Raw genomic sequence first — 57,671 nt, 5'->3', positions numbered from 1 at the left:
GGTTGCGGCCTTCGACGGGCAGGTAGGGCAGGCGGCCTATGCCGCATCCAAGGGCGGGATCGTTTCGCTGGCGCTGCCGGCCGCGCGCGAACTCGCGCGCTTCGGCATCCGGGTCAATACGGTGGCGCCGGGCATCTTCCTCACGCCCCTTCTCCATGCGCTGCCGGAAGAGGTCCAGCAGAGCCTCGCCGCGCAGATTCCCTATCCGCCGCGGCTGGGCGACCCGGCCGAGTTTGCGGATACGGTGCGCTACCTCATCGAGAACCAGTATGTGAACGGCGAGGTCATCCGGCTTGACGGCGCCATTCGAATGCAGGCCCGGTGACACCATGAGCTTTGCGACGCAGGCCGCCCGCACGATCAATCTGATCATCGCAACGCCGGGCTGGAAGCGCGTCAAGGCACTGCGTCCGGACTGTGACGACGGCATGCTGACGGCTATCGTCAACGAAGCCGCGCGCTTCTCCGAGACGCTGCTCGCGCCGCTCAACGTGCCGGGCGATCGACAGGGCTGCAGCATCGTCGATGGGCGCGTTCGCGTGCCGGCTGGGTTCGCCGAAGGTTTCCGGCGGTATGCCGCGGACGGGTGGCTTGCCATGGATGTGCCAGAACGCTTCGGCGGACAGGCCCTGCCGCTCGCCTTGCAGGCGGCCTGCGCGCCGCTTTTCGAGCGGGGCTGTGTGTCATTGATGATGGCCGCGGGATCGACGCGCGCCGCGTGTCACCTGCTGGCCGAAGTCGGCGATGAGGCGGTTGCCGCTGAATGGGTGCCGAAGCTCGCCGCCGGCGAATGGACCGCCTCCATCTGCATTTCCGAGCCCGACGCCGGCTCCGATCTCGGTCGCTTGCGGAGCCGCGCTGTTCTGAAGGATGGCGAATGGCGCATCAGCGGCCAGAAGATCTGGATATCGTTCGGCGATCACGACATGGCGGGGCGGATCGGCCATTGCCTTCTGGCGCGCAGCAATGACCAGCCTGGCACGCGCGGCATCAGCCTGTTCCTGGTGCCGGACTCGATCGAGGGTGAGCGCAACGGCATTGCGGTCGAGCGCATAGAGGAGAAAATGGGCCTGCATGGCTCGCCGACCTGTGCGCTTCGATTCGACGAGGCGCGCGGCATATTGCTCGGACAGGAAGGCCGCGGCCTGCCGCAGCTCTTCACGATGATTGCGCTGATGCGGCTGCAGACCGGTTGCCAGGGGCTGGGTCTCGCCTCCGCCGCCGCCGACATTGCCGAGACCTATGCCGAAGACCGGCGGCAGGGCGGCGATCCGGACAGGCCCGCCATTCCCATTGCCCGCCATCCGGATATCCGCCGGCAGCTCGACGAGATCCGCGCGCGGACCGAGACGCTGCGCGCCGCCATTCTCGAACTGGCTGTCGTCATGGACCTGGCGCGGATCGAGCCGGATGCAGATATCCGCGCCGACCTGCAGGCGTTGTCCCGCTGGATGCTGCCGCTGGTCAAGAATTTCGGCGCGGATGCCGGCTTTGCCGTTGCCAACCAGGCGATCCAGGTGCTCGGCGGCGCGGGCTATACGCGGGACTGGCCGCTCGAACACTATCTGCGCGATGCCCGTGTGATGACGATCTACGAAGGCACGACCGGCATGCAAGCGATCGACCTGGTGACGCGACGCCTCTGGGCGGAGGAGGGCAGGGGGCTCAAGGTGATGCTGAATCGCGCCGGCAGCGAGCTTTCCGCATCGAGATCGAAGGAAGCGGAGAAGGCGCGTGCCGTGCTGGCCGCCTTCGAGGCCGAGAGCGCACGCATGATGGCGCTCAAGGCGGAGCCGGAAACCGGTCTCTACCAGGCGAACGCCTATCTGCATGCGGCCTGGGAGGCAATTGTCGCATGGATGGCGGTGCGTGTCGATGCGGTGGAGCACCGGCCTGCCCGGCATACGGAAGCGGCCGCCTGACGACGTTGACGTGCATGCAATCAATATGACCGGGCGCTCCATATCGCCCCTTTCTTGGGAGGAAGAAATGAAAAAGCGCATTTTGAACTGGACGGCATCCGCTATCGCTCTCGCCATGTCGGCGAGCGCAGCACTGGCCGACATCACCATCGGCGTGACCATTCCAATCACCGGCCCCGGTGCGGCGCTTGGCATTCCGCTCAAGCAATCGATCGAACTTTGGCCGACCGAGATCGCTGGCGAGAAGCTGAAGGTCATCCTTCTCGACGACACCGGCGATCCATCCGCCGCGACGACCAATGCCCGCCGATTCGCCAATGACGACAAGGTCGACGTGATCATGGGCTCGGCCCTGACCCCGGCAGCCATCGCCGTCGCCGGCGTTGCCAACGAGGCCGAAGTGCCGCATTTCGCCATCTCGCCGATCCCGCCGACTGCGGTGAAGAAGTGGAACTTCGTACTGCCGCAATTCTCTTCCGTGCTGGCGAAGCGGATGTTCACCCGCATGCAGCAGGATGGCGTCAAGCGCGTGGCCTTCATCGGCTTTGCCGATTCCTATGGCCAGCAATGGGTCGATGCGCTCAAGAACGCCGGCAAGGAATATGGTCTGGAAGTGGTGGCCGAGGAACGCTATGCCCGCGCCGATACCTCCGTTTCCGGCCAGGTGCTGAAGGCGCTCGCAGCCCAGCCGGACGCTGTCTTCATCGGTGCGTCGGGCACCGGCGCCGCACTGCCGCAACTCGGCGTGCGCGAGCGTGGATTCACCGGCAAGATCTATGTCGTCTCCGGCGCCGTGACCTTCGATTTCCTGCGCATCGCCGGCAAAACGGTGGAAAACACGATCTTCTCGTCGGGGCCGATCATGGTCGCCGAGGACCAGCCGGACGATTCACCGACCAAGCAGGAAGGTCTTGCCTATCTCAAGGCCTATGAGGGCAAGTTCGGCCCGAACACCCGCACCCAGTTCGGTTCGCATGTCTGGGACGCCATGGTGATCCTCAAGAAGGCCGTGCCGATCGCGCTTGCCAAGGCCAAGCCGGGCACGACGGAGTTCCGCGTGGCGCTTCGCGATGCGATCGAGGCCAATGGTCCCTATAACGCGACCCATGGCGTGTTCCAGTTCACGCCGGATGATCACTACGGCCTCGACCAGCGCGCAACCGTGCTGCTGACGGCCAAGGATGGCAAGTTCCTGCTGCTGCCGGACAAGAAATAAGGCGGGTTAGGGAGAGGGCCGGGGCACCGAACAGCCTCGGGCCTCTCCATTTTTTGGCCACTCCACCGCAAAAAGCAGGGGATGCATTTGGACGCGACCATCGCGATATTCCTGGTCCAGGATGGCGTTACCAACGGTGCGGTCTACGCGCTTTTGGGTCTCGCCATCGTGCTGGTCTTTTCCGTCACGCGCGTGATCTTCATCCCCCAGGGCGAGTTTGTCGCCCATGGCGCACTGACGCTCGCGATGCTCGACGCGGGTCGCGTGCCGGGCACGCCGAAGCTGCTGATCTGCTTCGGCGTCGTCGCCTTCCTGCTCGACCTGTGGGCCATGCGGCGCGACGTGCGGCTTGGGCGCTTCCTGCGTAGCGCCGCCGTCAACCTGCTGCTGCCCTGTCTCATCTACGGCCTTGTTGCGGTGCTTGCGCCGCTGCAACTCCCGTCTTTCATTCGCGCGGTGATCACCGTCGCGATCATCGCGCCGATGGGCTATTACGTCTACCGCATCGCCTATCGTCCGCTCGCCGATGCTTCGGTGCTGGTGTTGCTGATCACCTCGGTCGGCGTGCATCTGGCGATCCTCGGCCTCGGCCTGGTCTTCTTCGGCCCCGAAGGTGTCCGTGCCGCGTCCTTGCACGAGGGCAGCTTTTCGCTGGGGCCGATGCTGGTCACGGCCCAGAGCGTGCTGATCTACGTCACGACCATCCTGATCATGGTCGGTCTCTATTTCTTCTTCGAGAAGACGCTGCTCGGAAAGGCGTTGAAGGCTACGGCGGTCAACCGCCTCGGCGCCCGCCTCGTCGGCGTGCGCACCGAACTGACCGGCGTAACCGCCTTCGTCATGGCGGCTGCCATCGCCGCGATTTCAGGCGTGCTGATCGGCCCGATCACGACGATCTATTACGACACCGGCTTCCTGATCGGGCTGAAGGGCTTCGTCGCGGCCATTCTCGGCGGGATGGGGAGCTTTCCCATAACGGCGATCGCGGCCATCGGAGTCGGGCTGGTCGAATCCTTCGCCGCCTTCCTGGCCAGCGATTTCAAGGAGGTCATCGTGTTCGGCCTCATCGTGCCGGTGCTGATCTGGCTCTCCTTCGGCGCCGGCCATCACGAGGAGGAGTAGACATGATCGGCAGCAAGCATCGCTATCCCGCTATCGCCGCCGTCATCCTGCTTGCGGTCTTCCCGCTCTTGCCGGTGCCGCCGTTCTGGATCACGTTGGCCAACAATATCGGCCTGGCCTCGCTGGTGACGATCGGTCTGGTGCTGCTGACGGGCGTTGGCGGATTGACCTCCTTCGGCCAGGCGGCCTTCTGCGGCTTCGGCGCCTATACGACGGCGGTACTGACGACGGCCTATGGTTTCTCGCCATGGATGACCTTGTCGCTGTCGGTGCTCGTCGGAGTTCTCGTCGCCTTTCCCTTGGGGCTGATGACGGTCCGGCTATCGGGGCACTACCTGCCGCTCGGCACCATCGCCTGGGGACTGGCGATCTATTATCTCTTTGGCCGCATCGAACTGCTCGGCCGCTATGACGGCATATCGGGCATCCCGCCGCTGTCGATCGCCGGCCAACCGCTGATGGGTGGCGGGTCCATCTATTATGTCATCTGGATCTTCGTCATCGCCGTGGCGATAGGCGCGCAGAACCTGCTCGACAGCCGCGTCGGGCGCGGTATCCGGGCCTTGCGCGGCGGCGCGCAGGCAGCCGAAGCCTTCGGCGTCAACATCGAGCGGTCCAAGCTCACCGTCTTCGTCTTCGCCGCCGTGGTCGCGGCACTCTCCGGGTGGCTCTATGCGCATATGCAGCGCTCGATAAGCCCGGCACCCTTCGGCCTCGACATGGGCATCACCTATATGCTGATGGCTGTCATCGGCGGTTCGGGTCATGTCACAGGGGCGATCTTCGGCGCCAGCGTCGTGCTGATTCTCAAGGAAGGCCTACAGCGCGTGCTGCCCGGTCTCATCGAGACATCCGCCAATGTCGAAATGATCGTCTTCGGCGTCCTGTTGGTGCTGATCCTGCAGTTCTCCCGCGACGGCCTCTGGCCGCTGCTGCAGAAGTGGCTGCCGGCACGACCGCCGCGCGAACTGCCGGTTGGCGGCGACACGCTCGACAAGCGGGAAATGCCGCCCGCTGGCTCCATGCTGGTGCGCGTCGACAAGGTCCGCAAGGTGTTCGGCGGTCTCGTCGCGGTCAATGATGTCAGCTTCGACATCCAGGCCGGCCAGATCGTCGGCCTGATCGGCCCGAACGGTGCGGGCAAGAGCACGACCTTCAACCTGATCACCGGCATTCTCCGGCTTTCCGGGGGTGAGGTCTCCTATGCGGGCGAACGGCTTTCCGCGCTCGATCCGCGGCGGGTCGCCGAGCGCGGCATTGCCAGGACCTTCCAGCACGCCAAGGTTCTGCCCGGCATGTCGGTGCTGGAGAATGTGGCGCTCGGGGCGCATCTCCGTGGGACGGCCGGCGTGTTCCGCAGCTTCTTCCGGCTCGATCGCAAGGAGGAGAAAGCCCTGCTTGCCGAAGCCGCCCGACAGATCGATCGCGTGGGGCTCAGTGCCCACCGTGACCGCCCCGCCGGCGATCTCGCACTCGGGCAGATCCGCATTCTCGAGATTGCCCGCGCGCTTTGCCTGAACCCAACCCTGCTTCTGCTCGACGAGCCGGCGGCGGGCCTCCGCCACGGCGAGAAGCAGGAACTGGCCAATCTGCTCAGAAAATTGAAGGCGGAGGGCGTGAGCGTGCTGCTGGTCGAGCACGACATGGGCTTCGTCATGGGCCTTGTCGACCATCTCGTGGTGCTCGATTTCGGCACGATGATCGCCGAAGGCAAGCCCGTCGATGTGCGTCGGCATCCCGCCGTGATCGCAGCCTATCTCGGGAGCGCAGCGTGACGGAGAAACTGCTCGAGGTCGACAATATCCACGTCTCCTATGGCCGCGCCGAAGTGGTGCATGGCATCTCGCTGTCCATGGCACCGGGCAGCATCGTCACGGTCATCGGCGCCAACGGCGCGGGCAAGACGACATTGCTCAACGCGATCATGGGCGTGATCCCGTCGCGCGGCGCTATCCGCTACGATGGCGCACCGGTGCCCGATACGATCGAGGGCCGGGTCGCCACCGGTCTCTGCCTTGTGCCCGAGCGGCGCGAGCTGTTTGGAACCATGACTGTCGAGGACAATATCGAGCTTGGCGGATTCCTGCGTTCCCGCGCCGAGCGTGCCGAGACCGGCGACGACGTCTATGCCCGCTTTCCCCGGCTTCACGAACGGCGCAAGCAGCTCGCCGGAACCCTGTCCGGCGGCGAGCGGCAGATGCTGGCACTTGCCCGGGCACTGATGAGCCGGCCCCGGCTGCTACTGCTCGACGAGCCGAGCCTCGGGCTCGCGCCGCTGATCGTGGCCGACATCCTGCGGATCGTCGCCGAACTGCGCCAGACCGGTGTCTCGATCCTCCTGGTGGAACAGAACGCACGCGCTGCGCTCGAAATCGCCGACCAAGCCTACCTTGTCGAACTCGGTGAAGTGCGCCGTGCAGGTCCAGCCGCGGAACTCGCCGTCGATCCGGCCCTGATGGCGAGCTATCTCGGGGCCGGCACGGAAGTCGTCTGAGGTGAACCTCAGTTCTGGTCGAGCACCCGCGACAGGCTGATCGCAGCGATCGTGCAGATTGCGCCCGAGATCAGGTAGCCGCCGATGAAGATGATGCCGAAGCTGCTGGCGAGCCCGAGCGCCACGAGCGGCGCGAAGGCGGCGCCGACGAGCCAGGCAAGATCCGAGGTCAGGGCAGCGCCGGTATAGCGATATTGCTGGGAGAACCGTGACGATACGGCGCCCGAGGACTGTCCGAAGGTAAGGCCGAGCAGCGCGAAGCCGATCAGGATATAGGCGTCCTGGCCCTTGCCGCCGGCATCGAGCAGGAACGGTGCGGAGAAGCTGAAGATCGCGATCAGGATCGCGCCCACCATGAGCTGGCTGCGCCGGCCGATCCGGTCGGCGATGACCCCCGAAAGCACGATGCCGATGGCGCAGATTGCGGCTCCAAGAACCTGGACCCAGAGGAATTCAGCCGCCGACTGGCCGCCATTGAGCATCACCCATGTCAACGGGAAGATGGTCACGAGATGAAACAGCGCAAAGGTCGCGAGCGGCACGAAGGCGCCGAGCACGACGTCGACACTGTGCTTGGAGAGCATCTCGAAGATCGGCCGCGCCTGAAGCTCTCTGGCTTCCATCGCCGCCCCGAATTCCTTGCTGGCGACGATGCGCAGCCGCGCGAAGAGCGCCACGACATTGATGGCAAAGGCGACGAAGAACGGGTAGCGCCAGCCCCAGGAGAGGAAATCCGCTTCCGACAAATTGGTGACGAAATAGGCGAAGAGCACGCTCGCCAATGCAAAGCCGATCGGCGCGCCGAGCTGCGGGATCATGGCATACCAGCCACGATGGTTGGGGGGCGCACTAAGATTCAAGAGCGATGCGAGGCCGTCCCACGCGCCGCCGAGCGCGAAGCCCTGGCCGAGCCGGAAGAGGGCGAGCAACGCCACCGACCAATAGCCGATCGCATGATAGCCCGGCAGAAAGGCGATCGATGCGGTCGAGCCCCCCAGGATGACGAGGGCGACGGTCAGCTTGACCCCGCGGCCATAGTTGCGGTCGACCCACATGAAGGCGAAGGAGCCGACCGGGCGTGCGAGGAAGGCCAGCGGGAAGATCGCGAAGGCCATCAGCGTCGCCGCGACGGCATTGGGCGCGAAGGGGAAGACCAGCTTGGGGAAGACCAGCACCGAGCCGAGGCCATAGACGAAGAAATCGAAGAATTCCGAGGTACGACCGATGACCACGGGTATGGCGATACTGCCCGGCGACAGCGGCCTGCCGTCGTCGTGCATACGGCGGGCATCCCGCTCGAGGCCGGAGGAACTGGGATTGACGACCGTGCTCATGGTTTTCTCCAGGCGATCTGCGTCACTTCGCTCAGTGTTGACCAATCAACGCCCGAGATCAAGTTTTTGACGCAAGAACGTGAACTCCGCGTTGCAATATACCTATGCCCGCCGCAGACTGCATCATATCTTGAGGTATGGGCTGTCACCGCGGCGCATATTCGCTAGTATAAAACAGCTGGAGGGAATAGCCCCGAATCCTATGCCGCACTGCGACAGAATGCTGCGCTGCGGCGAACGGTCCCATTCCCAAGCGTGATTGCGCCCGATTAATGCCAATTGTCTAAACGCAAGTTGAGCTCGAAATGGCCACGCAATTCAGATTCGCCGGACGAACGATCGTATTTCTGACCCTGATGCTCGCGCTGACGGGCTGTGACCTGGTGGTCATGTCGCCCTCGGGCGATATCGCGGCCCAGCAGCGCGACCTGATCGTCATTTCGGTCTTCCTGATGCTGCTGATCATCGTGCCGGTGATCTTCCTCACGCTGTTTTTCGCCTGGCATTACCGCCAGTCGAACACATCGGCGACCTACGATCCTGAATGGCATCATTCGACCGGGCTCGAAGTCATCATCTGGTCTGCACCGCTGGCGATCATCATCGCGCTGGGCGCCGTCACCTGGGTGAGCACCCACAAGCTCGATCCCTATCGCCCGCTCGACCGGCTGGATGCGGCCCGTCCCGTCACCAAGGACATGAAGCCGATCAATGTCGAGGTCGTCGCACTCGACTGGAAATGGCTGTTCTTCTATCCGGATTACGGCATCGCCACGGTCAACGAGATGGCGGCCCCGGTCGACGTGCCGATCAATTTCAAGCTGACCGCATCCTCGGTGATGAACTCGTTCTACGTGCCCGCGCTGGCAGGCATGATCTACACGATGCCGGGCATGCAGACCAAGCTGCATGCCGTGATCAACAAGCCGGGCGAATATGAAGGCCTGTCGTCCAACTACAGCGGCGACGGTTTCTCCCATATGCGCTTCAAGTTCCACGGCCTCGACCAGGCCGGCTTCGAGGCCTGGGTCGCTCGGGTGAAGCAGAACGGCACGGCGCTCAACCGCGACGCCTATCTGAAGCTCGAAAAGCCGAGCGCCAAGGAACCCGTCCGCTACTATGCCAGCGTCGAGAACGGCCTCTATGACGCGGTGCTCAACATGTGCGTCCGCCCGGGCTCGATGTGCATGAAGGAGATGATGCATATCGACCTGATGGGCGGCAGCGGCGTCGAGAGCCACGAGAACAAGGCCAAGCTCGAGCATGACAATCGCCATGCCGAGGACGAGGGCCTGGCCGCGACCCATCCGGCGACCGGCAACCAGCCGCGCAGCGAAGAGCCCGCGGAGGGTATCGATGCCGACGGCCAGAAGCCCGCCACGACAGACCACAACATGCAGGACATGAACGACGCCGATCCGGCCGATCCGGCCCCGGCGCATGTTCACGACAGCAACTGACGCCGCATTTCGAGAGATTTTGGACAGATCATGTTCGGTGACACAACTCTAACCCAATTCGTCTTCGGGCGGCTGACCTGGGAATCGATTCCCTATCACGAGCCCATCCTGGTCGTGACCTTCATCGCGGTCGCGCTCGGCGGCATTGCCGTGCTGGCGCTGATCACCAAATTCAAGCTTTGGGGCTATCTCTGGACCGAGTGGTTCACCAGCGTCGATCACAAGAAGATCGGCATCATGTATGTCATCCTGGCGCTTGTCATGCTGCTGCGCGGCTTTGCCGACGCGATCATGATGCGCATCCAGCAGGCAATCGCCTTTGGCGGCAACGAGGGCTACCTCAACCCGCATCACTACGACCAGGTCTTCACCGCCCATGGCGTGATCATGATCTTCTTCATGGCCATGCCCTTCGTCACCGGCCTGATGAATTATGTCGTGCCGCTGCAGATCGGCGCGCGCGACGTCTCCTTCCCCTTCCTCAACAATTTCTCGTTCTGGATGACCACGGCCGGCGCCGTCATCATCATGATGTCGCTGTTCGTCGGTGAATTCGCCCGCACCGGCTGGCTGGCCTATCCGCCGCTCTCGGGCGCGGATTACAGTCCGGGCGTCGGCGTCGATTATTACATATGGGGGCTGCAGGTCGCGGGCGTGGGCACGACGCTATCGGGCATCAACCTCATCGCGACAATCGTCAAGATGCGCGCGCCGGGCATGACCTTCATGAAGATGCCGGTCTTCACCTGGACCTCGCTCTGCACCAACATCCTGATCGTCGCGACCTTCCCGATCCTCACCGCCACCTTGGCGCTGCTCTCGCTCGACCGCTACGTCGGCACCAACTTCTTCACCAATGACCTTGGTGGCAATCCGATGATGTATATCAACCTCATCTGGATCTGGGGCCATCCGGAGGTCTACATCCTTGTCCTGCCGGCCTTCGGCATCTTCTCCGAGGTCGTCGCGACCTTCTGTGGCAAGCGTCTGTTCGGCTATGCGTCGATGGTCTACGCCACCTGCGTGATCATGATCCTGTCCTATATCGTCTGGCTGCACCACTTCTTCACGATGGGCTCGGGCGCCTCGGTCAACGCCTTCTTCGGCATCACCACGATGATCATCTCGATCCCGACGGGTGCCAAGATGTTCAACTGGCTCTTTACGATGTATCGCGGCCGCATCCGCTACGAGCTACCGATGCTGTGGACGATCGGCTTCATGGTGACCTTCGTCATCGGCGGCATGACCGGCGTGATGCTGGCTATTCCGCCCGCCGACTTCGTGCTGCACAATTCGCTGTTTCTGATCGCGCACTTCCACAACGTCATCATCGGCGGCGTCGTCTTCGGGTTGATGGCGGGTGTCGTCTACTGGTGGCCCAAGGCGTTCGGCTACAAGCTCGACTACTTCTGGGGCATGCTGAGCTTCTGGTTCTGGCAGATCGGCTTCTTCTTTGCCTTCATGCCGCTCTATGTGCTCGGCCTGATGGGCGTCACCCGCCGCGTCAGCCAGTTCGAGGACCCGTCGCTGCAGATCTGGTTCATCATCGCCGCCTTCGGCGCCGGCCTCATCGCGCTCGGAATCGCCTCCTTCCTCATCCAGATCGGCGTCAGCTTCCTGCGCCGCGAGCAGCTGCGCGAGACCTCGGGAGACGCCTGGGATGGCCGCACGCTCGAATGGTCGACCGCCTCGCCGCCGCCGGACTACAACTTTGCCTTCACCCCGGTCGTGCACGACCATGACGGCTGGTACGACATGAAAAGCCGCGGCTATGAGCGGCCGATCCAGGGCTTCAAGCCGATCCACATGCCCAAGAACACCGGCACCGGCGTCATCCTGGCCGCGATCAGCACGGCGCTCGCCTTCGGCCTGATCTGGTACATGTGGTGGCTCGTGGCCGTCTCCTTCGTGGGGCTGATCGCCACTGCGATCGGGCACACCTTCAACTACAAGCGCGACTTCTACATCCCGGCCGAAACCGTGGCCACGACCGAGGACGCGCGGACGAAATTGCTGGCAGAGCAGGCCTGACATGACAGACCAGACACACGCCGACACCACCCAAGCGCCGCAGTTCTACCTCGAGGAAGACCATCATCCGGAAGGCAGCACCATGCTGGGCTTCTGGCTCTACCTGATGAGCGACTGCCTGATCTTCGCCGTCCTCTTCGCCACCTATGGCGTGGTCGGGCGCAACTATGCGGCAGGGCCTTCGCCGGCCGATCTCTTCGACCTGCCGCTGGTCGCGCTCAACACCTCGATGCTGCTCTTCTCCTCCATCACCTACGGCTTCGCCATGCTGCAGATGGAGCGCAACGCCAAGATGGAGACGCTGTTCTGGCTTGGCGTGACCGGCCTGTTCGGCCTCGCCTTCCTCGGCATCGAGCTCTATGAATTCAATCATATGATCCACGAAGGCGCCGGCCCGACGCGCAGCGCCTTCCTGTCCGCCTTCTTCACTCTGGTTGGCACGCATGGCCTGCATGTCACCTTCGGCATCATCTGGCTGGTGACGCTGATGGTGCAGGTCAAGATGCACGGCCTGATCCCGGAAAACCGCCGCCGCCTGATGTGCCTTTCGATGTTCTGGCACTTCCTCGACGTCATCTGGATCGGCGTCTTCTCCTTCGTCTACCTGATGGGAGTCCTCGGATGAGCCCGGAACCGCAAGCCCCCACCCATGAAGGCCACCAGGCCCATCATGCCCACAGCCACGGCCATGACGCTGGCCATGGCAGCCTCCGCAGTTACATGATCGGCTTCGTCGCCTCGATCATTTTGACCGCCATTCCCTTCTGGCTGGTCATGGGTGGTGTGTTCGAGAGCAAGCTTTTGACGGCCTTCTTCGTCATGGGCCTCGGCGCGGTCCAGATCGTCGTGCACATGATCTTCTTCCTGCACATGAACCCGCGCTCGGAAGGCGGTTGGACGCTGATGGCGCTGATCTTCACGATCGTCATCGTCGGCATCACGTTGGCCGGCTCGCTCTGGGTCATGCATCATCTCAATGCCAACATGATGCCGATGACGCAGGAGATGATGAAGAACATGCCCTGACGGGCGGAACGGCGATGGATCGTGCGGTGCCGCCAGAAGAGCTGAACCGAATGCCTCGGTCGCGTCGGATCCTCGTCAGCGTCATGCTGTTGCTGGTCACGATCTTCGTCGCGCTGGGCACATGGCAGGTGCAGCGGCTGTTCTGGAAGCTCGACCTGATCGCCCGCGTCGAAGAGCGGATTCATCGCGAGGGGGTCGCTGCGCCGCCGTCGTCCGAATGGGATGATATCGGCGCCGAGAAGGATGAATATCGCCATGTGACAGTGAAGGGTACCTTCGATCACGCCAAGTCGGTGCTGGTCCAGGCGGTGACGGAACGTGGGGCCGGCTTCTGGGTTGTGACACCGATTCTGCGGGACGATGGGTCGACGATCCTGATCAACCGCGGCTTCGTGCCGTCGGGTCGCCGCGATCCAGCGTCGCGAGTTGATGGGAATGTACCCGGCCAGGTGTCCGTGGTCGGGCTTCTCCGCATCAGCGAGCCGGGCGGCGCGTTTCTTCGTAACAACGACCCGGCCGGGAGCCGGTGGTATTCACGGGATGTCGCAGCGATCGCCGCAGCCCAGGGCCTGGAAAAGGTCGCACCTTATTTCATTGACGCCGACGCCACGCCCAATCCGGGCGGCCTGCCGATCGGAGGCCTGACCGTCGTCAACTTCCGTAACAGCCACTTGGTCTATGCTCTCACCTGGTTTGCTCTGGCGGCGATGAGTGCGGTCGGCGCCTATCTGGTGCATCGCCGCCGAATCGTGTGACGACGCCTTGCTTTTTGCTGGCAGGCCGATTTCGTCAGGCAATCGGATAGCTGCGCTTGACTCGCGCTCGATGTCTGTATTTTAATCACGCCTGCGGATTAGGCATTCAACATCCGCAATCAAATGACTTTAAAGTCGCAGGGCAGTTTCGCCCCATGACGCCCCGCGGTACGCGGGACCAGCGTCGTGGGGTTTTTCGTATTTGGATTTGAGATGAGCGACGCGTTGAAGATCGGCATCCTCTATTCGACCACCGGGCCCTATGGCGCGATGGGCGTCGATGCCCGCGACGGCGCGATGCTGGCGATCGAGGACTGCACCGAGCGGACCGGCCGCGTCATCGAGCCGATCTTCTACGACCCGCATGCCAGCCTCGGCGCCTATCTCGACGGCGCCCGCCACCTGTTGCGCGAGGGCTGCCGGCATATTGTCGGCACGATCACCTCGGCGGCGCGCAAGGAAGTCATCCCGCTGGTCGAGAAGCATGACGGCCTCCTGTGGTACATGTGCCCCTATGAGGGGTTCGAGGCCAACGAGAATGTCATCTATGTCGGAGGCTGCCCGAACCAGCACCTGATCCCTGCCTTCGAATATCTCATCCCGCGCTATGGCGCACGGCCCTATCTCACCGGCGCCAACTATGTCTGGGGCTGGGAAATGAACCGGCTCGCGCGTGAGCTGATCGCCAATGCTGGCGGCGAGGTGCTGGGCGAACGCTACCTGCCGCTGGAAGAGACCGCCGTCGACCGCATCATTGCCGAGATCGCAGAACGCCGGCCGAGCTTCGTGCTGAACAACCTGATCGGCCCGTCGAGCTATGCCTTCCTCGAGGCGATGAAGGCGCTGGGCGACCGCGACCCGGCTTTCCGCCCGGAGAACTGCCCGGTGGTGAGCTGCGACCTGATGGAATGCGAACTCGACCTGATCTCGGCCGGCAGCGCCATGGGCCAGCTCTGCGCAGCTTCTTATTTCGACAATCTCGACACGCCTGAAAACCGTGACTTCAAGGCCCGCGCCGCGCAGCGCTATGGCCGCGAACGCCGCATCTCCAGCGTCTTCGCCAGCGCCTACACTGCCGTCGATCTTTGCATCGGCGCGATCCTTGCAGCGGGAAGCGACGAGCCGCAGGCGGTGCGCCGCGAGGTGCATGGCCAGGAATGGCCGTCCCTCTTCGGGCCGCTCACTGTGGACAGCCGCACCAACCATGCGGCGCTGCCCTTCCATCTTGGGCGGATCAATGCCGAAAGCGGCTTCGACGTTATCGCCTCGCGCCCGGCGCTTGCAGCCGATCCTTACCTCACCACGCGCGGCACGCATATGCCGGCGAAGCTGAGGGTCGTGTCATGAGCCGGACCCCGAATTTCACCGGCTGGCACGCCGTGATCCTGCATCGCGAGGATGCCAATACCGAGCGGCTGGAGCGCCAGCTCGGCCTGCTCGGCATTCGTTCGACCAGGCAATGGGAGCCGCTCGCGGCTGGGGATTCGGCCGACCTCGTGCTCGTCGATGCCGATCAGGGCTGGGACGATCTTCTGCCCGCCAAAGGCGATGAGTTGGGCAAGCCGCTCGTGGCCTTGCTTGGCTCCGAAGCGCCAGGGCGCATCGCCTGGGCGATGCAGCAGGGCGCGAGCGCCATCATCCCCAAGCCGGTCGCTGCTTCCGCCGTTTACCCCGCGCTGGTCATGGCGGTCTCGATTCATGAAGAACGCCGCGCGGTGGCCGAACGGCTGCAATATCTCGAAGAGCGCATACGCATGCGGCCGTTGGTCCATGCCGCCGTGGAAAAGTTGCGCGCAGCGCGCGGCCTCGACGAGGAACGCGCATACGCAATTCTGCGCGACTGCGCCATGCGTCGCCGGCTGTCGATGGAGCAGGTTTCGGCCATCTTTCTGGGCGGCCTGGAGCCACTGCCGGAGGTCGGCTGATGGGCGTCGTCCGTTCGCTTGTCTGCCAGCCCACCGCGCTGTTCGGCCTCGCCGTGGTGCTTCTCGTCGTCGTGCTGGCGCTGGCCGCACCGCTGATCGCACCCTTCAGCCCCGATGAGCAGATGTTCGACGGGCTGACGCTCGAAGGCGCGCCGATGCCGCCCGACGGCCAGTTCCTGCTCGGCACCGACACGCTCGGCCGCGATCTCTTCTCCCGCATGCTCTACGGCGCGCGCACCTCTCTGATCATCGGCCTGGTGGCCAATGGCATCGCGGTGGCGATCGGCCTCTTCATCGGGATCGTCGCGGGCTACATGCGCGGCTTTATGGGCAATGTGCTGATGCGCTTCACCGACCTGATGATGGCCTTTCCGGCGCTGCTGCTCGCCATCGTGCTCGCCGCACTCCTCCGCCCGAGCCTGTGGATCGTCGCCATGGTGATTGCGCTGGTCAACTGGGTGCAGGTGGCGCGCATCGTCTATACCGAAACGCGCGGGCTGGTGGAGCGCGACTTCATCATGGCCGAACGCTCGCTCGGCGCCGGCCATGGCCGCATCCTGCTCCTGCACATCCTGCCGCATCTGATCCCGACCGCGATCGTCTGGGGCACGCTCGGCATCGCCACGACCGTGTTGCTCGAAGCGACGCTCTCCTTCCTCGGCATCGGCGTGCAGCCGCCACAGCCCTCATGGGGCAACATCATCTTCGAGAGCCAGAGCTATTTCCAAGCGGCACCCTGGCTGGTCTTCTTCCCGGGCGCCGTGATTCTGCTCACGGCGCTGGCCTTCAACCTCGTCGGCGACGCGCTGCGCGACATCCTCGATCCGACGCAGCGGGGGAGGGGTTGATGGTGTTCCTGCTTCTCCGTCGGCTCGGTCAGGCACTGCTCATCCTGCTCGGCGTTGCCGCCATCACCTTCGTGCTGCTCTATGCGCTGCCGGCCGACCCGGCGCGGATGCTCGCCGGCCGCAGCGCGACCGCGCAGACTGTCGCCTCGATCCGCCACGAGCTCGGCCTCGACCAGCCGCTGCTGGTGCAGTTCTGGAACTACATATCGGGCCTCGCGCAGGGCGATCTCGGCCGCTCCTATGCGCAGAAGACCGAGGTCTGGACGCTGATCGCCGCCCGTCTGCCGGCGACACTGACGCTGATGGCGGCCGGAATCTTCGTCGAGGTGGTGCTCGGCGTCACCTTCGGCACGATCGCCGCGATAAACCGGGGCAGCTTCGTCGACCGGCTGGTGATGATGGCGTCGTTCGTCGGCGTCTCGGCACCGCAATTCGTCGCCGCGCTGCTGCTGCTCTATCTCTTCGCAGTCACGCTCGGCTGGTTCCCGATGAGCGGCTATGGCAGCTTCGCCCATATCGTCCTGCCGGCGGCAACGCTCGGCATTCTCGGCGCCGGCTGGTATGCGCGCATGGTGCGCTCGGCGATGATCGACGTGCTGAACCAGGACTATGTCCGCACAGCCCGCGCCAAGGGCCTGTCCTCGGCGCGCATCATCTTCCGCCACGCGCTGCCCAACGCCATCCTGCCTGTTATCGCCATGATCGGCATCGATATCGGCCAGTTCATGGGCGGCGTGGTGGTGGTCGAGGCAGTCTATGGCTGGCCGGGCATCGGCCAGCTCGCCTGGCAGGCGATCCAGCAGATCGACATACCCATCATCATGGGCGTGACGCTGACCTCGGCGCTCGCCATCGTGATCGGCAATCTTCTCGCAGACCTCATTGCGCCGGTCATCGACCCGCGTATCCGCACGACCTGACAGCAGCAACCAAAGAAGGGGAACATCAATGTTCAAACGCTGGTTACTCGGAACGACAATCGCCTTGGTGACGATGCTTTCGCCGCTGGTCGCATCGGCCGAAGGCAAGGACATCATCGTCACCTACAAGGACGACATCACCACGCTCGACCCGGCCATCGGCTATGACTGGGTCAACTGGTCGATGATCAAGAGCCTCTATTCACGCCTGATGGACTATGAGCCCGGCACGGCCAACCTCGTGCCGTCGCTGGCCGAGAGTTTCGAAGTGGCGCCTGATGGCCTGACCTACACGTTCAAGCTCCGCAAGGGCGTGAAATTCTCCAACGGCCGCGAAGTCATCGCCTCCGACGTCAAATACTCGATCGAGCGCGCTGTCGATCCTAAGACGCAGGGCCCCGGCGCCGGCTTCTTCGGCGCGATCAACGGATTTGCCGAGCTGACCGGCGGCAAAGCGACTGGCCTTTCCGGTATCGAGACGCCTGACGACTCCACCGTCATCTTCAAGCTCTCGCGTCCCGACGCGACCTTCCTGCATGTCATGGCGATCAACTTCGCCTCGATCGTGCCGAAGGAAGCCGTGGATGCCGCGGGCGGCGATTTCGGCAAGAAGCCGGTTGGTTCCGGCACCTTCATCCTCAAGGATTGGACGATCGGCCAGAAGCTCGTGTTCGAGAAGAACCCGGCCTATTATGTCGCCGACGTGCCGAAGATCGACAGCTTCACCGTCGAAGTCGGCCAGGAGCCGCTCGTAGCACTTCTGCGCCTGCAGAAGGGTGAAGTCGATATCGCCGGCGACGGCATTCCGCCGGCAAAATTCCTCGAGATCAAGAACTCGGCCGAAGGCGCGCAGATGATCGTCGATGGCGAGCAGCTGCATACCGGCTATGTGACGCTGAACGTCAAGGTGAAGCCCTTCGACAATCTCAAGGTCCGCCAGGCGGTCAACCACGCCATCAACAAGGAACGCATCGTCCGCATCCTCAACGGCCGCGCCACGCCTGCCAAGGAAGTGCTGCCGCCGCTGATGCCGGGCTATGACAAGGACTATGCCGGCTACGAATACAGCGTCGACAAGGCCAAGGCGCTCCTCGCCGAAGCCGGCCTGCCGGATGGCTTCGAGACCGTGCTCTATTCGACCAACACCGATCCGCAGCCGCGCATCGCACAGGCGATCCAGCAGGACCTCGCGGCGATCGGCGTCAAGGCCGAGATCCGCGCGCTGGCACAGGGCAATGTCATCGCGGCCGGCGGCACCGAAGGCGAAGCGCCGATGATCTGGTCGGGCGGCATGGCCTGGATCGCCGACTTCCCGGATCCGTCCAACTTCTACGGCCCGATCCTGGGCTGCGGCGGCGCGGTGCAGGGCGGCTGGAACTGGTCGTGGTATTGCAACGCCGAGCTCGACAAGCGTGCGGTGGCGGCCGACTCGATGTCCGACCCGGCGAAGGTTGCCGAGCGCATCGAAGCGTGGAAGGGCATCTTCACCGATGCGATGAAGGATGCGCCGTGGATCCCGGTCACCAACGAACGCCGCGTCGTTGCCAAGTCGCTGCGCATGGGCGGTGCCGACAACATCTATATCGATCCGACCCGCGTCATCAATTACGACGCGATCTTTGTGAAGTAAGGCCCTGCGGTCGAAGATTGCCCATCACCCTACCCTCTCCCCTCAAGCGGGGAGAGGGGAAAATTGGGGCAGCCACAGTGCCACACCTCCCTTCTCCCCGTGACCACGGGGAGAAGGTGGCGGCAGCCGGATGACGGGCTGTCGCAGATCCATTCCCGGAGAATCCCCATGTGCAGCATCTGCAACCACACGATCCACCAGGCCCAGCATAATTTCGGCTGGAACCGCGACTTTCCGCCGGCGCTGACCGCCAAGCCCGGCGAGACCATCCTGTTCGAATGCATGGATTCCTCCGGCGGACAGCTGGGCGCGGATGCGACGCTGGAAACGCTCGCCAATCTCGATTTCGCCAAGATCAACCCAGTCTCCGGCCCGGTCTATGTCGAGGGCGCCGAGCCGGGCGATGCGTTGAAGGTCTCGATCCGCAAGTTCCATCCCTCGGGTGTGGGCTGGACAGCCAATATTCCGGGTTTCGGCCTGCTCGCCGACCAGTTCAAGGATCCGGCGCTGCATGTCTGGTCCTATGATACGGTGTCGATGGCACCCTCTGCCTTCGGCCCCGGCGGCAAGGTACCGCTCAAGCCCTTCACCGGAACGATCGGCGTTGCACCGGCTGAGCCCGGCTTGCATTCCGTCGTCCCGCCCCGGCGCGTCGGCGGCAATATGGATATTCGTGACCTCACGGCCGGCGTGACGCTGTACCTGCCGATCGAGGTCGAAGGTGCGCTGTTCTCCGTTGGTGACACTCATGCTGCTCAGGGCGACGGCGAGGTCTGCGGCACGGCGATCGAAAGCCAGATGAATGTCGAACTGACGCTCGATCTCGTGAAGGGCGCGAACCTCAAGACACCCCGCTTCACGACCACCGAGCCGGTTACCCGCCATCTCGACGGCATGGGCTACGAAGTCACGACCGGCATCGGCCCGGACCTGATGACCGGTGCCCGCGAGGCGGTCATGCGCATGATCGACCTGCTGACGGCGGAACACGGTTACAGCCCGGTCGATGCCTATATGCTCTGCTCTGTCTGCGGCGACCTCAGGATCAGCGAGATCGTCGACATGCCGAACTGGGTCGTGACCTTCTACTTCCCGAGGATCGTGCTCGCGTGACGGAAATGCAGCCAACAGGGGCGCCGGTGCTCAGCGTCGAGCGCCTCTCGGTCGATGCGCGTACGCCCGAAGGCCTCAAGCCGGTGCTCGAGGACATCTCGTTCGATCTCCATGCCGGCGAGACGCTTTGCATCGCCGGCGAGAGCGGGTCGGGCAAGTCGGTGACTTCGTTGTCTATCATGGGGCTCCTGCCCAAGGCGTCGCTGAGGGTCACGTCGGGCAACATACGCCTCGGCGACCAGGACCTGACCAAGCTCTCCAACAGCCAGATGCGGCATATCCGCGGCGGCGAGGTTGCGATGATCTTCCAGGAGCCTATGACCTCGCTCAACCCGGTCATGAGCGTCGGCGCGCAGCTGGTCGAGGCGATCCGCGAGCACCAGGGCTCGATCAATGCCGAGTCGATCGCGCTCGACATGCTCGAAGCCGTGCAGATCAGCGAGCCCAAGCGCAGGCTGAAGCAGTTTCCGCATGAACTCTCGGGCGGCATGCGCCAGCGGGTGATGATCGCCATGGCGCTGTCCTGCCGGCCCAAGGTGCTGATCGCCGACGAGCCGACCACTGCGCTTGACGTGACAGTGCAGGCACAGATTCTCAAGTTGATGCGCAAGCTCAAGTCGGAGTTCGGCACCTCGATCATCATGATCACACATGACATGGGCGTGGTCGCTGAGATGGCCGACCGCGTCGTGATCATGCAGCATGGCAAGATCGTCGAGCAGGGCAACTCGCTCGATGTGTTCGGCCATCCGCGCGAATTTTATACGCGTCAACTCCTCGCCGCCGTGCCGCGCCTCGGCGCACACGCCGGCACCGATGGCCCGCCGCGCGTGCTGAAAACCGGGGCCCCGGCAATGCCGAGGGCAACGGCACCCGTGCTCAATGTCGCCAATCTCAGCGTCACCTATGGCAGCGGCACGGGGCTATTCTTCAAGCGGCGGGCGGCGGCTGCGACGGTGAGCGGTGTCTCCTTCAACATCATGCCTGGCGAGACGATGGGGCTGGTCGGCGAGAGCGGCTCGGGTAAATCAACGACCGGCAAGGCCGTGCTCGGGCTGATCTCGTTCTCGGGCTCGGTGCAGCTCGAAGGGTGCGACATCTCGGGCCTCTCCCAGCGCGAGATGCGGCCGATGCGCCGCTCGGCGCAGATGATCTTCCAGGATCCCTATGCCTCGCTCGATCCGCGCATGTCGGTGGGCAAGGCGGTGGCCGAGCCGCTCGTCATTCACGATATCGGCAATGCCTCAGAGCGGCAGGATCGGGTGGCGGAACTGCTGCGCCGTGTCGGCCTGACTCCGGACGCCGCGACGCGATACCCGCACGAATTCTCCGGCGGTCAGCGCCAGCGCATCTGTATTGCCCGGGCGCTCGCGCTGGAGCCGAAGCTGATCGTCGCCGACGAGAGCGTCGCGGCACTCGATGTCTCCGTCCGCGCCCGCGTGCTCGATCTGATGCTGGAACTGCAGGAGACGATGGGGCTGGCTTATCTCTTCATCTCGCACGACATGGCAGTGATCGAGCGCATGTCGCACAAGGTGGCGGTGATGCGCGGCGGACGGATCGTCGAGGCCGGCACGCGCCGCGAGATCTTCGAGAATCCGCGCGAGGACTATACCAAGGCGCTGATGGCGGCGGTGCCGATCCCGGACCCTCAGGTCTATCGGCGTCCGGCGGCCTTCATCGGCTGACGGCCATTTGCGGAGCGACTGCGGACCAGCTGCCGCCGCACTGTCGGCAGCCCGCTCGCTCGCCTTTTCCGCTGCCACGCCTGGATGTTCAGTCCACGCCGAACAGATCCCTCGTGTAGACCTTGTCCTTCACATCCTTGAGTTCCGCCGTCATCCGGTTGGCGAGGATGACGTCGGAGGTCCGCTTGAAGGTGTCGAAGTCGCGCTCCACGCGGGAGCGGAAGAACTGTTCGTCCGGAAACGTCGGCTCGAAGACGATGACCTCGATGCCCTTGGACTTGATGCGCTTCATCACACCCTGGATCGAGGAATCGCGGAAATTGTCCGAGCCCGCCTTCATCGTCAGCCGGTAGACGCCGACCATTTTCGGCTTCATCCGGATGATGCTGTCGGCGATGAAATCCTTGCGGGTGGTGTTGGCATCAACGATCGCGCGGATCAGATTCTGCGGCACTTCGCTGTAGTTGGCGAGCAGCTGCTTGGTATCCTTCGGCAGGCAGTAGCCGCCATAACCGAAGGAGGGATTGTTGTAGTGACTGCCGATGCGCGGATCGAGCCCGACGCCGTCGATGATCTGCCGCGTGTCCAGTCCATGGGTGACGGCATAGGTGTCGAGTTCGTTGAAGAAGGCGACGCGCATGGCGAGGAAAGTGTTGGCGAAGAGCTTGATTGCCTCGGCTTCGCTCGCCCCGGTGAACAGCGTCGGGACATCCTTCTTCACTGCGCCCTGCTTGAGCAGATCGGCGAACATTTCTCCCCGCGCCGAGCGCTCGCCGACGACGATGCGCGACGGATAGAGGTTGTCGTGCAACGCCTTGCCCTCGCGGAGGAATTCCGGCGAGAAGATGATGTTGTCGAAGCCGAGCTCGGCACGTGTCTTGTCGGTGAAGCCGACGGGGATCGTCGACTTGATGACGACGAGCGCATCGCGGTTGACTGCCATGACGTCGCGGATGACGGATTGTACCGACTGGGTGTCGAAATAATTGGTGTCGGGATCGTAATTGGTCGGCGTTGCGACGATCACCACGTCGGCATCGCGATAGCTGTCGGTCTTGTCGTGGCTGGCGCGGAAGTCGAGCGCCGGATTGGCCATGAACGCCTCGATGTCAGGGTCGACGATCGGCGACTTGCGTTGGTTCAGCATCTCCACCTTCTGCGGCGCGATGTCATAGGCCACGACCTCATTGTGCTGCGCCAAGAGCAGCGCGTTGGACAGGCCAACATAGCCGGTTCCGGCAATGGCGATCTTCATTGTTTTCTCCATGTTGAGCCGATTTGGCTCCGGCAGGCGTCATAGATGCGGAAGCCGCTTTCGATGCGTCCGATTCGCTTCGTGGTCTGGTGGTTGAATATAGCCGTCCAGCAGTGCGACACCTCCTGGTAAATGGGCCTTCCAGACGTGGGGCGAACCCCGCGCCTTTGACTGAAGTCGTCGCTGACGACATCGGACCGGGCACAACCGAGCTCCCGATCCGCGATGGAACGATTTTGAGCCTCACTCGAAATCGCCAATAACGCCACAATTAGACCGGAGTGCCGTTTATTCGCAAGTGCGAAATAAACGGAATGCCACAGTTGGCGGTGAGGCGGCCATTCTCGAACATTTTCTCATGTGCTCAGGTAGCCTCCTCCAGTATTCCAGAATTATATAGCATAATCATATATTTATGCAGCTTCTTCAGAGTTGGTTTTTGGGGGCCAAAACACGTCTCGAGCTACCGCACTGCGGCATTTATGCTGATCTGCGGGTTGCCCCGTCGTTCCCATCCGGTTTATAAATCGGGCGAACGCGCTATCGCCAGCGACAACCAGGGTTATGCCATTGGCCTATGTAGAGCGATATTCACCGGGCCAGATTCACGTCCGCCGCCGGACCTTTTTCGGCCTGGAACTCGGGTCAGACCTGTTCTTTACAGGTGCCCTCTGCCTGCTGCTGACCTTCATTGTCGTCGAAGTGCGCTATGAAGCAGCAGCATCGTCGCTCAGTCGCGAAACGCTCGGCCTCGCCGTGATCGAGGGCGCCGGCGGCGACATGATCCGGCAGCTTACCTACTTCATGACCTTTGTCGTCGTGGGCGGCGTGACGTTCCTCTTCACCCGCCCGAGATCGATCATTCCCATCTCCATGCCCTATAATGTCGCATGCCTTTGGTGCCTATTCAGCGCCATCTATGCGATCCAGCCGGGGATCTCGATTCGCCGGGCGATCGGCATGTACATCATCCTGCTGGCCGTCGGATGGTGTATCCAGAATCTCGGTGCCGCCAAGACGTTGCGCACCGTCTATATCTTCCTCGCCGCGATCATCACGGCGTCCTACATCGCAGTTCTGCTGTCGTCCATTCCGCTGTTCTCCTTTGCGGTCCACCCCGCCGACGAGATCGACACGACGCTGATCGGCGCCTGGAGGGGCGTGATCCCGCACAAGAACATTGCCGGCGCAGTGATGATCCACGCGTCGCTGTTCTTTTTCCATCATGCGATCAACAGAAGGAAGGCCCTCGACTTCCTGTTCTTCTTTCTCGCCGCAACGTTCCTCGTCTTCACCAAGTCGAAGACGTCGATCAGCTGGTTCCTCATCGTTCTCATGGCCGGCCTCGGCTACAGGTTCATCATGCTCTATGGCCTGCGACCGTTCTTCAATGTCGCGACCGCCTTCATGGCGTTCTGGCTCGCGGTGTTCACCTGGGCGGAATGGGATCTGGTGTTGCGATTCTTCTCCAATCCCGAAAATCTCTCGGGTCGGATCGGGATCTGGGAATCCGTGATGCCCTATATCGAGAAGAATCCGATCCTGGGCTCCGGCTATGGCTCCTTCTGGGCGATCGGCTATTCCTCCCCGATCTTCGAAACCGCAATTACCGAATTCATCTCGCAGATCGGCCATTCTCATAGCGGTTACATCGAAGTGCTCCTGACGACAGGGCTCGTCGGCCTGACGCTGGCCATCATCGCGCTGATGATCGTGCCCTACTATCGCTTCGCCAATCCGTTGAATTCGGACGTCAAGCTGAGCGCCATGCTGTTTTCGATGTGGCTGTTCGGGATGCTGCAGAACTTCACGGAAAGCCAGTTCTTCTCGCCGGACAAGCAGAGCTGGGTCTTCGTGGTTATCGCCATCACCATCATCCATTCCCGGCACATGGCGGCGAAGGATCGTGACTATGCATGGCTTGAGGCGACCCGTTGGCCGCCGGCCAAACCGCAGCGGCGGCTGCAACCATAGCCGCAAAGAAGGAACATCGAGATGAACATCACGCGACGATCGCTCCTCGCCGCCGGCGCAGCCTTGCCTGTGCTCGCGGTCACCAAACCGTCAACCGCAAACGAGACGACGCTGCGCCAGGCGGCCACCGATCGCAAACTCATCTACGGAGCGGCGGTTTCGACAGGCCTTCTGGCCCAGGACAAGCCATTCGCCAATCTGATTGCCGACCAGGCAAACATGCTCGTTGCCGAAGGCGAGACGAAGCGCAAGGCGATCGAGCCCAAGCCGGGGCATTTCAATTTCGCGTCGACCGAGCGGCTTCTCGCTTTCGCCGGGAAGCACGGGCAGAGCATGAGAGGCCATACCCTTGTCTGGCATGAAGCAAATCCCGACTGGCTGTTGGCGAAACTCGAGGAAGGAGCCGATGAGAAGCTCCTGACCGACTACATAGAAAAGACTGCCGGGCATTTTCGCGGAAAGTTTCATTCCTGGGATGTCGTCAATGAGGCGATCGATCCGGACGAGGGCGGCGAGGAGGATCTCCGCATCAGTTCGCCCTGGTACAAGGCGTTCGGTGCCGGCTACATCGAGACCGCCTTCCATGCGGCCCACGCCGCCGATCCGGATGCGCTGCTGTTCTACAACGAGATCAATCTGGAAGCGGACGTGTGGTGGGCGGAGCGGCGCAGGCAGGCCGTGCTCAGGTTGCTCGAAAAACTATTGAAGAAAGGCGTGCCCCTGCACGCTCTGGGCATCCAGTCCCATCTCAAGGCCTATCGGCTCGACTATCCCGACGAGGTCTTCTCGCGCTTCCTCGATGAGGTGGCAGGGATGGGGCTGAAGATACTTATCACCGAATTCGACATTGCCGATATCGAAGGCCCATCCGACCCTGCGCAACGCGATGCGGACATTGCCGCGCTAGGCCGCCGCCATCTCGACGTCGCATTCTCCAAGCCGGCGGTCCTCGGCTGCCTGACGTGGGGCATTACCGACCGCTATTCCTGGCTGTCACGCTATGACAATTACAAATGGGCCGATGGCAGCCTGTCGCGCGGCTTGCCCTTCGACGCAAACCTGCAGCCGAAGAAGCTCGATTTCGAAATGCTGCAATCCTATCGGGACGCTCGGCGCGCCTGAAGGCAAGATGCCTATTTCCGGCCGCCCTGCATGCGGGCCCAGAGCACCCAGGCCACGACGGCGATGATCGATATCGGCCAGAAAATATAGGCGATGGCGGCGTAATACCACACGACCTTCGGGCCGCGCCCGCTGAGCCACGTCGCCATGGTCCCCGCGAACAAAAAGAACAGTCCACCGATCAACCAGATCTGAAAGTAGGTATTCAAGACGCTTGCCCTCAAGCTCAACATGTCCCGTAGCCTAGTAGAGCGAAAGCGGGACAATTAGCAATTGATTTACCAGGGGTGACGCTCATTGTTTTTGACGTTGGTAAATTTGCGCCATTTTGGGACGCCTCGCCGCCCCTCCAACACTTGTGTTCCGCCATGCAGAACACGCCGCCGCGCGGCTATGGATCGGCGAGAGCAGAGAATTAACCATCCGCAGAAGTGTAAATTTGCACTTACTAATATTAGTAACGGGTGAAACTTTGCACCTTCTGGTTATGCTTTCTTAACAGGGTTCGCTGCTATCGCGGATCCAGGACAAGGAGACGCGAATGGCCAACAAAGGCGTTACCCTCTGGGCAGATCAGAGCGAGCAGACTCTGATCGGGACGGAATTCGATGATGTGCTGGGCGGATTCCACGGTGCATCGACGCTGATCGGTAACGGAGGCGACGATACATATTACGTCGTTTCATCGTTTAACACCGTGGTGGAGACAACGGGCGGCGGTAATGATTCAGTCATCACCTGGCTGAGCTATACGCTCGGCAGCGATGTCGAAAATCTCCAGGTGTTGGGCGCCGATACGATCGGCATCGGCAACGACCTCGACAACAGCATTTTCGGCGGTGAAGGCCGGCAGCAGATCTTTGGTGCCGGCGGCAACGACACGCTGTCGGGTGGCACGGGGGATGACCTGTTCATCGTCCGCGAGAATTCCGGCTCCGATGTCATCACCGACTTTGAAGCAGGCGATCTCGTCCAATTGGGCAGCTATGGATTTACCAACTATTCTGCCGTGCTCGACCAGATGCAGCAGTCGGGCTCCGATGTCGTCATCCAGCTCAATGCCGGCGAGACGCTGACATTCCGGAACCGCTCGATCGCCGATTTCAGCGCCGACGATTTCCAGTATGCGCTGGATACGGCGAAGCTCGACCTCACCTTCCGTGACGAGTTCGACAGCCTGAGCCTTCAATCCGGCGGCGGCACGTGGCGGACCTCCTTCTGGGATGGCGAAGGCGGCCGTTCGCTGGCTTCCAACGGCGAATTGCAGGTCTATATGGATGAGGCCTATCTCGGGCTGGGCGTGAACCCTTTCTCCGTCCAGGACGGGATACTCAACATCCACGCCGATACGGCGAGCGCCGATGTCCAGGCCGAGACAGGCTATGACTATACATCCGGCATGCTGTCCTCCCGCGACAGCTTCACCCAGACCTATGGCTACTTCGAAATCAAATGCCAGATGCCTGAGGGCCAGGGCACGTGGCCGGCCTTCTGGATGCTGCCGGCAGACGGGTCCTGGCCGCCGGAGCTCGACGTCGTCGAGGCGCTCGGCAGCGACAGTTCCACCTACTTCATGACGGCTCATTCCAACAGCACGGGCGAACATACCAAGACGGGCTTTACATCCTGGGTCGGCGACATAACGGATGGCATGCACAGCTATGGGGTTCTCTGGACGCCGGATGAGCTGGTCTGGTATGTCGATGGTGCCGAAGTCTTCCGCACCGCCACGCCGGCCGACATGCATCAGCCGATGTATATGGTCACGAACCTGGCGATCGGCGGTGTCCTGCCGGGGGCTCCGGACAGCGACTTCAGCGGCGCCGATCTCAAGATCGACTACATCAGGGCCTATCAGCTCAATGACGGATCGATCCCGTCGACCGTCACATCGGGCGTGACAACCACGCTGGATCACATCGCGGTCGCACTCGTGCTGACCGGCACGCTGGATATTAACGGCACGGGCAATGGCCTCGACAACACGCTGACGGGCAATAGTGGCAACAACATCCTCGATGGCGGTGCCGGCGCCGACACGATGATCGGCGGTCTCGGCAACGACAGCTATCTGGTCGATGACACCGGCGACGTCGTCACCGAACAGCCTGACGAAGGCCTGGACACGGTGAATGCCTCCGTTACCCATATCCTGTCCGCCAATGTGGAAATCCTGACCCTGACAGGTGCAGCCCATATCAACGGCACCGGCAACGACCTTGCCAACACGCTGACCGGCAATGCAGGCGACAATATCCTCAATGGCGCAGATGGTGCCGACGCAATGATCGGTGGCGCCGGCGATGACAGCTATTTCGTCGACAATTCCAGCGATATCGTCACTGAGTGGTCGAATGGTGGAAACGACGGCGTCTATGCGTCGGTCAGCCACGTGCTCTCGTCGAATGTCGAGAACCTGACACTGACCGGAAGCGGTAACATCAACGGCACAGGCAACTGGGCCGCCAATACCATCACGGGCAATGCCGGCAACAACGTGCTCGACGGCGGCACCGACGCGGACCGATTGGCCGGCGCACATGGCGACGACACGTACTATATCGATAATTCGGCAGATGCCGTTGTCGAGAATGCCGGTGAGGGAACGGACGCTGTCTTTTCGTCGGTGTCCTACACGCTGTCGGCCAATGTCGAGAATCTCACCTTGACGGGGAGCTGGAGCCTTGGCGGCACGGGCAATGAGCTCGCAAATGTCCTGACCGGCAATTCGGGCGCCAATGTTCTCAATGGCATGGGCGGCGCCGACACGATGGCGGGCGGGACGGGCAACGATACCTACTATGTCGACAATGCCGCCGACATCATCAATGAATGGTCCAACGCCGGTACCGACGCCGTCTACTCGTCGGTCAGCTACGCTCTGCTCACGCATGCCGAGAGCCTGACGCTGACAGGCAGTGGCAATCTCAACGCCACGGGCAACTGGCTTTCGAACAATCTGACCGGAAATGCCGGAGACAACGTGCTCGACGGCGGCACGGGCGCCGATGCCATGATCGGCGATTCCGGCAATGATTCCTACTATGTCGACAATGCCGGCGACGTGGTCACGGAATGGTGGAACCGTGGCATCGATACCGTTTACGCCTCGGCGTCCTACGTGCTCGCGGCGAATGTCGAGAAACTCACCCTCACCGGCATCTGGAGCCTCAACGGTACAGGCAACGATCTCGCAAATGTCCTCATCGGCAATCAGGGCGCCAACATCCTCGATGGAGCGGCCGGCGCCGACACCCTGATCGGCGGTGCGGGCAACGATACCTACCTGGTGGACAACTGGAACGACGTGGTGACCGAGGAGGTAGGCGGCGGCCGCGATCTGGTCAAGTCCTCAATTACCTACCGGTTGGCAACCAATGTCGACGATCTGGCACTTGTCGGCAGCTCCAATATCAATGCCACCGGAAACGAGCTCAACAACGCGCTCGCCGGCAACAGTGGTAACAATGTCCTGGATGGTGGGACCGGCGCGGACGCGATGAGTGGTGGAGCTGGTAACGACAGCTACACGGTCGACAATGCCGGCGACGCTATCACGGAATGGTGGAACAGCGGAACGGACGGCGTCAACGCGTCGGTCTCCTTCACTCTGAGCGCCAATGTCGAGAACCTGACGCTGACCGGCGCCGCGGGTATCGACGCCACGGGCAACGATCTCGCCAATATCCTGACCGGAAATTCGGCCGACAACGCCCTTAACGGCGGGGCTGGCGCCGATGCGATGATCGGCGGCGCGGGCAACGATACCTATCATGTCGACAATGTTGGCGACGCGATCACCGAGTGGTGGGGCCAGGGGACCGACACTGTGCTGTCCAGCGTCGCTTTCACGCTGAGCGCCAATGTCGAGAATCTGACCCTGACCGGCTCGGCCAGCGTCTCGGGCACCGGCAATGACCTCGTGAACGAGCTCGTGGGCAATGCCGGCGCCAATGTGCTGATCGGTGGGGCCGGCGCCGATCGACTGACGGGCGGCGCTGGAGCCGATACGTTCCGGTTCCTCTCGCAGGGCGAGTCGACCGTCGCCAATCACGATGTAGTCGTCGATTTCTCGCGGGGCGACCTGGTCGATCTGTCGGCGGTCTATGGCGGCACGCTGACATATCATCATGACCAGGCCTTCACGGGCCAGGCCGGCGAGGTGCAGCTGACGGCGTCCGGCGACGGCGTGCTCGTCAACATCGACCTGACCGGCGATAAGGCGTCCGATATGCAGATCTATCTCGCCAATGTTTCGATCGGCGCGATGCAGGAAGGCGGCGGCGATTTCCTTCTCTGAGGATGCTATCTCACATGTCCGCGCCGGCCCTACGGGCAGCGCGGACATCCCCGCTTTCCGGTATGTTTACGATCGCCTGTTACCGTGTCTCCGATCAAGGAGAAGCCAGATGGTGGAACTCGCAGTCGAATCGAGAATCATAAAGTTGCTGGCCTATGACCAAGAACAGCATCGCTTGCGAATCGAATTCAAGAACGGTGCGGTTCGGATTTTCTCCGGCGTGCCACCGAAAATCGTGAATGCGCTGGTGAACGCCAAATCACCAGGAACCTATTACATCGATCACATCCGGGCGAATTTCGAGAAATTGGCGGCCTGACTGCTCGCTGGAGTGACAATCGCAGGTACCTTTTTGTGTCCCTGTCAAAGTCCATTACAGAAAATTAATGTTCAATACGCCTCGTGATACAACCGGCGATTTAACTTCTTGAAATAGTTGCTTCCGGGAAATCTCAATTCGCCCGTGGGTTAGATAGCTGGCTGTTTAAACCGCCAAGGTCAAAGAACTCTTTTGTAGCGCTTTCAAAACTGTGTTTCGCCGTTCCTTTTGGGACACCAAAACGCCTAGAACTTTAGAGTTCTATACATTAGCGCGACAGCCCAACCATGGCCATAACGGCGCTGAGGCAATTTTAATTATCCTTTAAAATCAATATATTGAAAGTTTTACAAATATTTCCCGAGCCGCTTTTGGGAGGAATTTGGTCGACACCCTCGCAACTGCGTTATACGATACCGCATCGCAACATCGAGATATGGGGGCGAAATGAGGACAACAGAAATCATTGAACCCGGTCGCCGAATAGCGAACTTGTGGCGCGACCGTTGGGTGTCTTCTCTTGCAACCGGAGAGAATATCAGGGCTTTTCAGCTCATAGTGAAACGGGGCATGGACATCCTGATTTCGGGATCGTCGTTAATAATCCTGCTTCCGCTCTTTCTCCTGATCGCCGCTCTGATCAAGATCGAGAGCCGGGGTCCGGTGTTCTTCACGCAACAGCGTTGGGGCATGGGGGGCACGAGGATCAAGGTTTACAAATTTCGTTCGATGCGATCTGATCTTTGCGATCCCTCGGGCGTCCAGCAAACTATTCAGAACGACCCGCGGATCACGCCCTTTGGGGCCTTTCTCCGGAAATCCAATTTCGATGAACTTCCGCAGTTGTTGAATGTGCTGCGGGGCGACATGTCGCTTGTGGGGCCCCGATGCCACGCCATCGGCATGAAGGCGGCGGGTGTTCAGTATGAAGAACTGGTGCCGGCCTATCATGAGCGCCACAAGATGCGGCCGGGCATTACGGGCCTGGCCCAGATGCGGGGACTGAGGGGACCGACGATCTCCCGCTCGAAATCGAAGGCGCGCATCGCCTGCGACATCCACTATGTGAACAATTTCTCCCTGCTGCTCGACGTGAAGATCGCGTTCGGCACGCTCCGGCACGAAATGTTCAGGGGAACGGGCTTCTAGGAGCAAGGCAGACGCCCGGGCGGCGGCCTCAATCAGATCAAAATTTGACCAGTCACAAGGACCGCAAAATGTCTCTGCTGGAATATGTGAAAGTGGGCGGGATGAAAACCGCGTGCCTTTCGAGGCAAGGGTTGGTTCGGGCGATCGCCACCGAAATCGAGACCCACAAAGGCCAAACACCTCCGAAGCTGCTTTTCGATGCGAATGGCCATGCGCTGGCGCTTGCCATCATGGACCGCAGCTATCTCGAGGACATGAACAAGGCGGACATCATCCATGCCGACGGCCAACCGCTGGTCATCGCCTCCCGACTTCTCACCAAGACTCCTATCCCGGAGCGAAGCGCGACGACAGACCTCTTCCACGATGTCGCACGCTCTGCTGCGGCCGACGGCGTGAAGTTCTTCCTCCTCGGCGGCACGGAGGAAGTGAACAAGGCATGCGCCGAAAAGATGCAGCAGATGTATCCGTCGCTCGATATCGCCGGGCGGCGGAACGGCTATTTCGCTCCCGATGACGAAGCGAAGGTTTGCCAGGAGATTAACGAATCCGGCGCCAATGTCATATGGGTCGGCCTTGGCAAGCCGCTTGAGCAGGCTTTCTGCGTCAGGAACCGCGACCGGCTGAACGCTGCCTGGTTGATCACCTGCGGCGGCTGCTTCAACTACGTCACCGGCGCCTATGCCCGCGCACCCGAATGGATGCAGAAGGCGGGCCTCGAATGGGTGCACCGGCTGCTGACCGAGCCCAGGAAACTCGGCTGGCGGTATTTCACCACCACGCCGCTCGCCCTCATCCTGCTGTTTGCTCGCACGAGCAGCAAGGTCTAGGGCCTCGCCCATGAGCCAGAGCCCGGTATCGATTTTCCGAGAGCAAAATCTGCTGCCGGCTCCGGCTTTCGCAGGGCATTCCGTCTGAACGGGATGCCCGGATATCGCCCTGGACGGCCAACAAGCCGCCAGTGCGAGGGAAGACGTGTAAAGGCGTAAGAGGACCATTGAATGGATGCAAGGCAGACCCTGAACCGAGCAGCCGCGGCTGTCCTGACTGTGACCTTGTGCTCTTGCAGCACTCTGCCGCGTTCGGGTCCCACCCATGAATCCATCCTGTCGCAGGCCACTGCGAAATCCACGACACCGGCCAAGCGGCAGGGTGTCGATTATGCGCTGGTCAATCTCACCAAAGACGTCGTTCCGCTGTTTGAGGAAGTCGTGCTGACGTCCTTTGCCAAAGGGTTCGGCTCCCGGAAAAGCTATGCGCCGAATCTGGCGCTCGGCGTGGGCGACACGATCCAGGTGTCGATATTCGAGGCCCAGTCCGGCGGCCTGTTCATCCCCGACGATGCGGGCAGCCGGCCCGGCAACTATGTGAATCTTCCGAACCAGACGGTGGATGCGGGCGGCATGATCCGCATCCCCTATGCCGGCGCGATCAAGGTCGCGGGCCGGCGGGCCTCCGATGTCGAAGTGGATATCGAAAGGAAGCTGGCGAACCGGGCCATCGAACCGCAAGCGGTGGTGACGACCGTCACCAGCCGCTCGAACATGGTGTCGATCCTCGGCGACGTCAACGAACCCGCCCAGCTCGACCTCAATCCGGCCGGTGAGCGCGTGCTCGATCTCGTCGCGCGCGCCGGCGGCATCAATGCGCCAGGCTATGAGACCTATGTCTCCATCGAGCGCGGAAACAAGAAGGCCACCGTGCTCTTCCAGTCGCTGGTCGACGATCCCCAGGAGAACATCTACGTCCGGCCGGGGGATACGATCTATGTAAACCGCGAACGCCGAACCTACCTGGCCTTCGGCGCGTCCGGCCTCAATGGCCGCATCGACTTCGAGGATTCGAATCTGACGCTCGGCGAGGCTTTGGCCAAGGCAGGTGGCCTTCTCGACAACCGCGCCGATCCCTCGCAGGTCTTCCTCTATCGCGAAGTGGACCGTGACATGCTCGCAAGTGCCGGCGTCGATGTGTCGAAGCTTGTCGGCGATCGCATCCCGACCGTGTTCCACGCCAATATGCGTGATCCCACGATCTTTTTCGCAGCCCAGAAATTCCGGATGCAGGACAAGGACGTCATCTACGTCTCGAACGCCAGCACGGTCGAGCTGGCAAAGTTCCTCAGCCTGGTCAACGGGGTTTCGGACACAACGGCCAATGTGCCGGCGAATGCAGTGACGACAAAGAGATCAGTACGGCAGTTGACGAACTGACGGGCCGGCGGGGCAGGGGCACCGCGGCAGCATGGCTGCAGGAATGACACGATCGGTGTGGTCACGGACCACCCAATGAAAGGACGCCCTTCGGATGCTACAATCTTCAACAGAGTTCAGGGAACTTCGCGATGGATTGGCAAGCGAGATCACCAGTCCTATCAACCTCGAGCAAATGCTGGCGATCGTGCGCCGGCAATGGCGTGTCGTCGCTTTCTTTGCGGCGGCGGCGATCTTCGTCGGCCTCGTCTATCTGCTGACGGCCACGCCACGGTTCACCTCCACGGCCGGAATCCTGATCGACGAGAGCAACCAGAAGATCGTCGATCAGCTGTCAGCGATCAGTGGGGTGCTGGAGGACGAAGGGCAGGTTCTGAGCCAGGTCGAACTGCTGAAATCCGAAAAGATCGCGCTCGCGGTCAGCAAGAAGTTGGACCTCGAGAACAACGACCTGTTCGTGAACGGCAAGCCGGGCATCCTGGGTGGCGCCATCCAGGCCGTGCGATCGGCAGTCGATATCCGCAGCTGGTTCGGCTCGGAACCACCCGCAGCCACCGAGACCCAGATACAGCGTGGGATCGTCGAGCAGCTCTCCTATGGCCTGGGCGTCACGCGCGTGGGCCGCTCGTATGTGCTGGAGATAAGCTACACCTCGCCCGATCCCGCTCTCGCCGCGTCGATTGCCAAGGCCTATGCCGAGGCCTATCTGGCCGACCAGCTCGACTCCAAATACGAGGCGACCAAACGTGCCGGTGGGTGGCTCCAGGCACGTATTGCCGAGCTGCGGCAGAAATCGCTCGAAGCTGACATGGCCGTGCAGAAATTCCGTGCAGAAAAGGGGCTCATCGCGACCGACGGGCAACTGATCACCGACCAACAATTGGCGCAGTTGAACACGCAACTCATGGCGGCACGTGCCGAGTCGGCCAATGCAGAGGCCAAGTTCAACAGAATCAAATCGATCCTCGACAGCGGCGACATGGACGCGGCGGTCACCGAGTCCATCGAGAGCGATGTCATATCGGAACTGCGGGCGAAATATCTCGACGCCTCACGCAAGGAGGCCGACATAGCTGGCCGGCTTGGCGCCAAGCATATCCAGGCCGCGCGCTTGCGCTCGTCGATGGGCGAGTACAAGCGGTTGATGTTCGAGGAGCTGAGCCGCATCGCGCAGAGCTATCGCAGCACCAATCAGGTGGCTCTGACCCGACAGACATCGCTGGAGCAGCAGGTCGCTGCGGCCATGGGAATCAGTGCGACAGCCAATGACGCGCAGGTCCAGTTGCGCGAGCTGGAACGTGAATCCGAGACCTACAAGAACCTCTACCAGACCTTCCTGCAGCGCTATCAGGAAACCATCCAGCAGCAGTCGTTTCCGATTACTGAAGCCCGCATCATCACAAATCCGGCCATTGCCGAGAAGCCCAGTTCGCCGAAAAAGCCTGTCGTTCTCGCGGTTGCCTGCCTTGCCGGCATGCTGCTCGGCGCCGGGGTCGGCGGTCTGCGAGAATTCCGGGAGCGCTTCTATCGGACGGGCGACCAGATCTCCGAGAGCCTGGGGCTGGAATTCCTCGGCTCGGTGCCGCTCATCAGCACCACACTGCCTTTGAAAGCCGATCCGCTCGGCACCACTGCGCGATCGGTGGCCAAGGTCAACTCCATGTCGAGCTATGTACTCGAACATCCGATGTCAGCCTTCGCGGAAACATTGCGCAGCGCCAAAATGGCCGTCGACATCTCGACACCGGGCGGCAAGGGCAAGGTTATCGGCATGGTTTCGGTCTTGCCGGGTGAGGGCAAGTCCTCGATTTCGATCAATCTGGCCCAGCAGCTGGCCAAGAGCGCGCGTGTGCTGCTGATTGACGCAGACCTGCGCAATCGCGGGGTCACCCTGCAGCTCGGCCGCCATGCGGAGCGCGGGATCGTCGAAGCGCTCGAAGGCGGCGCGTCCATGTCCGACGTCCTGCTGTTCGATCGCGGAAGCGGTATGGCCTTCCTTCCGGCCACGATCCGACGCCGGATTCCATATTCGTCGGAGCTGCTGACCTCGGACGCGATGGCGCGCCTGCTGTCGGCGGCGGTGACCGAATTCGACTACGTCATCCTCGATCTGCCGCCGATCGTGCCGCTTGTGGATTCACGCGCCGTGGCGGCCCTGGTCGATTCCTATCTGCTGGTCGTCGAGTGGGGCAAGACCGCGCGTGGCCTGGTGAAGCGAACTGTGCAGCACAATCCCGCTATCACCGAGCGCTGTGCGGGCGTGATCCTCAACAAGGTCGATGCGCAGAAGATGAAGTTCTATCGCCAGTCGGACTCGTCGGAATTCTATCACGCCCGCTACGCGTCCTACTTCCCGGACTGACGGGGGGACGGGCGATCAACCGTATTCGAAGCTGCGCAGGCCGGTCAGAAAGGCGAGTTTTCCGAGGGACCTGACCAGGCGGCAATAGTAGGTGACACGCTTATTTGGAGAAAAGGCAAAGACGGCAAGAAGCCCGAAATTGGCTGCGATGGCCGCCAGAGCAGACGGAAGTGCAAGCAGGCGCCCGTGCCGGCCGTACTTCCAGCGAAGTTGAACGAGCATGTTCGAGTTGCCGATGCGGAACGCCCGCCTGGTGATCCAGCCGAGAGTGGTCCGGTTCAGGGGAATGTCGTCCCAGACCACGGCCGATCTCGACCATGCAAAGCGATGACCGGAGGCCTTCAATCGCATGAAGGCATCCACGTCCTCACCGCCCGATCGGTTGAAGAGCGGGTCGAAAAGATTGGAATCGGAATGCGCGAAGGCAGATTTATGCAGCAGCAGATTGCAGGTTCCCCAGACCATGTCGACGGTGCCATCGGGCATGTCGTCCGACACGAAGAGCGGGCAATGTGCTGCCCAGCCGGGCGCGCCGGGCGCGAAGACGGGAAGGTTCGGGCCGCCGACAATGCCGGCACCCGTGGCCTTCTGCATCGCGACGAGGTCGTCGATCCACGTCTCGGTCGGCCACTCGTCGTCGTCGATCATGGCCACATAGTCGAGGGTATCGTCCTTTCGGGCGTGAGCGATCATCGCATTGCGGACGCTCGTGAGGCCGCGTTCCGGCACCGGAATGGCCTCGATCGGGAAACGATAGGACGCGGCGAGATCCTGCACCACGGCCAGGCCGGCGCCGCCGGCGCCCTCATTGTCTGCGACCAGAACCTTGATATCGGCGTCAGGATTCATCGCGGCTATCGCAGTCAGCAGGCGTCGCAATCCGTCAGGTCGGCGGAAGGTCGGGATCGCGATCAACACGCGCGCGGGCATGCCCCGATCACTATTTCCCTGCGTTCCAATCTCGGGCATTTCCATGTCTAATCCTGCTGAAAGGAATTGCTTTTCAATGGTTTGCGGCCTCGCGAAGGGCGCAGTCCGGCTTCGTTCGATGGATCGTTCATACAGCATCCTTTCGCAGTGCAACAGAAACTCCGTGGCAATTCCGGGGCATGTCGGTGTCATCGATGCCGGCGCCACGGCTGAATGGAGTGTCGGCCTGGAGGTGTCTTCATGACGCTTTACGGCGACGAGCGGGCCGCACGCTTTGTGCCGGCACCGACCAGGCTGGGGACCGCGGATGCTGCGGCGCCCGGGCATAGCCGCGCGCTCGCCGAAGGCTATCGCGCCGATATTGACGGGCTGCGGGCGCTGGCAGTTGCCGTCGTCGTCATCTTCCACGCTGGCGTCAGCCCGCTCCGCGGCGGGTTCATCGGCGTCGATATCTTCTTCGTCATCTCCGGCTACCTGATCACCCGCCAGATCGCCGCCGAGATGGAGGCCGGCACGTTCAGCATTGTGGGCTTTTACGAGCGGCGCGTGCGCCGCATCGCGCCGGCTTTGCTGTTTGCCATTGCTGCAACGCTTGCGGCCGCAGCCTTCGTGCTCTTCCCTGTGGAGCTCGCGACATCGGGCATGACGGCAATCGCCTCGATCCTGTCGGTTGCCAATCTCTATCTCTTGACTTCGGCCGGTTACTTCGCCGCTGACGCGGGCTCCCAGCCGCTGATCCATATGTGGTCGCTGGGGGTCGAGGAGCAGTTCTACCTGTTCTTCCCGCTCCTGCTGATCGCCTTCGGTCGTCGAAGCCGATCGGCGGCGCGCTGGGCGACGGTGGTGACGGCACTGGCCAGTCTCGTCCTGTGCATCGTCATCACGCGATATGATCGCGACTTTGCCTATTATTTTCCGCTGACACGGGCATGGGAGCTGCTCGCGGGCGCCGCGCTGGTCTTTGTCGCCTTTCCCCAGATGCCGGCATGGATGCGGAATGCAGCTGCGGCGGGCGCGCTTCTGCTGATCGCGGCCAGCGCCTACAAGTTCTATCCGCAAATGGCTTTCCCGGGCTTCTATGCGCTGGCTCCGGTGCTTGCGACCGTCGTGTTGATCGCGGTGGGCAGCCAGGGTGGAAGCGCGGTGACGTCAGGGCTGTCCGCGCCCCCCCTGGTCTGGCTCGGCCAGATATCCTACTCGCTCTATCTCGTGCATTGGCCGATCCTGGTCCTCTATCGCATGGCGCGGGGTGTGCCGATCAGCGCGATCGAGGCCTGGGCGCTGGTCGCGGCGAGTGTCGCCGCAGCCTATTTTTCGTGGCGATTTGTCGAGCGGCCGTTCCGCGAGAAGAGGCTTCTTGCCACGCGCAGCACGTTGTTCGCCGGCACAGGAGTGGCGGCCGCGGCGCTCATTCTGGCTGCAACGCTGCTGTCCTTCGCCCCGCTCCGCGCAGAGAACAATGCCGACAGGCTGGCCAGTTTCCTCGGCTATGACGACACCGATGTCTACCGCAAAGGCCGCTGCTTCCTGTTCGGTCATCAGGACCGTGTTTCGGACTTCAAAGTCGCTGAATGCCTGCAGTCGGTTCCGGGCAGGCCGAACATCCTGCTCGTCGGCGACAGCCATGCGGCCCATCTGTGGAGTGGGCTGAAAGCGGAATTTCCGCAGGCAAATGTGATGCAGGCCACGTCGACCGGCTGCAAACCCGTGCTGGGCGGCAAAGGCGAGAAGACCTGCACGGATCTGGTCGACATGGCGCTCGGCTCGTTCCTGCAGTCAAATCGACCCGATGTCGTCATTCTCTCGGCCAGGTGGACCGAGGCCGACATCCCTGACGTCGAGCGCACGCTGAAGGCGCTAGCCGGCAGGGCAGGGCAGGTCGTGGTCCTCGGCCCGATCGTCGAATATGCCATGCCGCTGCCGCGGCTGCTGGCACAGGTTGCTGATGGTCGCGACTCCTCCCTGCTGGTTCATGCGCGCCTCGCCGATCAGGCGATAACTGACCGCGATCTCGGCGCCGCTGTCCGGGCGTCCGGCGCTGACTACGCATCGGCCTATCGCCTCCTATGCGCCGGCAACGCCACTGCCTGCCAAACCACGGTGAACGAGGCCCCCGTCCAATGGGATTACGGACATCTGACCGTCCAGGGCTCGCAACTTCTCGCCCGAAATCTCCGGGAGAGCGGCGTGCTGGACCTGCGCGCGGAGAGCACCGATCAGCCGGTGACTGAGGGGCAGAGTCAATGACCGACACCGGTATCGCAGTGCCCGGATTAGGAAGACTTGCCGGCTTGCAGCGCTATGCTCTGGCAGTCTTCGCGCCGGCATCGACGTCGGCGGCGCATTTGGTCGTGCAGCTCCTGTTGCTGGCCACACTTACGCCGGCGGAGTTCGGTGCTTTTGCCTTCCTGATGATCGTGGTGCAGTTCGGCTTCGGCCTATCCAATGCCCTTGTGTCGACGCCCTATACGGTCGAGGTGAGCAGCCATGCCCAACCGCGCCAGGACATGCGTGCCATGTTCCTTGCCGCCAATGCTGTGTTCGCTCTCGGATTCGGGCTGTGCGTCTATTTCGTCGGCTCCATGGTTGGAAATGGCGGCTGGATCCCGCTGTTCTCGATCTACGCCGTGTTCGCCATGCTGCGCTGGTTCGGGCGCGCCCATAACTATGCCATGCTGCGGCCCGCCGCTTCAGGCATCTCCGATATCGTCTACGCCGTAACTCTGGTGATTGCAGTTGCGGTGCTGGCATGGGGCGAAAAGCTCGACATGGAGTCCGTGGCATTTGCCTTTGTCGTCGCAACTCTGCTCGCCTGCCTTTGCCTCGGCGGTGATTTCCTCGCTCGTCAGCTTGGCCTCCGAGGGTTTGCGCAACTGGCCGCGTATCGGCCTGTATGGAGGGATCAGTCACGCTGGACACTGCTCGGCGTCGTCACGACGGAATCCACCGGCAATATTCATTCTTACTTCGTGACGCTGCTGGCCGGCCCGGCCGCCTTCGCCCCCATAGGCGCGGCTGCGCTGTTCGTCCGGCCGGTTCTCCTGTCGGTGTCTTCGCTCTCGCAGCTCGAGATCCCGATTCTGGGCCGTGCGATCGCCAGCGGCGATATCGAGAAAGCAGAGGCGACGCGCCGGCGCTTCCTGAATGCTCTGTTGGCCATTTGGGTTGCAACCTCAGGACTCGCCTATGCGGTGATCGCCTTCGCTCCGTCCGTCATCTTCAAGCCGGACTACGCGCTTGATGAAGTCGAGCTCGCGGTCGTGCTTTTCCTGGTCATCAGCCTGTTTCAGGTCTGGCAGGGGCCGAACAGTGCTCTGCTTCAGGCTGCCAGGCTTTTCAAGGATCTGTCGAAGGCGAGCGTCGCGTCCTGCGCGTTCTCGATAACAGGGGTGCTGATCGCACTCGCCCTTCTGCCGCCGGTCTACTCACTTGCCGGCATCGCCATTGGCCAGCTGGTGATGGCGGCTCTGCTGGCCCGGCTGTCACGGTCAGCTTTCCCCATGGAATCAAGGAATGGAGATCGGATTGGCTGAAAATCTGAAAAGCAAAGCCAAGGCGCTCGTCAAACCCGCTTACATGTCGGGCCTCGCCGCATGGACGACGCTGCGGATGGCTTTCCTCAAGCCGGGTATGCGGCATGCCCTGCCGCATCGGCTCGTCGTTTCGCTCACCTCCTATCCGAAGCGGTTCGATGTCCTGCACCTGACCATCAAATCGATCCTGGCCCAGGACATGGCGGCCGATGTCGTGGTCCTGTGGGTCGCGCATGACGATATCAGGAAGCTGCCCCACAATGTGCGAGAGCTGGAGGAGCGCGGCCTGACGATCCGGGCGACTGACGACCTTCGGTCCTACAAGAAAATCATTCCCGCGCTCGTCGAGTATGCTGATGCAATCATCGTCACCGCCGACGACGATGTCTATTATCCCCGCCACTGGCTGCGGACTTTCTGCGAAGCCTACAGGCCCGGGGAGCGCGAGGTCCTTTGCTATCGCGCCCATCGCATCGCCTTCGACGAGCAGGGCATTGCGCCCTATGCCGACTGGACGTTCGAGATATCGGATACGAAGCCATCGTCCGATGTCTTCTTTACCGGCGTCGGGGGCGTCTTCTATCCGCCGGGCATATTCCATGACGATGTGGCCAACCGCGCCCGCCTCATGGAGCTCTGCCCGAGCACAGACGATGTCTGGCTGAACTGGATGGTCCGCCTCGGCGGCGCCAAGATCCGCAAGGTCGGCCCCAAGCTGCGCTTTCACGAATGGGGCGGCTCGCAGGCGGTGGCGCTTCAGAACACCAACCGCTTCGGCACGTCGGGAAACGACCAGCAGCTCGCCAACATCATCCGCGCCTATGGCTATGCGGGGGTACGGCCATGACGATGAAGAGCCAGGCCTACTCCGCCGTAAGATGGACGACCGCGGTCACCGTCGGGCGTGTCGTGCTGCAGACCGTGCAGCTCATCGTGTTGGCCCGGCTGATCTCGCCGCAGGATTTCGGCCTTATGGCGATGATCCTGACCGTGACGGCCTTCATCCAGCTCTTCGCCGATCTCGGCGTGTCCAACTCGATCATCCATGCCCGGGAGATCTCGCGCGAGGTCCTGTCGACGCTATACTGGCTGAACGTCGTTGTCGGTGCATTGCTGTCGGGCGCGATCTGGGCGGTGAGCCCATGGATTGCGCGCTTCTACGGCGAGCCGGATCTGGCGGCACCTCTCGCCCTTGCCGGCCTGTCGTTTCTGCTGCTGGCACTCGGGCAGCAGATCAAGGTTTTGGCGGAAAAGCGGCTGGCGTTCCGGCCCGTCGCGATTGTTGAGATTATCGCGGCCCTTGCCAGCACGATTGCTGCCGTTGCAGCGGCGATGCACGGTGCGGGTGTCTATTCGCTGGTCATCGGGGTTCTGGTTCTGGCGGGTGGTAACAGCCTTCTCTACTGGCTATTCGCTAGGGATGGCTGGTTGCCAGGCCTGCAGCTCCGCTTTGTCGAAGCTAAGCCCCATCTGCAGGCAGGCCTCTATCTCCTGGGCACCAGCCTCGCCAACACCGCAACGCTGCAGGCCGACGTCATCCTTGTCGGCCGGCTGCTGGGCAGTACGGCGCTCGGGTTCTATACCGTACCGCGCGAGCTCTGCCTCAAGGTCATGTTCGCGACCAATCCGATCGTCACTCGCGTCGGAACGCCCCTGATCGCGCAGGCGCAGGGCGATCCAGGACTGCTTCGTCGGGTCTATCTCTCGACGATCCGCATGACGTCGTCGGTCAATTTCCCGATCTACGGTGCCATCGCGGCCTATCGTCACGAAGTCACCGAGGTTGTTTTCGGCCCGGCATGGAGCGCCTCCGCGGACTTGCTTGGACTGATGGCCGTTTGGGGCATGTTCCGGGCGCTCGGCAATCCCGTGGGCAGCTTGCTTTATGGCACCGGCCACGCGCGCCTCGCCCTCATGCAGAGCGTAGCCGTCACGCTTCTCATCATTCCGGCGGTGCTGGCGGGCTCGCATTGGGGGCATCTCGGCGTTGCTGCCGCGCTCACGCTGTTTTACATCGCCTTCGCCTTCGGCGTCTGGTTCTTCGTGGTCAAGCCGATCACGCAGGCGGGCATCTGGGTCTACACCGAACAATGGGCGACCCCGCTTCTGGTCACGCTTCTCGCCTGCGTCCTCTCCCTCGCAAGTGTGCACGAGTTCTCCTCGACGCTTCTGCGCCTGGCGGTCGGCCTGCCGGTCGGCGCGATCGCCTATCTCGGCTTCAGTTGGCTGATCAATCGGAAATGGTGCCTGGCAATGTGGGGCCTCGTCGGCCTGAGGCAGGCGTGAATGAACGTGCCCGACCTCGATCTGGACATAAGGAAAACCGCTATGAATTCACCTCTCTTCACCATCGTTGTGCCGGTTTTCAATCGTGCGCATCTGATCGAGAGAACGTTGCATTCCGTCCTCGCGCAGACCTGCCAGGACTTCGAGATCGTCGTCGTCGATGACGGTTCGAAGGACGATATCGAGGCCGCGATCGGCAGGATCGGCGATCCACGCGTGCGCCTGATCCGTCAGGAGAATGGGGGAGGCGGTGCTGCCAGGAACAACGGCATCGAGAACGCGATCGGCCAATACATCGCCTTTCTCGACTCCGACGATCTCTTCATGCCCGACAAGCTCTCGCGTTACACCCGAGAGTTTCCATTGTCTGAGAATACGGTCCTCTACTCCTCGATGAATGTCGACCGCGGCGTGGAGAAATACTGGATCAGGCCTGAGCGCCCGATCAGCGAAGGCGAAGATGTCGGCGAATATCTCTTCTGCGCCAACCAGCTTATCCAGACGTCGACGCTCGTCGTGCCCGCGCCGCTTGCCAAGCAGGTGAAATTCGATCCGACGCTCAGACGCGGGCAGGACCTCGATTTCTGCATCCGCCTGCAGCGGGCAGGGGCAGTGTTCAAGATGGTCAACGAGCCCCTGACGATCTGGTTCGACGATACCGAGGCGGGACGGACGTCCTATGTCAAGGGCTACGAGACATCGCTGAACTGGCTCTACCGCGCCGAACCCATCCTGACCGAAAAAGCCAGGATCGGCTATCGTGCAACGGTGCTCGCCTACCATATGGGGCCGGTCAAGCCGCTGGTGGCGCTGCGCGATCTGTTCAATGGCTGGATGTATGGCGGTGTGTCCACCCGTGTCACGGCCCGGCAGATACTGCGGGCTTTTCTGCCTAGATCCTTCTATCGCTCGATGGTAAACAGCTTCGTGTCGAAGTTCGGACGTTGATCCTGGGAGTGATTTCTTGGAACTGGGACCGATCTCGGAAAAGACATTTGAAGGTTACGGAAAGGGCCGTCTCGCGACGGCGCCGATATTTTCCGTGATCATTCCCGTCTACAACAGGGCCGACCTGCTCAAGCGGGCGGTTGGGTCTGTGCTTCGCCAGGATTTTGCCGATTTCGAAGTGATCGTCATCGACGACGGCTCCGTCGATGACATCAAAAGCATCGTCGTCGGCTTTTCCGATATCCGCCTCCGCTATGTCAGGCAGGCGAACCGGGGCGCCAGTGCGGCCCGCAATGCGGGGATCGATCGGGCGCGGGGAGAATATGTCGCTTTTCTCGACTCGGATGACGTCTATCTCCCGCATCATCTGGCCACCATGCATGCCCTCTTGCAGAGCGCACCCGATGCGGTCGGCTACTGCCCGATCATCGCGACCCGCGGAAAGAACGGCAATTTCATCAAGCCTCCGCGTGCGATTGGCCGCGACGAGAATATGGCGACCTATCTCATGTGCGACCGGGGATTTGTCCAGACGAGCGGCGTCTGCCTATCGCGCCAGATCGCCGGGCGAGTCCGCTACCGGGATGATGCGAAATTCGGCGACGATACCGATTTTGCCATACGGCTACAGCTCGCAGGGTGCACCTTCGTCATGGCTGAAGCGCCCGGCGTGCTCTGGTCCGACGATCTCGATCACGATCGTCTGTCGGACATCAGACAGCCGATCGGCGACCTGCAATGGCTTGACGACCTGCGCCCGCACATTCCAGCTCGCGCATACCATGGCTACAGGGGTTGGCATCAGGCCAAAGGACTGATGCAGGCGGAGCCGCTTCGCGCGATGGGTCTCTATCTGAAGGCGGCCTGTCAGGGATCCTATTCCCCTCGCTTCGCCATGGTCGTGCTGCTGCAGGTCGTGGTGCCGAACCACAGATATCGTCAGCTTTCGGATGTCTGGATCCGTTGGCGCACCCGGAAGCGGGAAAGCCGCGGGGTGAAACTGACCGACATTCCAGGCGACCGGGTGCCCGACCGCCCAGGTCCGTCTGTCGCGAAATCATCGTATCGCATCCGGTGAAGAGTCACCGGGCCGCCCAGGATATCCAGTTCGCCAAGCCATGGTGGATGGCGAACCTGGGCCAATGCGGTCTTCCGACGACGAGAGCGCACTCTTCGCGCAGAAGCTCAACTAACCGCTATGGGTCGGCAAAGCGTCCAGCTGGGCCGATGTCATGACGGCGCGCTGGCCCGGCATGAAGGCGTCGGCTTGCTCCGCTGTCAGTCCGCCGAGCGCAACAGTGCTCAATCCGGTGATGGCGCTGGTGCTGAGCGCGATGATGTGCTCGACCGAGAAGGTGGCGAGGTCGTCGGCGCCAAAGGCCGCAGCCTGGGTGGCGGTCAACGCGCCGGCCTGCTCGACCGACAGCGCCGAAATCTGCGTGGAGTTCATCGCCAGGATCTGGCCATAGGTGAGCGCCGATACCTGGTCGGTCGTCAACGCGGCCACCTCGGTGCTGGACAGTGCGCCCATGATCGAGGTCGAGAGACCCTTGATCGAGGTCGAGCTGATGGAGGAGAGCTCCTGGGCTGTGAAGGTCAGCATATGCGAGGTCGTCAAGCCGGACACGCCCGACAGGCTGAGTGCCGCCAGCTGCGCGACCGAGAGGGCGTCGACCTGCTCGGTCGTCAGCGCACCAACCTGGGTGCTGGTCAGACCCGAGACGCCCGCCGTGCCGAAGGCCGCGATTTCGGTCGTCGTGAGCGAGGTGATGAAGCTCGTCGGCAGGCCCTTGATCGCACTGGAACCGATCGCACGAAGATCCTCGATCGAGAATGTGTCGAGCGCATCGCTGGAGAGATTGGCCAGTGCATCCGAAGCGAGGCCGGCAATCTGCAGCGAGGACAGTGCCTCCACCTGCTCGAGAGTCAGGCGACCCGCCTGTGTGGCGCCGAGACCCATTAAACCGGCGACGCTTAGCGCCGACATCTGGAACGGAGCGAGTGCGCTGACGCCGAGCGTGCCGAGCGCCGCCACCTGGCTGGAACTGAAAGCGAAGACCTGGTTGGCGGACAGGGCCTCGATCTGGTCGGCATTGAGCGCTCCGACCTGGCCAGCGCTCAGGCCCGAGATCGCGGACGCACTCAGCGCCGCGACCTGGCTCGCGGAGAAGGCCGCGACCGCCGATGTCGAGAGCCCGCTGATGGCGCCGGAATTGATCGCAGCAATATCTGATGTCGAAAAGGTTGCGAGCCCGGCCGCACTGATCTTGGCAAGCTGTGCCGCGCTGAATGCGCCAACCTGGGCGCTGGTCAGCGCCTCGACCTGATAGGTGTTGAGCGCTCCGATCTGGTCGATCGTCATGCCCGAGACGCCCAATGTGCTCAGCGCCGAGACCTGGGCATCGGAGAGCGACGCAATGGTATCGGTCGAGAGGCCGGTGATGGCGCGCGAGCTGATCGCAGACATATCTGCGGTCGAGAAGAGATCAAGATCACTCGTGTCGAGCATCGAGATCTGCCGCGAATTCAATGCACTGACCTGGACGGCGGTAAATGCCTCGACCTGGGAGCCGTTGAGCGTTGCGATATGATCGGTGGAAAGGCCGGCAACCGCGTTGACGCTGAGCGCCGCGATCTGCTGCGGCGAGAAGACCGATATTCCAGCCGTGCTGAGCATCGAGATCTGCTTCGAGCCGAGTGCCGCGACCTGGGTGGTGGTCAGCCCGTCGAGTTGCGCCGTGCTGAGCACGGCCATCTGGTCGGTCGTCAGGCCCGACACGGCAGAAGCGCTCAGTGCCGCAATCTGTGTCGGGGAAAGGGCGGCCAACGTTGCGGTGGGCAGGCCTGAAATGGCGGTCGAACTGATCGCAGCGAGATCGGCCAGGGTGAGCGCGTCGAGACCGCTGATGCCGAGGATGCCCAGCTGTGTCGAACTCATCGCACCGATCTGCGCGATCGTCAGCGCCTCGACCTGATGGCTGCTCATCGCGCCAATCTGCGCCGTGCTGAGGCCTGCGATGCTCGCTGGATTTAGCGCGGCAACCTGGCCCGCGGACAGCGCCGCAATATCGTCATTGCCAAGTGCCGAGAGCTGCCGTGATCCGAGCGCGCCGATCTGGGCGGTCGTCAGCGCCTCGACCTGGCCGATCGTCAGCGCCGCCACCTGGTCGGTGGTCAGCCCGGCGACCGCACCGGTGCCCAGCGTTGCGATCTGGCTTGCCGTCAGCGACCCGAGGGTGGCGGGCGAGAGACCGGAAATGGCATCGGAGCTGATCGCGCCGACTTCAGCCGCCGTGAAGACGTTGAGATCTTCGATACCGAAGGTCGCGACCTGCCGGGAGGTGAAGGCGGCGATCTGCGAGCTGGTGAGGGCCTGGACCTGGTCGGTATTGAGCGCGTTCAGCTGATCATTGGAAAGGCCGGAGATGCCGGCAACACTGACGGCCGCGACCTGCGTCGACGAGAATGCGGCAATGCCGGTCACGCCCAGGGCGCTTATCTGCGCCGAGCTCAAGGCGCGAACCTGCGATGTGGTCAGGGCCTGCAGTTGATCGGTCGTGAGCGCCGCGATTTGCCGGGTGAAGAGGGCACTGATCGCCGTGGGGCTGAGCGCTGCGGCCTGCGCCGTGGTGAGCGCGGCGATCGTCGCGGTCGACAGGCCGGTCACGGCGTTCGCATTGATCGAGCCGACTTCCTTGGCCGAGAATGTCGCAATGTCGTCGGCGCCGAAGGCAGCGATCTGCGTCGAGCTCAGGGCAGCGATCTGCGTGCTGGTGAGGGCCTCCGCCTGGCTCGGGCTGAGGGCTGTGATCTGCCGGGTGGAAAGTCCGCTGATCCCGGATGTGCTGAGAGCCCCGATCTGGGCCGTCGACAGCGCTGCGATCGTGTCGGTGGAGAGGCCGCCGATGGCCGTTGCGCCAATCGCGCTGATTTCTCTCGTCGAGAATGCGGCAATGTCCTCGGGCCGGAGCACCGAAAGCTGGTTCGAGCTCAGCACCGCGATCTGCGACGTAGTCATCGAGTCGACTTGCGCGGCATTCAGCGCCGAGATCTGAACTGTCGACATCGCCGAAATGGCCGCCGAACTAAGGGCGGCAACCTGCGCCGTCGTGAGCGCTGCAATCGCATTGACCGAGAGGCCGGCAATCGCGCTGGAGGTCAGCGCGGCGATGTCCTTGGTCGAAAAGCCTGCGATATGAGCGGGATCCAGTGCGGCCACCTGCTCGGATTGAAGCGCGCCGATCTGCAGATTTGTCAGGGCTTCGGACTGTGCCGTATTGAGCACCGCGAGCTGCTGCGAGGTGAGCCCTTCGATCGCCGCGACGTTCAGCCAGGAGAACTGGTCGGGCGTCATCGCTGCTATCTGGTCGGTTCTGAGTGCCGCAATCTGCGTCGAGGAGAGCGCGATGAGCTGCTTGCTGGAGAGAGCGCCGATCTGGTCGGTGGTCATGGCCGCGAGCTGCTCGGTGGCCAGGCCGGCGACGCCGCCGCCGCCAAGCGCGCCAATCTGCCCCCGCGACAGCGCCGCGACATCCTCAGTGCGCAAGGCCGAGACCTGTGCAGAGGTGAGTGCGGCCATCTGGCCCGTCGTCAATGCTGCGACCTGGGTCGCGCTGAGCTGTTCGATCTGGTCGACGCTCAGGCCGCGAATCGCCGTCGTGGTTACGTTGGTAAGCTGATCCAGCGAGAGTACGGCAACGTCGTCCGACAGGGACAGAATCTGCGCGGCACTGAGGGCCTTGATTTGGGCCGTGGACAGGAGCCCCACCTGGCTGGACGTCAGGGCGTGCACCTGGTCGGTCCTGAGGCTGGCCACAGTGGCCGTGGTCAGGGCGGCGATCTGCTCGGCGGTCAGCGATGCGATGGTTTCTTCGCTCAGACCCGCCATGGACCTGCTCGAGATCGAAGCGATCTGCGCAGTCGACAATGCTGCCAAGTCCTCGGCCGAAAGTGCGCTGACCTGCACCGAGCCGAAGCCGCTGAGTTGGGTCGTGGAGAGTGCGGCGAGCTGCGGGGTCGAGAACGCCTCGACCTGGCTGGCGGTCAGGGCCGTGAGCACGCTTTTGGTCAAGGCCGAGATCTGGGTGAGCGAAAGGCCTGCAATCGCCTGATCGCTCAAGCCAGGAATGGCCTTGCCGCTGATCGAGGCGATGTCCGCCGTGGAGAAGGTGGCGATATCATCCGCGCCAAGAATTTCGAACTGCGAGGATGTCAGATAGCGGACCTGGGTCGACGAAAAGGCCTCGATCTGAGCTGTGCTCAGAATGTCGATCTGGGCCGTCGTCAGGCCCGCGATTCCGCCGGTGCCGATCGCGGCGATCTGCGCGGTGGTGAAAGCGCCGATAAAGCTCGGTTCGATGCTGCCGATCTGAAATGAGCGGAGCGAGGCGATCTGCGCCGTCGTCATTGCGGCAACCTGGTCGGACGACAGGGCTGCGAGTGCGGTCGTGCTGAGACCTGGTATCGCCCGGCTGTTGAGCAGCGCGATCTCCTCCGTCGAGAAGGCAGCCAGGCCTTCCGCGCTTAAGGCGCCGATCTGCGCTGAGGTGAGGCTCTTGATCTGAAGCGACGAAAGTGCGTCGACCTGTGCGACGGACAGTGCGCCGACCTGCGTGGAGGTGAGCCCGACGATGGCGGCGGTGCTGAGAGCAGCAATCTGCGCGGTCGAGAGTACTGCGATCGAGTCCGAGCTCAATCCCCCGAGCGCCTTGACGCTGAGCATCGCGAACTGCGCAGCCGTCAACGCCGTGATCCCGTCGGCTCCAAGGGCGGAAATCTGGGCCGACGTCAGCAGCTTGACCTGCGACGTCGTCAGTGCCGCGAGCTGATTGTCGTCTAGCGCGCGGACCTGCACCGCGGACAGGCTCGACACCGTGCTCGCACTCATCGAAGCGATCTGATCGGTTGTGAGCGATGCGATGGCGGTGCTGGTCAGGCCGACCGTTGCCTTGCTGGTAAGTGCTGCGATGTCGGCGGTGGAGAACGTCGCCAACTGGTCGGTTGCCAAGGCGTTCAGCTGTTTGGAGGTCAGCGCGGCGACCTGCTTGGACGAGAGCGCCTCGGCCTGCTCGGTGGTGAGTTCGGCGATCTGGGCAGGTTTCAGTGCAGCGACCTGAGCGGCGGTCAGCGCGCCAATCTGTGCGGTCGTAAGCGCAGCGAGCGCGTCGGTCGTCATGCCCGTAATCGCGGCGACGTTGATTGCGGCAATGTTCTGGGTCGAGAAGGTCGAGACCATGTCGGGGTCGAGCGCGCCGATCTGCGTGGCGGTCATCGACCGAACCTGTGTCGACGTCATGGCGCTCAGCTGTTGAGAGGTGAGGCTGCCGATCTGCACCGTCGTCAGGCCCGGGATCGTCGCGGCGGCGAGCGCTGCGATCTGGGACGACGAGAGTGATGCAACAATGCCCGCGTCCAAGCCTGCCACGGCCGTCGACGTGATGGCAGCAAGCTCCGCCGTCGAGAAGGTGTTGATGTCGTCGATCTCGAGCGCCGAGATCTGGACCGATGTCATCGCCTTGACCTGCACCGCAGTCAGCGCCTCCATCTGCGCGCTGTTCAGGCTCGCAATCTGGTCGGTGCTGAGGCTCGCGATAGCGCGCGTGCTAAGCGCGGCAATCTGGCTGGGCGTTAGGCTGGAAAGATTTTCGGTAGACAATGCAACGACCTGCGCGCTTTCAAGCGCCGCGATCTGCATGGTCGAAAGCGCACCGATCTGATCGGTGGAGAGCTGCGAGATCGCGCCTGTGCTCAGGCCCTTCATCGCCTTGGTGTTTATGGCTGCAATGTCTTCGAGCGAGAAGGCCGCAAGATCCTCGGCACCGAGGGCATGGACCTGCTGGGAGGTGAGCGCCTTAACCTGGGCGGAGGACAGCGCCTCGACCTGCGACGAATCAAGCGCCCCAATTTGCGCCGTCGTGAGTGAGCCGACCGCGCTGGTGCTCAGGGCGGCGATCTGGCCGACCGAGAGCGTGGCAATGGTCGTCGTGCTCAGGCCGGAAATGGCCTTCTGAGACAGTGCCGCGATATCCTCGGCCGAGAAGACGGCGATGTCGTCGGCTCCGAGAGCCGACACCTGGGCGGCGCTGAGGGCCTTGAGCTGGATGGAGGTGAAGGCCTCGATCTGATCGGTATCGAGCGCTCCGATCTGCGTCGAAGTCAGGCCGGTGATCGCGCTGCTGCTGAGGACTGCGATCTGCCCTTCGGTGAGCGCGGCGACCTGGCCGGTGCTCATCACGGCGATCTGTGCCGGCTTGAGCGCGGCGACCTGGACGGTCGGCAGCGCCGCGATCTGGTCGGTGGAGAGCGCCCGGATCTGAGCCGAGCTGAGGCCGGCAATCGCTGCCGTGTTAAGGGCGCCGATCTGGTCATCGGAGAGACCCGAGAGAGCGCTGACGCTCAACCCTTTGATCGCCTTGTAGGAGATGGCCGCCATGTCTTCAGTTGCAAAGGTCGCAATATCGGCGTCGTCCAATGCTGCCAACTGTGCTGAGCTGAGCGCCCCGACCTGTGTACGCGTGAGCGCTTCCGACTGTGTTGTCGTCAACGCCCGGATCTGCACCGTGCTGAAGCCGGAAACCTGAACGGAGGTGAAGCTCTGGATGGCGTGGCGATCAAGAACGCTCAGCTGATCGAGCGATAGGCCGACAATGGCGCGTTGCGAAATGGAACCAAGCTGGCGCGAACTGAGGACCTCGATGTCCTCGGTATCGAGCGCCGCGACCTGCATCGACGAAAGTGCGTTCACTTGTAGCGTGGTCAGCGACGCAACATCTTCCGTCGTCCAGCGCCCCACTTCGGCGGGCGTGAGCAATCTGATTTGATTAGGTCTTAAGTTTGAAACAATCGAGGTCATACGGCAAATTCCGAAGAAGCAATTCAGTGAAAGACTCGAAACCGAGCTTGGTGACTTGCCAGCCAGCGGGCGCCAAATGACGCTTCGGACGGGCGAAAATACATTCCGGCAGGCGGACGTTAGGCGGACGAGCTTGCCCGAAGCTGCAGAGTTGGTGCAGCGGCGTTCAATACAGTCCTGAGATGTAGCAAGGCCTCCGGCGAGGTTGCCCACTGACAGACCGGCTCGAAATAATCGCTAGATAATCATCATTGACACTTGACAGAATTTGAAACTTCAACAAACTTAACTCACAAGTAAAGAAATCGCTGAGGGCGGTTCAAACGGCTGGGAGAGGTCAATGCTGCAGGAGCGCATTGAAGGGAAGTGGCTTGCCTGCTTCCGACGGGTTTTCACGCTCAACGGTATCGGCCGCGGCACGCGGGTGGCGATCGTTTCGGAGACGCAGTCACGTCCGGTTCTGGTCCAGCTTTCGGACCTCGCCTGCCACGATCTCGGTGCTGATTACTGCATGATCACGATGCCGACGCCGCGCCAGACTGCGCCGGTGCCGGTGAAATCGACGGGCACGTCGCTGGCCATCCAGGGCAATCGCGCCGCGATCGAGGCGATGAAGCAATGCGAGATCATCGTCGACTGCACGGTCGAGGGCATGATCCACGCCGCCGAATGGCCGGAGATCGAGGAGTCCGGCGCCCGCATCCTCGTCGTCTGCAACGAGCATCCCGAGATCCTCGAGCGCTGCGAGCCGACGGCCGAGCTTGGCCCCAAGGTGGCGCTCGGCATCCAGTTGCTGCGCGAAGCCAAGGAAATGCGGGTGACCTCGGCCGCCGGCACGGATCTTGTGATCGACCTGACCGATGCGCCCTGCGGCGGCACGCCAGGTTTCGGCACCACGCCGGGTGCGGTCGCACACTGGCCGGGTGGTCTCTGCCTGGCCTTCCCCGGTCCCAACACCGTCAATGGCCGCATCGTCATGGATGTCGGTGACATGAACCTCACCTTCAAGAGCTACCTGACTGGTCGTATCGACTTCACCGTCGAGAACGATTTTGTACGTGACATCAAGGGTGACGGTTTGGATGCCGAACTCTTCCGGGAATATATGGAAGCCTGGGAAGACCCGCTCGCCTACGGCTTCTCCCATGTCGGCTGGGGCATGAACCCGGCTGCCCGATGGGTCTCCGGTGCGCTCTACGACAAGCGCGACATGCAGGCCGTCGAGTTCCGCGCCTGGGCCGGCAACTTCCTCTGGTCCACCGGCGCCAACCAATATGCCGGCCGCTTCACCCAGGGTCATTTCGACCTGCCGATGCGCAAATGTACGATCGCGCTTGATGGCCGGGTGGTGGTGAAGGAAGGCCGCCTCCAGGGCGATCTCGTGCTCTGACAGATTGATGAAGGACCAATCATGAGCGAACCCGCAGACTATTACGATCTCTCCCGCATCCGGCCCGAAGTGCTCGATGTGCTTACCCGCATCAACGAGCTCGGCCGTGAGCGTTTCGCGCCACGCGCCAAGGGGATCGACGACGAGGCATCCTTCCCGGTCGAGAACTACAAGGACCTGGCGGCGGAGGGTTTCCTCACCCTGACGGTTCCGAAGCAGTTCGGCGGCCACGGCTTCAGCCTAGGCGAATATGCGATGGTCGGCGCCGAGATCGGCAAATATTGCGGCGCCACCGCGCTGACCTTCAACATGCACAATTCCTCGATGATGTGGTCGCGGTTCATGTATGAGCTGCCGACCCTGACCGAAGCGGACAAGGCCGCCTTCGCGCCGCTGCGCGAGCGCCAGTTCCGCCGGGCCGTCAAGGAGCAGGGCATCTATTCGCAGCCGATCTCCGAGGCCGGGCAGAACTGGACCTCGAAGCCGGCCCAGACATCCTGCCGCAAGGTCGATGGCGGCTGGAAGATCAACGGCTTCAAGAAGTTCGCCTCGCTGGCCGGCTATTGCGACTACTATTCCATCGTCTGCACCGAGCATTTCGAGGGCATCGAGCCGCGCCACGAGGATACGATGATCTTCGTCGTCCACAAGGATGCGCCGGGCCTGACCGTGACTGGCAGCTGGGACCCGCTCGGCATGCGCGGCACCAACAGCCGCGACCTCGTGCTCAAGGATGTCTTCGTCACCGAGGACGACCTGATGATGCCGCGCGGCATCTTCATCAAGACCCTGCCGCACTGGCCGCACATGATGGCGACGCTGTCGCCGACCTATATGGGCGTGGCGCAGGGCGCCTTCGATTTCACCTGTGCCTATCTGCGCGGCGAAGTGCTCGGCCAGCCGCCGGCTGACCGCCGTATGTTCGGCACCAAGCGCATCACGGTCGGCAAGATGTACACCCAGCTCGCCGCCATGCGGGCGCTGTGGTGGCAGGCCTTCATGGAGGCGCAGGGCATGCCGTCGAAGGCGCAGGTCATGCGCATGTATGCGGCCCAGTACAATGTCATGGAAGGCGTGCAGGAAATCGCGGCGCTCGCCATCCGCACCTGCGGCGGCCAGTCGATGCTGAAATCGCTGCCGCTCGAACGCATGTACCGCGACAGCCGCTGCGGCGCGCTGATGCTGCCCTACACATCCGAGATCATGGAGGATTACCTCTCCGTGCTGACACTCTACGACATGGACGAGCTCGACAAGGCGCCGGGCGACGAGGGCGGCGCACGCTCCTCGTTGTGGCGCGGCGATGCGGGAACGCTGAAGGGGCTGCGCTAGAGATATGGTGGAGGAGCGGGTCCAGGTCAGCGGGCATTCGACGGCGGATCCTGCCGCCGTCTGGGCCCTTGCCGGCGATTTCTGCGCGGCCTGGCATCCGGCCATCGCGGAGATTCGGGCCGAGCGGGATGGGCGTGGGGCGCTGATCCGGGCTTTTACCGCGAAGGATGACGATAGGCTCTATCGCGAGCAGTTGGTCTATCGCTCGGATAGTGATCGGGTACTCGTCTACACGCATCTCGAGGGCATTGTCGGGGTGGAGAGTTATGTGGCTCGGCTCGCAGTATCGGCCGACGATAGTGGTGGCAGCCGGATCGATTGGTCGGCGGAACTGCGAGCTGATGAGACACGTGCTTCGGCGATTGCGGCGGGGACCAGAGCGATTTTCGAGATGGGGATCGCTGTGCTTGCTCGTGTCGATGAACACTCCGCGCCAATTCCAAAGGACAGAGCTGTCGCGGGTGAGGCGATACCCCCCTCTGTCCTGCCGGACATCTCCCCCTCAAGGGGGGAGATTCGATGGGGCACGGCTTCGCCACCATCCAACGTCGAATATTCGGCATCCGACGCTGGTTCGGGGCAGCGCAAGGGCGTCTCGCGAATCTCCCTCCTTGAGGGGGAGATGCCCGGCAGGGCAGAGGGGGGTACTCGCAACCTCAGCAGTGCGACTGTAAGCATCCTGATCGACGGTAACCCGCCGCTGGCGCTGACCGTCACCCCGCCCGAGCCCGGTCCGCTCATCCTCTTCCTCCACGGCATCGGCGGTAGCCGGATGAACTGGTTGCCGCAGCTTGCAGCCGTCGCACCGTTTGCGTGTGCCGCCGCCCTCGATCTGCGCGGCTACGGCGAGAGCATGCTTGGATCCTCACAAAGCACGGTCGACGACTATTGCGCCGACATCCTCCGCATCATGGAAACCTTGGGCGCCGGCCGCCTCATCCTCTGCGGCCTTTCCTATGGCTCCTGGATCGCGACATCTTTTGCCATGCGCCATCCCGACAGGCTTGCGGGGCTTGTCCTCTCGGGCGGATGCACGGGGATGTCGGAAGCCGGCGTTGAGGAGCGCGACGCCTTCCGCCAGTCGCGCGAGGTGCCGCTCAACCAAGGCAAGACGCCGGCCGATTTCGCGCCTGCCGTTGTCAATGTGCTGGCGGGTCCGGATGCAGGAGACGACGTCCGCCGGCAGTTGCTCGACTCGATGGCAGCCATTCCAGCGGCGACATACCGGGATGCCCTCAACTGCTTCACCCGCCCATCCGAGCGCTTCGACTTCTCCAAACTCACCATCCCCGTCCTGATGATGACCGGCGAGCACGATCGTCTGGCGCCGCCGGCGGAAATCCGTGGGATCGCCAACCGCATCGCCAAGACAGCGCCGAACGCCTATGTGCGCTTTGAGATCATCGCAGCCGCCGGCCATGTCTGTAATGTCGAACGCCCCGATGCCTATAATACGGTCCTAACCGAATTCCTCTCGGAGGTGATCCCGTGACCGCACTGCCCAAGCGCCAGCAGAACCGTATCCTGCGCGAACAACGCATCCTCGATGCAGCCCTGACCGTCTTCTCCGACAAGGGCTTCGTCGGCGCCTCGATGGATGACATCGCGGCGGAGGCCGGAATAAGCAAGCCGACGCTCTACCAGTATTTCCCCTCCAAGGACGAGCTCTTCACCGCAATGATGAGCCAGGAGCGGGACCACATGCTCGAATCCTTCGAGTATCCCTCCGCTGGGGGCATGGTCGCGGAACTCTACGCCTTCTCCTGGCACTATGCCGAGATCGTGCTCCGCCCAGACATGCTCAATCTCGCCCGGCTGATCATCTCGGAAGCCCAGCGCCTGCCGGAGATCGGCCGCGCCTACCAGTCCTCCGGTCCGGACCGGGTGTTGGCCGGCATGATGAAATATCTCGAAGACCAGCGCGCCGCCGGCCGCCTCGTCTTCGAGGACGCGGAACTGGCAGCCGAGGACCTCTGGGGCCTTATCCTGTCCGCGCCGCGCAACAAGGTGCTGCATATTCCCGATGCGATGCCCGACCGGGCGACGCTGGAACGCTATATCCGCAACGGTCTCCGCGTCTTCCTGCGCGCCTATTCGACCGCGCCGGAGAAGGACCTTGCCAGCCTTTCTTCCCTTCAGCCGCCGACACAATCGCAAACGGAGTGACCATGACTCTCGACGCATACCTCGCCGACCCCTCAAGCCGTTTCGCGACAGTGGCGATGACCGACACGAATGGGCTGCTGCGCGGGCAGATGGTCTCCGTCAAGTCGCTGGCGGGGATTGCCAAGGCCGGCATGGGCATGTCGCCGGTGACCTTCGCGCTCGACCCGACCGATGTCGTGCTCAACATTCCCGGCATTTCCGATGAGGCTTCTGACTTCCACGACGATCCGCTGATCATCGATGCGTCGACGGTTCGGAGACTGCCGTGGTCGAAGCCGGGCTACGATCTGCTGGTGCTGACCAACTATGGTGGCGCAACATCAGAGCTCTGCCCGCGCTCGATGCTATCCAGGGTGCTAGGCCGCGCTGCGGATGCCGGCTTCGTCCCCAAATATGGCATGGAGCTCGAATATACCCTGTTCGACGAGACGCCAGAGAGCGCCCGCGAAAAGGGCTACCGCAATCTCAAGACCGCCACCATGCACAAGAGCCACGACCTCGTGCTCTACCAGGTGCAGCAAACGGAATGGTACGAGGCGCTGGCCGAAATCTGCGAACCGCTGAAGATCAACCTCGCCAAGATGCACGAGGAAATCGGCGGCGGCTTCCTCGAGGCCTGCATCGCGGCCGGGACGGGGCTGGAGCCTGCGGACCAGCTCGTCCTGCTCAAGAATTTCGTCCGCGCGCTGGCGCAGCGGCAGGGCAAATGCGTCACCTTCATGCCGCGCTGGACCGAGGATGCCGACAGCCAGTCGATCCATCTCCATGTCAGCCTCGCCGACAAGGCGGGCAAGGCGGTGTTCCATGACCCCGAAGGCAAGAATGGCGTGTCGCAACGTTTCCGCCACTTCCTCGGCGGGCTGCAGCGCTATATCGGCGACATGACGCTGATCTTCCAGCCGACGGTCAATTCCTACCGTCGCTTCGCGCCCGGAACCTTCGCGCCGCCCGGCCTGACCTGGGGTTTCGAGAACCGCACGACCTGCTTCCGCATCGTCGGCCACGATGCCGGTTCGTTGCGTGTCGAGAACCGGCTGCCGGGCGCCGATACTAATC

41 protein-coding genes and 1 pseudogene (2 of these 42 running past the window's edge) are annotated in these 57,671 nt (G+C 62.5%); 37 read left to right on the top strand and 5 right to left on the bottom strand.

Annotated elements, in window-relative coordinates; translation table 11 throughout:
- The 6 genes and pseudogenes from AC2YI2_RS24960 to AC2YI2_RS24935 form a co-directional block, all read left to right on the top strand.
- Positions 1–325 carry the 3' end of an SDR family NAD(P)-dependent oxidoreductase gene (locus AC2YI2_RS24960; RefSeq protein WP_487389221.1) on the top strand. 437 nt of this gene lie to the left of the window's left edge, so only the last 325 of its 762 coding nucleotides appear in the window; its start codon lies off the left edge, out of view; it ends in the stop codon at positions 323–325.
- 4 nt (positions 326–329) lie between these two features.
- On the top strand, positions 330–1,922 hold the full coding sequence (locus AC2YI2_RS24955; RefSeq protein WP_487389220.1) for an acyl-CoA dehydrogenase family protein: 1,593 nt from the start codon (positions 330–332) through the stop codon (positions 1,920–1,922).
- A 67-nt stretch (positions 1,923–1,989) separates the two neighbouring features.
- Complete coding sequence (locus AC2YI2_RS24950) at positions 1,990–3,138, top strand: ABC transporter substrate-binding protein (RefSeq protein ID WP_487389219.1); 1,149 nt, start codon at positions 1,990–1,992, stop codon at positions 3,136–3,138.
- An 87-nt stretch (positions 3,139–3,225) separates the two neighbouring features.
- Positions 3,226–4,260, top strand: a complete 1,035-nt coding sequence (locus AC2YI2_RS24945; protein ID WP_487389218.1) for a branched-chain amino acid ABC transporter permease — start codon at positions 3,226–3,228, stop codon at positions 4,258–4,260.
- A gap of 2 nt (positions 4,261–4,262) precedes the next feature.
- Entirely contained in the window at positions 4,263–6,035 is a 1,773-nt protein-coding gene (locus tag AC2YI2_RS24940; protein WP_487389217.1) for a branched-chain amino acid ABC transporter ATP-binding protein/permease, read from the top strand.
- A pseudogene (locus AC2YI2_RS24935) lies at positions 6,032–6,520 on the top strand (ABC transporter ATP-binding protein); the annotation flags it as partial. The gene AC2YI2_RS24940 and the pseudogene AC2YI2_RS24935, both read left to right, overlap by 4 nt.
- A gap of 242 nt (positions 6,521–6,762) precedes the next feature.
- On the opposite strand, the gene AC2YI2_RS24930 reads toward AC2YI2_RS24935, so the two are convergent.
- Complete coding sequence (locus AC2YI2_RS24930; RefSeq protein ID WP_487389216.1) at positions 6,763–8,088, bottom strand: MFS transporter; 1,326 nt, start codon at positions 8,086–8,088, stop codon at positions 6,763–6,765.
- 305 nt (positions 8,089–8,393) lie between these two features.
- On the opposite strand from AC2YI2_RS24930, the gene cyoA reads away from it, so the two are divergent.
- The 12 genes from cyoA (at position 8,394) to AC2YI2_RS24870 (ending at position 21,487) form a co-directional block, all read left to right on the top strand.
- On the top strand, positions 8,394–9,548 hold the full coding sequence (cyoA, locus tag AC2YI2_RS24925; RefSeq protein WP_487389215.1) for a ubiquinol oxidase subunit II: 1,155 nt from the start codon (positions 8,394–8,396) through the stop codon (positions 9,546–9,548).
- A gap of 30 nt (positions 9,549–9,578) precedes the next feature.
- A complete protein-coding gene (cyoB, locus tag AC2YI2_RS24920; protein WP_487389214.1) occupies positions 9,579–11,582 on the top strand; it encodes a cytochrome o ubiquinol oxidase subunit I in 2,004 nt (667 codons plus the stop codon).
- Position 11,583: 1 nt separating this feature from the next.
- Positions 11,584–12,207 (top strand): cytochrome o ubiquinol oxidase subunit III, encoded by a 624-nt coding sequence (cyoC, locus tag AC2YI2_RS24915; protein ID WP_487389213.1) that lies wholly within the window; start codon positions 11,584–11,586, stop codon positions 12,205–12,207.
- Complete coding sequence (gene cyoD, locus AC2YI2_RS24910; RefSeq protein WP_487389212.1) at positions 12,204–12,608, top strand: cytochrome o ubiquinol oxidase subunit IV; 405 nt, start codon at positions 12,204–12,206, stop codon at positions 12,606–12,608. The genes cyoC and cyoD overlap by 4 nt, the downstream gene beginning before the upstream one ends.
- Positions 12,609–12,658: 50 nt before the next feature.
- Positions 12,659–13,363 carry an SURF1 family protein gene (locus AC2YI2_RS24905; protein WP_487389211.1) on the top strand — a complete coding sequence of 235 codons (705 nt, stop codon included), beginning with the start codon at positions 12,659–12,661 and terminating at the stop codon, positions 13,361–13,363.
- Positions 13,364–13,576: 213 nt separating this feature from the next.
- Complete coding sequence (locus AC2YI2_RS24900; RefSeq protein ID WP_487389210.1) at positions 13,577–14,710, top strand: transporter substrate-binding protein; 1,134 nt, start codon at positions 13,577–13,579, stop codon at positions 14,708–14,710.
- Positions 14,707–15,288 (top strand): ANTAR domain-containing response regulator, encoded by a 582-nt coding sequence (locus AC2YI2_RS24895; protein ID WP_487389209.1) that lies wholly within the window; start codon positions 14,707–14,709, stop codon positions 15,286–15,288. The genes AC2YI2_RS24900 and AC2YI2_RS24895 overlap by 4 nt, the downstream gene beginning before the upstream one ends.
- Positions 15,288–16,136: an ABC transporter permease gene (locus AC2YI2_RS24890; protein ID WP_487389208.1), complete on the top strand. Its 849-nt coding sequence runs from the start codon at positions 15,288–15,290 to the stop codon at positions 16,134–16,136. Before AC2YI2_RS24895 ends, AC2YI2_RS24890 begins: the two co-directional genes overlap by 1 nt.
- Positions 16,136–17,056 (top strand): ABC transporter permease, encoded by a 921-nt coding sequence (locus tag AC2YI2_RS24885; RefSeq protein ID WP_487389207.1) that lies wholly within the window; start codon positions 16,136–16,138, stop codon positions 17,054–17,056. The genes AC2YI2_RS24890 and AC2YI2_RS24885 overlap by 1 nt, the downstream gene beginning before the upstream one ends.
- Before the next feature lie 28 nt (positions 17,057–17,084).
- Positions 17,085–18,686: an ABC transporter substrate-binding protein gene (locus AC2YI2_RS24880; RefSeq protein WP_487389206.1), complete on the top strand. Its 1,602-nt coding sequence runs from the start codon at positions 17,085–17,087 to the stop codon at positions 18,684–18,686.
- A 168-nt stretch (positions 18,687–18,854) separates the two neighbouring features.
- Complete coding sequence (locus AC2YI2_RS24875; protein WP_487389205.1) at positions 18,855–19,799, top strand: acetamidase/formamidase family protein; 945 nt, start codon at positions 18,855–18,857, stop codon at positions 19,797–19,799.
- A complete protein-coding gene (locus AC2YI2_RS24870) occupies positions 19,796–21,487 on the top strand; it encodes an ABC transporter ATP-binding protein (RefSeq protein ID WP_487389204.1) in 1,692 nt (563 codons plus the stop codon). Before AC2YI2_RS24875 ends, AC2YI2_RS24870 begins: the two co-directional genes overlap by 4 nt.
- An 88-nt stretch (positions 21,488–21,575) precedes the next feature.
- Here the strand turns inward: AC2YI2_RS24870 and AC2YI2_RS24865 are convergent, their stop codons facing one another.
- Positions 21,576–22,742, bottom strand: a complete 1,167-nt coding sequence (locus tag AC2YI2_RS24865; protein ID WP_487389203.1) for a nucleotide sugar dehydrogenase — start codon at positions 22,740–22,742, stop codon at positions 21,576–21,578.
- A gap of 570 nt (positions 22,743–23,312) precedes the next feature.
- Here AC2YI2_RS24865 and AC2YI2_RS24860 point away from each other — a divergent pair.
- Positions 23,313–24,716 carry an O-antigen ligase family protein gene (locus AC2YI2_RS24860; protein WP_487389202.1) on the top strand — a complete coding sequence of 468 codons (1,404 nt, stop codon included), beginning with the start codon at positions 23,313–23,315 and terminating at the stop codon, positions 24,714–24,716.
- A 21-nt stretch (positions 24,717–24,737) separates the two neighbouring features.
- Positions 24,738–25,838, top strand: coding sequence for an endo-1,4-beta-xylanase (locus AC2YI2_RS24855; RefSeq protein WP_487389201.1), 1,101 nt, complete (start codon positions 24,738–24,740; stop codon positions 25,836–25,838).
- Positions 25,839–25,849: 11 nt separating this feature from the next.
- Here the strand turns inward: AC2YI2_RS24855 and AC2YI2_RS24850 are convergent, their stop codons facing one another.
- Complete coding sequence (locus AC2YI2_RS24850) at positions 25,850–26,047, bottom strand: hypothetical protein (RefSeq protein WP_487389200.1); 198 nt, start codon at positions 26,045–26,047, stop codon at positions 25,850–25,852.
- 332 nt (positions 26,048–26,379) lie between these two features.
- Here AC2YI2_RS24850 and AC2YI2_RS24845 point away from each other — a divergent pair, with 332 nt between their 5' ends.
- The 6 genes from AC2YI2_RS24845 (at position 26,380) to AC2YI2_RS24820 (ending at position 36,178) form a co-directional block, all read left to right on the top strand.
- Positions 26,380–30,138, top strand: a complete 3,759-nt coding sequence (locus AC2YI2_RS24845; RefSeq protein WP_487389199.1) for a family 16 glycosylhydrolase — start codon at positions 26,380–26,382, stop codon at positions 30,136–30,138.
- A 109-nt stretch (positions 30,139–30,247) separates the two neighbouring features.
- Positions 30,248–30,457: a KTSC domain-containing protein gene (locus tag AC2YI2_RS24840; protein WP_487389198.1), complete on the top strand. Its 210-nt coding sequence runs from the start codon at positions 30,248–30,250 to the stop codon at positions 30,455–30,457.
- A 447-nt stretch (positions 30,458–30,904) separates the two neighbouring features.
- The gene (locus tag AC2YI2_RS24835) at positions 30,905–31,606 is read left to right on the top strand and encodes a sugar transferase (RefSeq protein ID WP_487389197.1); all 702 of its coding nucleotides are present in this window, start codon (positions 30,905–30,907) and stop codon (positions 31,604–31,606) included.
- Between the two features lie 68 nt (positions 31,607–31,674).
- Positions 31,675–32,436 carry a WecB/TagA/CpsF family glycosyltransferase gene (locus AC2YI2_RS24830; RefSeq protein WP_487389196.1) on the top strand — a complete coding sequence of 254 codons (762 nt, stop codon included), beginning with the start codon at positions 31,675–31,677 and terminating at the stop codon, positions 32,434–32,436.
- A 171-nt stretch (positions 32,437–32,607) separates the two neighbouring features.
- The gene (locus tag AC2YI2_RS24825; RefSeq protein ID WP_487389195.1) at positions 32,608–33,816 is read left to right on the top strand and encodes a polysaccharide biosynthesis/export family protein; all 1,209 of its coding nucleotides are present in this window, start codon (positions 32,608–32,610) and stop codon (positions 33,814–33,816) included.
- Between the two features lie 94 nt (positions 33,817–33,910).
- Positions 33,911–36,178, top strand: coding sequence for a Wzz/FepE/Etk N-terminal domain-containing protein (locus AC2YI2_RS24820; protein WP_487389194.1), 2,268 nt, complete (start codon positions 33,911–33,913; stop codon positions 36,176–36,178).
- Positions 36,179–36,193: 15 nt separating this feature from the next.
- Here the strand turns inward: AC2YI2_RS24820 and AC2YI2_RS24815 are convergent, their stop codons facing one another.
- Positions 36,194–37,153, bottom strand: a complete 960-nt coding sequence (locus AC2YI2_RS24815) for a glycosyltransferase family 2 protein (RefSeq protein WP_487389193.1) — start codon at positions 37,151–37,153, stop codon at positions 36,194–36,196.
- A 195-nt stretch (positions 37,154–37,348) separates the two neighbouring features.
- Between AC2YI2_RS24815 and AC2YI2_RS24810 the strand changes: the two genes are divergently transcribed.
- Genes AC2YI2_RS24810 through AC2YI2_RS24785 form a run of 6 tightly spaced genes read left to right on the top strand, consistent with a single transcriptional unit; the run spans position 37,349 to position 44,953 of the window.
- Positions 37,349–39,355, top strand: a complete 2,007-nt coding sequence (locus AC2YI2_RS24810; protein ID WP_487389192.1) for an acyltransferase family protein — start codon at positions 37,349–37,351, stop codon at positions 39,353–39,355.
- Complete coding sequence (locus tag AC2YI2_RS24805; RefSeq protein ID WP_487389191.1) at positions 39,352–40,641, top strand: polysaccharide biosynthesis protein; 1,290 nt, start codon at positions 39,352–39,354, stop codon at positions 40,639–40,641. The genes AC2YI2_RS24810 and AC2YI2_RS24805 overlap by 4 nt, the downstream gene beginning before the upstream one ends.
- Entirely contained in the window at positions 40,634–41,488 is an 855-nt protein-coding gene (locus tag AC2YI2_RS24800; protein ID WP_487389190.1) for a hypothetical protein, read from the top strand. The genes AC2YI2_RS24805 and AC2YI2_RS24800 overlap by 8 nt, the downstream gene beginning before the upstream one ends.
- A complete protein-coding gene (locus tag AC2YI2_RS24795) occupies positions 41,485–42,927 on the top strand; it encodes an MOP flippase family protein (RefSeq protein WP_487389189.1) in 1,443 nt (480 codons plus the stop codon). The genes AC2YI2_RS24800 and AC2YI2_RS24795 overlap by 4 nt, the downstream gene beginning before the upstream one ends.
- Positions 42,928–42,969: 42 nt before the next feature.
- Positions 42,970–43,875 (top strand): glycosyltransferase family 2 protein, encoded by a 906-nt coding sequence (locus tag AC2YI2_RS24790; protein WP_487389188.1) that lies wholly within the window; start codon positions 42,970–42,972, stop codon positions 43,873–43,875.
- 16 nt (positions 43,876–43,891) lie between these two features.
- Entirely contained in the window at positions 43,892–44,953 is a 1,062-nt protein-coding gene (locus tag AC2YI2_RS24785; protein WP_487389187.1) for a glycosyltransferase family 2 protein, read from the top strand.
- A 111-nt stretch (positions 44,954–45,064) separates the two neighbouring features.
- On the opposite strand, the gene AC2YI2_RS24780 is transcribed toward AC2YI2_RS24785, so the two are convergent.
- Positions 45,065–51,685 (bottom strand): beta strand repeat-containing protein, encoded by a 6,621-nt coding sequence (locus AC2YI2_RS24780; protein WP_487389186.1) that lies wholly within the window; start codon positions 51,683–51,685, stop codon positions 45,065–45,067.
- A gap of 382 nt (positions 51,686–52,067) precedes the next feature.
- On the opposite strand from AC2YI2_RS24780, the gene AC2YI2_RS24775 reads away from it, so the two are divergent.
- The 5 genes in view from AC2YI2_RS24775 to AC2YI2_RS24755 are tightly spaced (at most 21 nt apart) and all read left to right on the top strand, a layout consistent with a single transcriptional unit that may run on beyond the window.
- Positions 52,068–53,117 carry a 2,5-dihydroxypyridine 5,6-dioxygenase NicX family protein gene (locus AC2YI2_RS24775; protein WP_487389185.1) on the top strand — a complete coding sequence of 350 codons (1,050 nt, stop codon included), beginning with the start codon at positions 52,068–52,070 and terminating at the stop codon, positions 53,115–53,117.
- Positions 53,118–53,138: 21 nt separating this feature from the next.
- Complete coding sequence (locus AC2YI2_RS24770) at positions 53,139–54,449, top strand: acyl-CoA dehydrogenase family protein (RefSeq protein WP_487389184.1); 1,311 nt, start codon at positions 53,139–53,141, stop codon at positions 54,447–54,449.
- A 4-nt stretch (positions 54,450–54,453) separates the two neighbouring features.
- The gene (locus AC2YI2_RS24765) at positions 54,454–55,941 is read left to right on the top strand and encodes an alpha/beta fold hydrolase (protein WP_487389183.1); all 1,488 of its coding nucleotides are present in this window, start codon (positions 54,454–54,456) and stop codon (positions 55,939–55,941) included.
- Positions 55,938–56,615, top strand: a complete 678-nt coding sequence (locus AC2YI2_RS24760) for a TetR/AcrR family transcriptional regulator (protein ID WP_487389182.1) — start codon at positions 55,938–55,940, stop codon at positions 56,613–56,615. The genes AC2YI2_RS24765 and AC2YI2_RS24760 overlap by 4 nt, the downstream gene beginning before the upstream one ends.
- Before the next feature lie 2 nt (positions 56,616–56,617).
- On the top strand, positions 56,618–57,671 hold the 5' portion of the coding sequence (locus AC2YI2_RS24755; protein WP_487389181.1) for a glutamine synthetase family protein. The gene runs 290 nt beyond the window's last position; 1,054 of the gene's 1,344 nt are visible here — the first part of the coding sequence; the start codon lies at positions 56,618–56,620; the stop codon falls past the right edge of the window.

Source organism: Rhizobium sp. SRI_017 (assembly GCF_057586295.1).
The sequence above is the reverse complement of the archived record's forward strand: the minus strand, read 5'-3'. Positions and strand labels throughout refer to the sequence as shown.

Excerpts from the sequence above, each read along its gene's own strand:
- AC2YI2_RS24955 (WP_487389220.1), top strand. The coding sequence starts at position 330 with ATGAGCTTTGCGACGCAGGCCGCCCGCACGATCAATCTGATCATCGCA.
- AC2YI2_RS24950 (WP_487389219.1), top strand. The coding sequence starts at position 1,990 with ATGAAAAAGCGCATTTTGAACTGGACGGCATCCGCTATCGCTCTCGCC.
- AC2YI2_RS24940 (WP_487389217.1), top strand. The coding sequence starts at position 4,263 with ATGATCGGCAGCAAGCATCGCTATCCCGCTATCGCCGCCGTCATCCTG.
- AC2YI2_RS24930 (WP_487389216.1), bottom strand. The coding sequence starts at position 8,088 with ATGAGCACGGTCGTCAATCCCAGTTCCTCCGGCCTCGAGCGGGATGCC.
- cyoA (WP_487389215.1), top strand. The coding sequence starts at position 8,394 with ATGGCCACGCAATTCAGATTCGCCGGACGAACGATCGTATTTCTGACC.
- cyoB (WP_487389214.1), top strand. The coding sequence starts at position 9,579 with ATGTTCGGTGACACAACTCTAACCCAATTCGTCTTCGGGCGGCTGACC.
- cyoC (WP_487389213.1), top strand. The coding sequence starts at position 11,584 with ATGACAGACCAGACACACGCCGACACCACCCAAGCGCCGCAGTTCTAC.
- cyoD (WP_487389212.1), top strand. The coding sequence starts at position 12,204 with ATGAGCCCGGAACCGCAAGCCCCCACCCATGAAGGCCACCAGGCCCAT.
- AC2YI2_RS24905 (WP_487389211.1), top strand. The coding sequence starts at position 12,659 with ATGCCTCGGTCGCGTCGGATCCTCGTCAGCGTCATGCTGTTGCTGGTC.
- AC2YI2_RS24900 (WP_487389210.1), top strand. The coding sequence starts at position 13,577 with ATGAGCGACGCGTTGAAGATCGGCATCCTCTATTCGACCACCGGGCCC.
- AC2YI2_RS24895 (WP_487389209.1), top strand. The coding sequence starts at position 14,707 with ATGAGCCGGACCCCGAATTTCACCGGCTGGCACGCCGTGATCCTGCAT.
- AC2YI2_RS24890 (WP_487389208.1), top strand. The coding sequence starts at position 15,288 with ATGGGCGTCGTCCGTTCGCTTGTCTGCCAGCCCACCGCGCTGTTCGGC.
- AC2YI2_RS24885 (WP_487389207.1), top strand. The coding sequence starts at position 16,136 with ATGGTGTTCCTGCTTCTCCGTCGGCTCGGTCAGGCACTGCTCATCCTG.
- AC2YI2_RS24880 (WP_487389206.1), top strand. The coding sequence starts at position 17,085 with ATGTTCAAACGCTGGTTACTCGGAACGACAATCGCCTTGGTGACGATG.
- AC2YI2_RS24875 (WP_487389205.1), top strand. The coding sequence starts at position 18,855 with ATGTGCAGCATCTGCAACCACACGATCCACCAGGCCCAGCATAATTTC.
- AC2YI2_RS24865 (WP_487389203.1), bottom strand. The coding sequence starts at position 22,742 with ATGAAGATCGCCATTGCCGGAACCGGCTATGTTGGCCTGTCCAACGCG.
- AC2YI2_RS24855 (WP_487389201.1), top strand. The coding sequence starts at position 24,738 with ATGAACATCACGCGACGATCGCTCCTCGCCGCCGGCGCAGCCTTGCCT.
- AC2YI2_RS24845 (WP_487389199.1), top strand. The coding sequence starts at position 26,380 with ATGGCCAACAAAGGCGTTACCCTCTGGGCAGATCAGAGCGAGCAGACT.
- AC2YI2_RS24840 (WP_487389198.1), top strand. The coding sequence starts at position 30,248 with ATGGTGGAACTCGCAGTCGAATCGAGAATCATAAAGTTGCTGGCCTAT.
- AC2YI2_RS24835 (WP_487389197.1), top strand. The coding sequence starts at position 30,905 with ATGAGGACAACAGAAATCATTGAACCCGGTCGCCGAATAGCGAACTTG.
- AC2YI2_RS24830 (WP_487389196.1), top strand. The coding sequence starts at position 31,675 with ATGTCTCTGCTGGAATATGTGAAAGTGGGCGGGATGAAAACCGCGTGC.
- AC2YI2_RS24825 (WP_487389195.1), top strand. The coding sequence starts at position 32,608 with ATGGATGCAAGGCAGACCCTGAACCGAGCAGCCGCGGCTGTCCTGACT.
- AC2YI2_RS24820 (WP_487389194.1), top strand. The coding sequence starts at position 33,911 with ATGCTACAATCTTCAACAGAGTTCAGGGAACTTCGCGATGGATTGGCA.
- AC2YI2_RS24815 (WP_487389193.1), bottom strand. The coding sequence starts at position 37,153 with ATGGAAATGCCCGAGATTGGAACGCAGGGAAATAGTGATCGGGGCATG.
- AC2YI2_RS24810 (WP_487389192.1), top strand. The coding sequence starts at position 37,349 with ATGACGCTTTACGGCGACGAGCGGGCCGCACGCTTTGTGCCGGCACCG.
- AC2YI2_RS24805 (WP_487389191.1), top strand. The coding sequence starts at position 39,352 with ATGACCGACACCGGTATCGCAGTGCCCGGATTAGGAAGACTTGCCGGC.
- AC2YI2_RS24795 (WP_487389189.1), top strand. The coding sequence starts at position 41,485 with ATGACGATGAAGAGCCAGGCCTACTCCGCCGTAAGATGGACGACCGCG.
- AC2YI2_RS24790 (WP_487389188.1), top strand. The coding sequence starts at position 42,970 with ATGAATTCACCTCTCTTCACCATCGTTGTGCCGGTTTTCAATCGTGCG.
- AC2YI2_RS24775 (WP_487389185.1), top strand. The coding sequence starts at position 52,068 with ATGCTGCAGGAGCGCATTGAAGGGAAGTGGCTTGCCTGCTTCCGACGG.
- AC2YI2_RS24770 (WP_487389184.1), top strand. The coding sequence starts at position 53,139 with ATGAGCGAACCCGCAGACTATTACGATCTCTCCCGCATCCGGCCCGAA.
- AC2YI2_RS24765 (WP_487389183.1), top strand. The coding sequence starts at position 54,454 with ATGGTGGAGGAGCGGGTCCAGGTCAGCGGGCATTCGACGGCGGATCCT.